Annotated in this window: 62 protein-coding genes, 3 pseudogenes and 2 riboswitches (1 of these 67 running past the window's edge); of the genes and pseudogenes, 13 read left to right on the forward strand and 52 right to left on the reverse strand. The window is 40.7% G+C overall.

Going from position 1 to position 57226, the window contains the following annotated elements; translation table 11 throughout:
- From BK582_RS16735 to BK582_RS16765, 7 genes and pseudogenes are all read right to left on the reverse strand, one after another.
- Positions 1 to 617: IS110 family transposase (locus BK582_RS16735; protein ID WP_139368335.1), on the reverse strand; the 617-nt coding region annotated here is incomplete at its 3' end.
- Positions 618 to 737: 120 nt separating this feature from the next.
- Positions 738 to 962 (reverse strand): annotated as a pseudogene (locus tag BK582_RS16740) (HAD hydrolase family protein); the annotation flags it as partial.
- 269 nt (positions 963 to 1231) lie between these two features.
- Entirely contained in the window at positions 1232 to 2158 is a 927-nt protein-coding gene (locus tag BK582_RS16745; RefSeq protein WP_078596137.1) for an alpha/beta hydrolase fold domain-containing protein, read from the reverse strand.
- 262 nt (positions 2159 to 2420) lie between these two features.
- On the reverse strand, positions 2421 to 4022 hold the full coding sequence (locus BK582_RS16750; protein WP_078596138.1) for an ABC transporter permease: 1602 nt from the start codon (positions 4020 to 4022) through the stop codon (positions 2421 to 2423).
- A complete protein-coding gene (locus BK582_RS16755) occupies positions 4022 to 4939 on the reverse strand; it encodes an ABC transporter ATP-binding protein (protein WP_078596139.1) in 918 nt (305 codons plus the stop codon). Before BK582_RS16755 ends, BK582_RS16750 begins: the two co-directional genes overlap by 1 nt.
- A gap of 3 nt (positions 4940 to 4942) precedes the next feature.
- Complete coding sequence (locus BK582_RS16760; protein WP_244895412.1) at positions 4943 to 5578, reverse strand: TetR/AcrR family transcriptional regulator; 636 nt, start codon at positions 5576 to 5578, stop codon at positions 4943 to 4945.
- A 328-nt stretch (positions 5579 to 5906) separates the two neighbouring features.
- On the reverse strand, positions 5907 to 6512 hold the full coding sequence (locus BK582_RS16765) for a CBO0543 family protein (RefSeq protein ID WP_078596140.1): 606 nt from the start codon (positions 6510 to 6512) through the stop codon (positions 5907 to 5909).
- Positions 6513 to 6746: 234 nt separating this feature from the next.
- On the opposite strand from BK582_RS16765, the gene BK582_RS16770 reads away from it, so the two are divergent.
- Both BK582_RS16770 and BK582_RS16775 read left to right on the forward strand, forming a co-directional pair.
- Positions 6747 to 7112, forward strand: a complete 366-nt coding sequence (locus tag BK582_RS16770; RefSeq protein ID WP_078596141.1) for a hypothetical protein — start codon at positions 6747 to 6749, stop codon at positions 7110 to 7112.
- 158 nt (positions 7113 to 7270) lie between these two features.
- The gene (locus tag BK582_RS16775) at positions 7271 to 7600 is read left to right on the forward strand and encodes an SdpI family protein (protein ID WP_078596142.1); all 330 of its coding nucleotides are present in this window, start codon (positions 7271 to 7273) and stop codon (positions 7598 to 7600) included.
- Between the two features lie 493 nt (positions 7601 to 8093).
- Here the strand turns inward: BK582_RS16775 and tenA are convergent, their stop codons facing one another.
- From tenA to BK582_RS16860, 17 genes are all read right to left on the reverse strand, one after another.
- Entirely contained in the window at positions 8094 to 8762 is a 669-nt protein-coding gene (gene tenA / locus BK582_RS16780; protein WP_078596143.1) for a thiaminase II, read from the reverse strand.
- A gap of 60 nt (positions 8763 to 8822) precedes the next feature.
- Complete coding sequence (locus BK582_RS16785) at positions 8823 to 9563, reverse strand: ABC transporter ATP-binding protein (RefSeq protein WP_078596144.1); 741 nt, start codon at positions 9561 to 9563, stop codon at positions 8823 to 8825.
- Positions 9564 to 9610: 47 nt separating this feature from the next.
- Positions 9611 to 10660 carry an ABC transporter substrate-binding protein gene (locus BK582_RS16790; RefSeq protein ID WP_078596145.1) on the reverse strand — a complete coding sequence of 350 codons (1050 nt, stop codon included), beginning with the start codon at positions 10658 to 10660 and terminating at the stop codon, positions 9611 to 9613.
- Between the two features lie 18 nt (positions 10661 to 10678).
- Complete coding sequence (locus tag BK582_RS16795; RefSeq protein WP_078596146.1) at positions 10679 to 11449, reverse strand: ABC transporter permease; 771 nt, start codon at positions 11447 to 11449, stop codon at positions 10679 to 10681.
- Positions 11450 to 11510: 61 nt separating this feature from the next.
- Positions 11511 to 11621: riboswitch (TPP riboswitch) on the reverse strand.
- A gap of 131 nt (positions 11622 to 11752) precedes the next feature.
- Positions 11753 to 12298 (reverse strand): hypothetical protein, encoded by a 546-nt coding sequence (locus BK582_RS16800; protein WP_078596147.1) that lies wholly within the window; start codon positions 12296 to 12298, stop codon positions 11753 to 11755.
- Positions 12299 to 12456: 158 nt separating this feature from the next.
- Positions 12457 to 12621: a hypothetical protein gene (locus tag BK582_RS27155; protein WP_169911079.1), complete on the reverse strand. Its 165-nt coding sequence runs from the start codon at positions 12619 to 12621 to the stop codon at positions 12457 to 12459.
- Positions 12622 to 12878: 257 nt separating this feature from the next.
- The gene (locus BK582_RS16805) at positions 12879 to 12977 is read right to left on the reverse strand and encodes a YjcZ family sporulation protein (protein ID WP_078596148.1); all 99 of its coding nucleotides are present in this window, start codon (positions 12975 to 12977) and stop codon (positions 12879 to 12881) included.
- A gap of 201 nt (positions 12978 to 13178) precedes the next feature.
- The gene (locus tag BK582_RS16810; protein WP_078596149.1) at positions 13179 to 14237 is read right to left on the reverse strand and encodes an SDR family oxidoreductase; all 1059 of its coding nucleotides are present in this window, start codon (positions 14235 to 14237) and stop codon (positions 13179 to 13181) included.
- 121 nt (positions 14238 to 14358) lie between these two features.
- Entirely contained in the window at positions 14359 to 15159 is an 801-nt protein-coding gene (locus BK582_RS16815) for an alpha/beta fold hydrolase (RefSeq protein WP_078596150.1), read from the reverse strand.
- A gap of 271 nt (positions 15160 to 15430) precedes the next feature.
- Positions 15431 to 16276: a DMT family transporter gene (locus BK582_RS16820; protein ID WP_078596151.1), complete on the reverse strand. Its 846-nt coding sequence runs from the start codon at positions 16274 to 16276 to the stop codon at positions 15431 to 15433.
- 311 nt (positions 16277 to 16587) lie between these two features.
- Positions 16588 to 16687, reverse strand: a riboswitch (guanidine-I (ykkC/yxkD leader).
- A 68-nt stretch (positions 16688 to 16755) separates the two neighbouring features.
- Positions 16756 to 17658, reverse strand: coding sequence for a macrolide 2'-phosphotransferase (locus BK582_RS16825; RefSeq protein WP_078598087.1), 903 nt, complete (start codon positions 17656 to 17658; stop codon positions 16756 to 16758).
- Between the two features lie 402 nt (positions 17659 to 18060).
- The gene (locus tag BK582_RS16835; protein WP_078596152.1) at positions 18061 to 18780 is read right to left on the reverse strand and encodes a LutC/YkgG family protein; all 720 of its coding nucleotides are present in this window, start codon (positions 18778 to 18780) and stop codon (positions 18061 to 18063) included.
- The gene (locus BK582_RS16840) at positions 18752 to 20206 is read right to left on the reverse strand and encodes a LutB/LldF family L-lactate oxidation iron-sulfur protein (RefSeq protein WP_078596153.1); all 1455 of its coding nucleotides are present in this window, start codon (positions 20204 to 20206) and stop codon (positions 18752 to 18754) included. The genes BK582_RS16835 and BK582_RS16840 overlap by 29 nt, the downstream gene beginning before the upstream one ends.
- A gap of 43 nt (positions 20207 to 20249) precedes the next feature.
- Complete coding sequence (locus BK582_RS16845) at positions 20250 to 20966, reverse strand: (Fe-S)-binding protein (RefSeq protein WP_078596154.1); 717 nt, start codon at positions 20964 to 20966, stop codon at positions 20250 to 20252.
- Between the two features lie 142 nt (positions 20967 to 21108).
- Entirely contained in the window at positions 21109 to 21333 is a 225-nt protein-coding gene (locus BK582_RS16850; protein WP_078596155.1) for a helix-turn-helix domain-containing protein, read from the reverse strand.
- Positions 21334 to 21342: 9 nt separating this feature from the next.
- Positions 21343 to 21819 (reverse strand): DUF2975 domain-containing protein, encoded by a 477-nt coding sequence (locus BK582_RS16855; RefSeq protein WP_078596156.1) that lies wholly within the window; start codon positions 21817 to 21819, stop codon positions 21343 to 21345.
- Between the two features lie 174 nt (positions 21820 to 21993).
- Complete coding sequence (locus BK582_RS16860; protein ID WP_218190736.1) at positions 21994 to 22989, reverse strand: GGDEF domain-containing protein; 996 nt, start codon at positions 22987 to 22989, stop codon at positions 21994 to 21996.
- Positions 22990 to 23336: 347 nt separating this feature from the next.
- Here BK582_RS16860 and BK582_RS16865 point away from each other — a divergent pair, with 347 nt between their 5' ends.
- Both BK582_RS16865 and BK582_RS16870 read left to right on the forward strand, forming a co-directional pair.
- Entirely contained in the window at positions 23337 to 24068 is a 732-nt protein-coding gene (locus tag BK582_RS16865; RefSeq protein WP_078596158.1) for an RNA polymerase sigma factor, read from the forward strand.
- 16 nt (positions 24069 to 24084) lie between these two features.
- Positions 24085 to 25533: a hypothetical protein gene (locus BK582_RS16870; RefSeq protein WP_078596159.1), complete on the forward strand. Its 1449-nt coding sequence runs from the start codon at positions 24085 to 24087 to the stop codon at positions 25531 to 25533.
- Between the two features lie 93 nt (positions 25534 to 25626).
- Here the strand turns inward: BK582_RS16870 and BK582_RS16875 are convergent, their stop codons facing one another.
- From BK582_RS16875 to BK582_RS16895, 5 genes are read right to left on the reverse strand one after another with little or no spacing between them, the layout of a single operon-like run.
- Entirely contained in the window at positions 25627 to 26130 is a 504-nt protein-coding gene (locus BK582_RS16875; protein WP_078596160.1) for a GyrI-like domain-containing protein, read from the reverse strand.
- A 38-nt stretch (positions 26131 to 26168) separates the two neighbouring features.
- A complete protein-coding gene (locus BK582_RS16880; RefSeq protein ID WP_078596161.1) occupies positions 26169 to 26675 on the reverse strand; it encodes a DinB family protein in 507 nt (168 codons plus the stop codon).
- 42 nt (positions 26676 to 26717) lie between these two features.
- Entirely contained in the window at positions 26718 to 27209 is a 492-nt protein-coding gene (locus BK582_RS16885) for a GyrI-like domain-containing protein (RefSeq protein WP_078596162.1), read from the reverse strand.
- A gap of 29 nt (positions 27210 to 27238) precedes the next feature.
- A complete protein-coding gene (locus tag BK582_RS16890) occupies positions 27239 to 27631 on the reverse strand; it encodes a VOC family protein (protein ID WP_078596163.1) in 393 nt (130 codons plus the stop codon).
- Positions 27632 to 27675: 44 nt separating this feature from the next.
- Entirely contained in the window at positions 27676 to 28059 is a 384-nt protein-coding gene (locus tag BK582_RS16895) for a VOC family protein (protein WP_078596164.1), read from the reverse strand.
- A gap of 476 nt (positions 28060 to 28535) precedes the next feature.
- On the opposite strand from BK582_RS16895, the gene BK582_RS16900 reads away from it, so the two are divergent.
- Together BK582_RS16900 and BK582_RS16905 are read left to right on the forward strand one after the other, a co-directional pair.
- Positions 28536 to 29414: a helix-turn-helix domain-containing protein gene (locus BK582_RS16900; protein ID WP_078596165.1), complete on the forward strand. Its 879-nt coding sequence runs from the start codon at positions 28536 to 28538 to the stop codon at positions 29412 to 29414.
- A 226-nt stretch (positions 29415 to 29640) separates the two neighbouring features.
- The gene (locus BK582_RS16905) at positions 29641 to 30735 is read left to right on the forward strand and encodes a S8 family peptidase (RefSeq protein WP_078596166.1); all 1095 of its coding nucleotides are present in this window, start codon (positions 29641 to 29643) and stop codon (positions 30733 to 30735) included.
- Between the two features lie 108 nt (positions 30736 to 30843).
- On the opposite strand, the gene BK582_RS16910 is transcribed toward BK582_RS16905, so the two are convergent.
- The 5 genes and pseudogenes from BK582_RS16910 to BK582_RS16935 form a co-directional block, all read right to left on the reverse strand.
- Positions 30844 to 31626 carry a class I SAM-dependent methyltransferase gene (locus BK582_RS16910; protein ID WP_078596167.1) on the reverse strand — a complete coding sequence of 261 codons (783 nt, stop codon included), beginning with the start codon at positions 31624 to 31626 and terminating at the stop codon, positions 30844 to 30846.
- A 415-nt stretch (positions 31627 to 32041) separates the two neighbouring features.
- Positions 32042 to 32809 (reverse strand): annotated as a pseudogene (locus tag BK582_RS16920) (HAD family hydrolase).
- A gap of 80 nt (positions 32810 to 32889) precedes the next feature.
- Complete coding sequence (locus BK582_RS16925; protein ID WP_338066828.1) at positions 32890 to 33339, reverse strand: GNAT family N-acetyltransferase; 450 nt, start codon at positions 33337 to 33339, stop codon at positions 32890 to 32892.
- Between the two features lie 164 nt (positions 33340 to 33503).
- Positions 33504 to 34121: an NUDIX hydrolase gene (locus BK582_RS16930; RefSeq protein ID WP_078596170.1), complete on the reverse strand. Its 618-nt coding sequence runs from the start codon at positions 34119 to 34121 to the stop codon at positions 33504 to 33506.
- Positions 34122 to 34185: 64 nt separating this feature from the next.
- Positions 34186 to 34602, reverse strand: coding sequence for a carboxymuconolactone decarboxylase family protein (locus tag BK582_RS16935; RefSeq protein ID WP_078596171.1), 417 nt, complete (start codon positions 34600 to 34602; stop codon positions 34186 to 34188).
- Between the two features lie 122 nt (positions 34603 to 34724).
- Here BK582_RS16935 and BK582_RS16940 point away from each other — a divergent pair, with 122 nt between their 5' ends.
- The gene (locus tag BK582_RS16940) at positions 34725 to 35159 is read left to right on the forward strand and encodes an Lrp/AsnC family transcriptional regulator (protein WP_078596172.1); all 435 of its coding nucleotides are present in this window, start codon (positions 34725 to 34727) and stop codon (positions 35157 to 35159) included.
- A gap of 220 nt (positions 35160 to 35379) precedes the next feature.
- Here BK582_RS16940 and BK582_RS16945 read toward each other — a convergent pair whose 3' ends face one another.
- From BK582_RS16945 to fdhD, 11 genes and pseudogenes are all read right to left on the reverse strand, one after another.
- Positions 35380 to 35877 (reverse strand): DUF4352 domain-containing protein, encoded by a 498-nt coding sequence (locus BK582_RS16945; protein WP_078596173.1) that lies wholly within the window; start codon positions 35875 to 35877, stop codon positions 35380 to 35382.
- A gap of 87 nt (positions 35878 to 35964) precedes the next feature.
- Positions 35965 to 36363: a VOC family protein gene (locus BK582_RS16950; protein WP_078596174.1), complete on the reverse strand. Its 399-nt coding sequence runs from the start codon at positions 36361 to 36363 to the stop codon at positions 35965 to 35967.
- 82 nt (positions 36364 to 36445) lie between these two features.
- Positions 36446 to 37036, reverse strand: a complete 591-nt coding sequence (locus BK582_RS16955) for a hypothetical protein (protein WP_078596175.1) — start codon at positions 37034 to 37036, stop codon at positions 36446 to 36448.
- Positions 37037 to 37135: 99 nt separating this feature from the next.
- Entirely contained in the window at positions 37136 to 37918 is a 783-nt protein-coding gene (locus BK582_RS16960; protein WP_078596176.1) for a class I SAM-dependent methyltransferase, read from the reverse strand.
- Positions 37919 to 38152: 234 nt separating this feature from the next.
- Entirely contained in the window at positions 38153 to 38758 is a 606-nt protein-coding gene (mobA, locus tag BK582_RS16965) for a molybdenum cofactor guanylyltransferase (protein ID WP_078596177.1), read from the reverse strand.
- Between the two features lie 68 nt (positions 38759 to 38826).
- A complete protein-coding gene (locus BK582_RS16970) occupies positions 38827 to 39696 on the reverse strand; it encodes a formate dehydrogenase accessory protein FdhE (protein WP_169911081.1) in 870 nt (289 codons plus the stop codon).
- A 237-nt stretch (positions 39697 to 39933) separates the two neighbouring features.
- The gene (nrfD, locus tag BK582_RS16975; protein ID WP_078596179.1) at positions 39934 to 40869 is read right to left on the reverse strand and encodes an NrfD/PsrC family molybdoenzyme membrane anchor subunit; all 936 of its coding nucleotides are present in this window, start codon (positions 40867 to 40869) and stop codon (positions 39934 to 39936) included.
- Positions 40870 to 40883: 14 nt separating this feature from the next.
- The gene (locus BK582_RS16980; RefSeq protein WP_078596180.1) at positions 40884 to 41696 is read right to left on the reverse strand and encodes a 4Fe-4S dicluster domain-containing protein; all 813 of its coding nucleotides are present in this window, start codon (positions 41694 to 41696) and stop codon (positions 40884 to 40886) included.
- Between the two features lies 1 nt (position 41697).
- Positions 41698 to 44262: pseudogene (gene fdnG / locus BK582_RS16985) on the reverse strand (formate dehydrogenase-N subunit alpha); the annotation flags it as partial.
- A 12-nt stretch (positions 44263 to 44274) separates the two neighbouring features.
- Positions 44275 to 44844, reverse strand: coding sequence for a twin-arginine translocation signal domain-containing protein (locus tag BK582_RS28400; protein ID WP_209021008.1), 570 nt, complete (start codon positions 44842 to 44844; stop codon positions 44275 to 44277).
- Between the two features lie 218 nt (positions 44845 to 45062).
- Complete coding sequence (gene fdhD / locus BK582_RS16990; protein ID WP_078596182.1) at positions 45063 to 45803, reverse strand: formate dehydrogenase accessory sulfurtransferase FdhD; 741 nt, start codon at positions 45801 to 45803, stop codon at positions 45063 to 45065.
- 200 nt (positions 45804 to 46003) lie between these two features.
- On the opposite strand from fdhD, the gene BK582_RS16995 reads away from it, so the two are divergent.
- From BK582_RS16995 to BK582_RS17010, 4 genes are all read left to right on the forward strand, one after another.
- Positions 46004 to 46213, forward strand: a complete 210-nt coding sequence (locus tag BK582_RS16995; protein ID WP_078596183.1) for a twin-arginine translocase TatA/TatE family subunit — start codon at positions 46004 to 46006, stop codon at positions 46211 to 46213.
- A gap of 29 nt (positions 46214 to 46242) precedes the next feature.
- Entirely contained in the window at positions 46243 to 46803 is a 561-nt protein-coding gene (locus BK582_RS17000) for a hypothetical protein (RefSeq protein WP_078596184.1), read from the forward strand.
- Positions 46804 to 46816: 13 nt separating this feature from the next.
- A complete protein-coding gene (locus tag BK582_RS17005) occupies positions 46817 to 47866 on the forward strand; it encodes an Mrp/NBP35 family ATP-binding protein (protein ID WP_078596185.1) in 1050 nt (349 codons plus the stop codon).
- Between the two features lie 170 nt (positions 47867 to 48036).
- Entirely contained in the window at positions 48037 to 48276 is a 240-nt protein-coding gene (locus BK582_RS17010) for a hypothetical protein (RefSeq protein WP_078596186.1), read from the forward strand.
- A 272-nt stretch (positions 48277 to 48548) separates the two neighbouring features.
- On the opposite strand, the gene BK582_RS17015 is transcribed toward BK582_RS17010, so the two are convergent.
- Positions 48549 to 49532: an aldo/keto reductase gene (locus BK582_RS17015; RefSeq protein ID WP_078598088.1), complete on the reverse strand. Its 984-nt coding sequence runs from the start codon at positions 49530 to 49532 to the stop codon at positions 48549 to 48551.
- A gap of 191 nt (positions 49533 to 49723) precedes the next feature.
- Here BK582_RS17015 and BK582_RS17020 point away from each other — a divergent pair, with 191 nt between their 5' ends.
- Both BK582_RS17020 and BK582_RS17025 read left to right on the forward strand, forming a co-directional pair.
- Positions 49724 to 50203 (forward strand): SRPBCC family protein, encoded by a 480-nt coding sequence (locus tag BK582_RS17020; protein ID WP_078596187.1) that lies wholly within the window; start codon positions 49724 to 49726, stop codon positions 50201 to 50203.
- 18 nt (positions 50204 to 50221) lie between these two features.
- Entirely contained in the window at positions 50222 to 50875 is a 654-nt protein-coding gene (locus BK582_RS17025) for a YdeI/OmpD-associated family protein (RefSeq protein ID WP_078596188.1), read from the forward strand.
- Positions 50876 to 51133: 258 nt separating this feature from the next.
- Here BK582_RS17025 and BK582_RS17030 read toward each other — a convergent pair whose 3' ends face one another.
- From BK582_RS17030 to BK582_RS17055, 6 genes are all read right to left on the reverse strand, one after another.
- The gene (locus BK582_RS17030) at positions 51134 to 52192 is read right to left on the reverse strand and encodes a LacI family DNA-binding transcriptional regulator (protein WP_078596189.1); all 1059 of its coding nucleotides are present in this window, start codon (positions 52190 to 52192) and stop codon (positions 51134 to 51136) included.
- 62 nt (positions 52193 to 52254) lie between these two features.
- Positions 52255 to 52857 (reverse strand): YesL family protein, encoded by a 603-nt coding sequence (locus tag BK582_RS17035; protein ID WP_078596190.1) that lies wholly within the window; start codon positions 52855 to 52857, stop codon positions 52255 to 52257.
- Positions 52858 to 52946: 89 nt separating this feature from the next.
- Positions 52947 to 53801 (reverse strand): carbohydrate ABC transporter permease, encoded by an 855-nt coding sequence (locus BK582_RS17040; RefSeq protein ID WP_078596191.1) that lies wholly within the window; start codon positions 53799 to 53801, stop codon positions 52947 to 52949.
- 12 nt (positions 53802 to 53813) lie between these two features.
- The gene (locus BK582_RS17045) at positions 53814 to 54731 is read right to left on the reverse strand and encodes a carbohydrate ABC transporter permease (protein WP_078596192.1); all 918 of its coding nucleotides are present in this window, start codon (positions 54729 to 54731) and stop codon (positions 53814 to 53816) included.
- 248 nt (positions 54732 to 54979) lie between these two features.
- Entirely contained in the window at positions 54980 to 56308 is a 1329-nt protein-coding gene (locus tag BK582_RS17050) for an ABC transporter substrate-binding protein (protein ID WP_078596193.1), read from the reverse strand.
- A 258-nt stretch (positions 56309 to 56566) separates the two neighbouring features.
- Positions 56567 to 57226, reverse strand: the end of a protein-coding gene (locus BK582_RS17055; RefSeq protein WP_078596194.1) for a GH1 family beta-glucosidase. 687 nt of this gene lie beyond the right edge of the window; only the last 660 of its 1347 coding nucleotides appear in the window; its start codon lies beyond the right edge, outside the window — the gene reads right to left on this strand; the stop codon is at positions 56567 to 56569.

The following is a 57226-nucleotide window of genomic DNA, read 5'->3' on the forward strand; positions in this document are numbered from 1 at the left end:
AGCTCATCTGGCAGAAGATCAAGCTTTAAAGTACGAAGTGCAGCCTTTCCTTCCCAGTCTTTAAATGCGGTAAAAAACTCAGGAAAATAACGGTCTAGCCAATTGTGTACCTTGCCTTGCACAGACCGGAGGTCCGTTGATAGTAGTTCGCGTATTTTCATGGCCCCTCGGAGTTCCGCATAAACACCTTCAGGGATAATTGGTTCAGCGTAGCGACCATCTTTGACCAGTTGTGCTATGACTTTGGCATCTTTTACGTCATTCTTGGTTGGTGAATTATCGTCTAATTCTTTACTTTTCTTCGTGTGTAACGGATTGACCACAACACACTTGATATTTAATTCTTTTAAGTAATGTGCAAGGTTAAGCCAGTAATGCCCTGTCGGCTCCATACCAACGATAACCTTGTTCATTTGATTAGCAGCTTGAAGTTGATTGATCCAACCTATTAAGCCATCAAACCCTGATTGCGTATTTTCAAAAGTAATAGATTTTCCTAGATCCATTCCTCTGAAGTCCTGTGCTCTTGCGACGTGGTTAAACTTCGCAATATCAACACCTACGATTAGAGTTTCAGCTGTGATTTGAGCTATTTTGTTATTTTGGTTATAATTCATTAGTGAGTCCTCCTTGGTTATCAATTAAGGGTCCTTTTGCGCGCAAAGCTTTGGACACCTCGTATCATACCAAGAGGGCTCTTTTTCTATCAAACTCCAAATTCTTTAATTACAGGAATGCTCCCCGTTTAAAACAACATATTGCCCGTTAAAACTTACGTAGGTATCTATCCCAAGCTCTTTCCTTAAATCAGCAAACATAAAAGGAGCGCGCCCTGTTGCAATAGCGACAATATGGCCCATTTCCTTCAGCTTAAAAACAGATTCCTTCGTTGATGCAGGAAGCTCTTTTTCATGATTTAGAAGCGTCCCGTCAATATCAAAAAATATTACTTTTTGTTCCATCGTTTCAGTCACATCCCTGGAGTTCAATTATTATCAAGCTTGAATATTTTATGCACAAGCTTTGTTACTCTTACTTTAAGGTATGAAAGGGCTTCCATGTCAACCGTCAGACCTTTTGATTTATTTGCCAAAAAATATTGCTATCTTTTTCAGTATTCCTTACAAGCATTATTACTATTTGCGTTTTCAGCCAAGTTTCGGCGGCCTGCTTACAAATTCTTTAAATTTGAAAGGGAAAAAAGCTGCCTGTATTCTTTCCCAGGCAGCCATTAACTATTAATAATTTCAATTATTTTTTGCCTCGCAGCATTTGCTTCTGGTATGGGCATTATGACAAATACATGATTCATCCGGGGAAAAACAAAGGTGTCGATAGGCAATCCTTGTTTTGTCAGCTTCTCATCAAATTTTACAGCATCGGGATATAATATATCATGTGTGCCAATAAAATGGGATATCTTACCGAAGCCTTCTGCATTTCCATATATAGGGCTCATTAAGGGATCGTGCAGTTCCTTGTCCCCTGCCCATGCGCTGGTTATGACATCCATTCCACCGGATGCGATCATTGGATCTTTTTCTTCATACAATGGTATCAGGTGATTATCAAAATGCATATCAACACATGCAGCCAGTAATATAATATCTATTGGCTGGGGCAGATCATGTTCTTTAAATAGATGAGCCAGTCCAAGGCAGATATTTCCCCCTGCCGAATCCCCCATAAGCGTTAATTGCTCAGGGGTGTCAACCGTTTCAAGTATTTCTTTATATAAATTGAGAAGTTTAGGATAAGTATGTTTGTAGTTGAAGTTCGGTGTTTTAGGATATACAGGAGCAATTATTTTAGCATTAGTTTCCTGTACGAGTTTGTTCATAAATATCCAGTGGTAACGTTCCGGCTGGCTCGTCCATCCCCCGCCGTGCAGATAGATTATCACTTTTTGTTTTGGTGACTTCCGGTCGTTTAATTTGAAAACTTGCATTCCCTCAACTTGGCGCTCGCTAATGTCAGAAGAAAAATTAACTTTATCTATTATATAAGGTATCGTATTTTCAGTGCCCTGTTGTGTTAAAAATTGATGTGCGTTTTCCGGAGTTGAATACGCCTTTTTTGTCCCCCGTAAAGGAAGTAAGTATTTCTCTATAATATAGCTATTGAGAGAACGTTTTCTTCTGTATATATGAACGCTCATACTTATCCCCCCTCCTGGTGTTAAAACGGCACTTACTTATCTGATACTCATCATTATAAACCGTTAAACATTTACAAAAAAGAGAAAAGCTTACAATGACTCTTTCTATTTTCCCAACATAATGACACATCCAAATGCCAAACCGGGTGACAGTTCAAAATATATAATGGGAGACCACAGACCAGGCGGCGGAGGTGGATAATACTTTTAAAAAAGACCCCTGGTTTCCCAAGACTAAACCAGAGGCCTTCCCGCAAAAATATTAAGCAGAAATATCACGTTTCCTGAAACCAATTAAACCCAGGGCCATTAGTGCTGCAGCTACAACACATAACAGAAACAATGGAAGGAATGCTGCTTCTTCTACCGGAACCTGTGCCACATGCCCGAATGGGGAGATTTTAGCGGTCCATTCCGGGAATTGCATTAAGTTACCCAGATAAACAACAAAGAATGAATAAAGCACATACGCCCAGACAAAAGGTGTAAGCTTTGGAAGGACTCCCGCCAGGAACACCGCCAGCCCTACCATTACAAGTGTTGCTGGTAAATAAGCCAAGGCTGCCCCGTAAATCATACTGAAGCTGAGACCTTCTTCCATTACCGCATCGGCAGCAGACCACAGGCCTATAGCTGTAAGAGAAATCATTATAAAGGCATTAAGAACTGCAAGAAGCAGATATCCTCCCATTAGCTGTGTGCGTGAAACGGCCCGCCCCAGCAAATGATCGAGCCTCTCCTTCTTCTCTTCACCGCGCAATTTATTCATAGCGATAACCGGCGGAACGGTTGCCATGATCGACATAACGATTAAAAGCATGGGAATAAACTGCTCCGTTAATGTGAGTCCCTCTACTGGCTGAAGCATCTGCTGTAGCATTTCGTTCCCTTCAAAGAACGACTCCATATCCCCCATCACCGAGCCATAAGATGCCCCTAATACGAACATTCCGATTGCCCAGAAGAACGCGCCCGTTCGCTGCAGCCTCCACGCTAAACCGAGAGGACCTTGTAAAAATGAGGAAGCAGTACTCCGACCTGGTTTTGAAGGTAAAAAGCCGCTTTCCAGATCGCGAATGGATTGCAGGTAATTTGCAAGGATAAACAAAATAGCCGCTGCAACAACCATTAAGAAAATCGGTCCCCAGTTATTGTTCGTATACGCCTCTGTTTTTGTCACCCAGCCTAAAGGAGACAGCCAGGACAGGGATTCATTGCTGATATCTGTAACCGCGCGGAACAAATAAGAAAAAAGGAGTACCCCAATGGACAAACCGATCGTGCCCCTGGAGCTTTCGGAAAGCTGAGCGAAAACTGCGGCTACTCCAGCGAAAACTAAAGCTGTTCCTCCCAAGCCTGCACCATACAGTAATGATCCTGCGAGATCCATCGTTTCAATTCCAAGAGCATAAAGCCCAAAACCATTAATCAAAGCTAAAACCACACTTGTTCCGGTTATGACAACCAGAGCTGCATTTAAATAGGAAAGACGTCCTGCCGGCAGCGAGCGGATCAATTCGATACGTCCGTCTTCTTCATCCCCCCTCGTATGGCGGCTTACGAGCAGTATACTCATTAATCCGGCAACGAGAGCTGTCATTAACAGCATTTGATGAGTAGTCATCGCTCCTGTCGTGTAATTTTCCAAATTCCCAGGTCCAACCATAGCAGTCATCGCCGGGTTTGCCATCGTTTCTGCCATAGCGTCTCTTTCCTGCTGGTTTTCATACAACCCTTCAAAAGCGGCCGGAACAATTAGTGTGAAAAAAGTAATTCCGATGAGCCAGAGGCTAACTTTAACTCGGTCCAGACGAAGGATGAACCGGGAAAGCTGTCCTGTTTTAGTCAGATGCTTCAGAGCCATCAGTTTCCACCTCCAGCTCCTGGAGTTGCTTCGTTATCCCCGCTCTCGTAATGGCGCATAAATAAATCCTCTAAAGTTGGCGGAGCGCTCTCCAGCTTTAAAACGCCAAACTGGCTGACATGCCGGAGCACATTATCAAGCTCCTCGGTGTCCACCTGGAATGAGAGCCCTTGTTCCTTCACTTCCACATCATGGACACCCTTCAGTTCCGCAAGATTTTTCACCGGTTTCTTTGTTTCGATGAGAAGCTGTGTTCGGGTTAAGTGACGGAGTTCAGCAAGTGTTCCTGTTTCGATTATGGTACCTTTTCGGATAATCGCAACTTTATCGCATAACTTCTCTACCTCTGAAAGGATATGGCTTGATAAAAGCACACTTTTCCCCTGCTTTTTCAGGTCTTTAACACACTCCTGAAATATATTTTCCATGAGTGGATCCAGCCCGGAAGTGGGCTCGTCGAGAATATATAAATCTGCATCTGATGAGAAAGCTGCGATCAGAGCAACCTTCTGCCGGTTACCTTTGGAATAAGTACGGCATTTCTTTTTAGGGTCGAGGCTGAATTTTTCAATAAGCTCATCTCTTCTGCTTTTGTGGTTAGTCCCCCGGAGTTTTACGAACAGATCAATGACTTCTCCACCTGTTAAATTAGGCCAGAGGTTCACATCACCTGGGACGTAGGCAACCCGCTTATGGATTTCCACTGCATCGTCCCACGCGTCTTTGCCGAAAATTTGCACTTCCCCGTCTGTCGCCTTTAATATGCCGAGGAGCACTTTAATAGTTGTGGACTTACCAGCACCGTTAGGTCCGATAAAGCCCATAATTTCTCCTTCATTTACTTCCAGATTAACACCATCTAATGCTTTAAAATCCCCAAATTTCTTCGTTAAGTTAGTGACCTTTAACATACTCACCGGTTATTCCCCCTCTATTTTGTAAAAGCAGCTCTTCAGGATTTCTGCGTATCTGTCCCACTCCTCCAGTTGCCCAACGCCTGCCTCACTGTAAGATATAAGCTTCTCTTTTTCCTTTTCTGCATAACCTAACATTGTCCAGTTGATGATATTTACGGACTTTTCTATATCAATGCCTTCCCGGAATTTTGACCAGTCGATATTTTTATATATTTTTTCAAAACCTTGTGCCAGCACCTGCTTTTGTTTTTCTACAAACTCAGGCTTCACTTCAGGCGAGTCATCTGCAGCAGCCGACTTCAGGAAATCAAAGATCTGGGGATACGTAGTCATCACCTGAAGCTTCGTCCTCCCGATCTGCCCGATTCTGTTAAAAATATCTGTTTCTTTAAAATTTATATCCGTATAAATATTATTTTCAATAACCTTAAGCGTGTGATCCAGAAGGTATAAATACAGATCCTTTTTATTATTAAAATAATGGAACAGGGACCCCTTCGAAATGCCTGCCTCTTTCACGATTTCATTAGTCGATGCCTTGTCATAACCGGATTTTACAAACTCCTTGATCGCAGCGTTAATAATACGTTCCTGTTTCTCCTGTATCAGACTTTCAAATTTAAAGTAAATAGGTGTCACTCCTTCCCTGAAGTCAATCGATTGGTTTATTGACTATATTGGTCATTTTTAATATAGCAGTTATTGACTAGTCTGGTCAATATATTATTTGAACATTTTGTGATGTTTAATGTTGAAGGTGAAAGTTGAATTAGTTTGGTTTTGGCAGTATAGGTTGGGGAGCGGTTATCCAGGTTGGTTCGTTATTTTCGCAGATTAAACGGGGGTTTTCGCTGATTGGACTGTGATCGAGCAACTAACTTACCCCTCCTCCCCTCCCTGGAACAGAATAAAAACAGATCCGCCTTGTTGCTGATCTGTTCCGGTTATTCAAGTTATCCGTTTATCTCTATCCCGCTTTGCTTTGATTACTCTTTTCGATATGTTTAACTTTAATGAAAATCCATTTAAGGAAAATGCCTATCAAAATATAGATCGGAAAAGAGTAAATATATTTCCATTGGTAAATCACATAGATCCCAAGCCAGACTGTGATTGGTTCAAGAATAAAAGCAAACACCGCTGCACTGATTATTAAAGCGGTTAAATATCCCTTCCACGTCTGGAAATATTGATAAACGATCATGTAAATAATCGGCATGTGAAATTTATGGATTTCAAGAATTGGTGAGATTATCGGAAAAACACTGTCTGGATATGACCATAACACCATGTTGCTCCCAATAGTATCCAGAATAAAGGCAATCGTTCCAATAAGCAGCCCAAACGCTGATATTTCCAAAATTCTTTTTTTATCCAGGAGATAAACCCATATTGCAAAAAAGAGGATAGTGGTTACGAGAAGAAACCACCAGTTAAATGTAAATAACGATTCAGAAAGCCAGTATTCCAGTTCCTTATCCCTCGCATCTCTGCGTAAATCGATGATTTCATTCCATTCTGGAGCAACAGAGCTAATATTCAGTTTCATTATAACTGCGGCAAATAAACCCATTTAAATACTCCTTTTTGACCTTCGAGGTATAATAACCTCTTAAAATTATTAACAAATAAGCCAAAAAGTATAAGTCAACAGCCTTGTATACTTAAATTTACAAAATCTCCTCTATTTTTAACACTAGTATTAAAGACAATGGTTGAAATTTTGTCTGATAATGGTACATGCCCTTTCATCCGCTTTGCAGCAGCATACAATACAAGCAAAGCGAGGAAAGGAAGGTGAAAAATATTGTCGGATAAATTAAGAGAACGTTTAAGGGAATTACTGCATAAGGACTTACTCGAAAATATCACTGACCGCATCCGGGGAGGGCATCTTGTAACTATCGTAGGGCGGGATGGAAGAGTCCGGACTACGACGGACCATCAGGTTACTCTCGCTCCGGGTGAAATAGCAGTAGTATTCTGTCTGCCAATACTTGGTGCTCCCACAAGGAGATTAAGAGATGTGGATTTAAGAAGAAATCAGTTTGCAAGAATACGGTGCGGATTGTCTACGCTTGATATCTTTTGCAGCAGAGTTACAGGAGGAACACCTGCTCAGAGACGTACACTCCGGCCGGGAGAATTCGTCGTCATTACTTGTGACCGTTAAGCCGGGATAAGCGTTTTTCTGCTCCTGCCCGCGTTAAAAGGAACCAGAGACAAGTGCTCTTTGGTTCTTTTTTTATGCAGCATTAATGACGAAACCATTTATGCATAAACATCGTATATTTATTATGAACAATACATTTCATGATTTGAGGTGAAAATATGGGAAACATAGTTATCGCCATTGTTAATCTGTTTTGCGGACTTTTATATATTGGCCTGGCAATACCTTTATATAAAGAAAAAGTAGAAATGAATTATTTGTACGGTGTGCGATTCCCAAAATCTTATAAATCCGATGAAAACTGGTACAAAATTAATAAATACGGCGCAAAAAGGATGATTTTCTGGAGTATCCCCCTTATCGGGATTGGACTCGTTCTGCTTTTCCTTCCACCACTCAGTGAACAAGCGCTGGCCATACTCTCCTTCGCTCCTTTAATTGTTTTAATTCCGGCATTCCAAAGTTATTTATATTCAAGGAAACAATAAGTGAAAATGAGAGGATCTAATACTAGACAGTCCTGTTAACTAATCAACAAATTAGAAGAAGGGGCGGTTAATTCGCACCTTCTTTTATTTGGCTCATTAATAGATAAGCCGATTTTACGAACACGTTCTATTACGTGCTAGTTCTGCCGCAATACATATGGCTGTGGGGTGTTTCTCCATCGACAGAAGTCATACCATTTTGTTCCTTCTGTTTTCCGATTCTTATCATTAAGAAAGGAAGCAAGAGAACTGTCCTCTTGCTTCCCTTTGCTTCTTGTTTAAAAAATTATAGATTTATGCCTTCGGGATAAGTGACACTTTCTAGCTCAGCGCCTGCGAGCTCGAGGTCACTTCAGGCCTTTTCTAAGCCAAAGAGCGGCTTCTGTCAAAGTCCTTCCAGTGCTTGGACCTGCGATTACTCGGGCCAGGTAAAGAGTGCTCCTGCGGTTACTCGTCAGTGTCGCTCGTGACCAAGGCGCTTTCGCTTTTGTTACTATACCGGCCACTTTTCTAACGTATAAGCCATCTCCCAGAACATATACTCATAGCGGCTGCTTGTTATAAATATAGCTTCCATACGTTTCTTTTCTTCGTCTGATGCTTTTTCAGCATATTCATCAAGACGGTCAATCTGTTCTTTTACAAGAGTTTCAAACCACTCGTCTCCGTAGGTATCGATCCACTTCTGATAGATCGGATGGCCAGGGTTAGCCCCTTTATATCTTTCGCCAATCTCCCAGTACAGCCAGTAGCAAGGAAGGATTGCAGCAATGACATCCCCTAATGAACCCTTATATGAAACAGAAAACAAATGATTTGTGTACGCAACAGCTGTTGGCGCAGGCTCGTCAGCCATGTGTCCTTCTGCGTTTTTCTCCAAGCCTAATTCCTTTGAAAAGCCCTCATGAAGCATATGCTCCGCGTCAAAAGTGGACTTGGCATGGTGGGCCATTTGAGAAGCTGTATGAAAATCCAACGCTTTCGCCGCTCCAATGGATTGTACTTGAGAGAACTTTGAAAGATAGTATGAATCCTGTTTTACATAATAAGAAAAACACTCGATTGGCAAAGTACCATCAGCTACTCCTCTTACAAAAGGATGCTCAAAACTAGCATTCCAAATGGAATCCGCCTTTTCTCTCAATTGATCTGAAAATTTCATAACCGATCATCCTTTCTATATATTCTTACGAGGTGATGGATCTGGTCCACGTCTCGTTTACTAATCTTGATATAAAGCCATCATTAGCTCCTCTTTTAACTTTAAATATTCAGGGGAAACAGCCATGTCCTTTTTTCTTGGACGGGGCAAGGTAACCTCCAATTCTAAAAGAACCGTTGCAGGGCGAGGCGAGAGCACATAAATACGATCAGATAAAAAAATCGCTTCATCAATGCTGTGTGTGATAAATAATACGGTTCTTTGCATCTGGCTCCACACCTGCAGCAGCCAGTCGTGCATCTTCTCCCTTGTTAAAGCATCAAGAGCTCCAAACGGTTCGTCTAACAGCATGAGTTCTTTATTGTGTAAAAAGGTTCGCAGTAACGCAGCCCGCTGCTTCATACCTCCGGATAACACAGTCGGATAATAATCCTCATACCCATCTAAGCCAAACAACGGAAAAAGTGAAAGTGCTTCTTCCTTTATTTTGTCCGTGTGCTGCTTTGTAATGGAAGGGCCAAGGAGAACATTTTCAAGCACCGTTCTCCAAGGAAATAATAAGTCCTTCTGCATCATGTAACTGCTATGGCCACGTTTCCCTGTTATATCTTTTCCAACATGGTAAATAGTTCCTGAGTCGGGGATCTCCAGTCCTGCAATAAAATTAAATAACGTGCTTTTGCCGCAGCCACTCGGTCCTATTAATGAAACAAACTCCCTTTTTTTCAGAAAGAGATTCATATCCTTCATGACAGGGTCCCCGCTGAAGGAATGATGTATATTTCGAATTTCTAATTCCATATTAGCTCCTGTTTCCTTTGAGACTTACTTAGTTCTGTTTTCAGTGCTCACTGCAAAAACTCATTTGTCATTGATTCATCCGTATTCACTTCTGCTTCAATGAGGCCGGCATCAAGCATCCATTCTGAAAAGTTATCCCAAACTTCCTCGTCCTGGATTCCCCAGTTTTCTCTGTCTCCCTTATATCGGGGACTCAGCCATTCCTGTGAAGCACGTACTAGTTCTTCATTTGTTTCGGGAGAGGCAGCAATTAATATTTCTGCAGCTTCCTCTGGGTGTTCTATAGCATATTCATACCCTTTAGAAACCGCCGCCATAAATTTTTCCGCAAGCTCAGGGTTTTCTTCAAGCAGGGTCTCGTTACTAATAATTACTGGACTATAATAGCTTAATACCGGATCGATATCCTTCAGGAAGATCATATTTATGTCTTCGTTACGAACTTCTGCTTCGATCCCTGTCCAGCCGTAAAAAATCCACTGAAAATCAATATCTCGCTGTGTATTCGTGAAAAAGTCAGCAGACCCTACAATGATATTATCTACGGTTTCAGGCTCTACATCGTGTTTATTTAAAACATAGTTAAGAATCGCTTCTTCTTCTGCGCCTCCCCAGCCGCCATATGTTTTACCTTCAAAATCCTCTGGTGATGTAATATCTTTTTCAGCCGGAGATGCAAAACCAGAAGTATGCTCCTGAATAACAGCGGCAAGAGAAACAACCGGAATCTCCTCTGATCTGGCAATTGTTACAGCTGTCTGGGAGGCAATTCCAAAATCAGCGCTTCCTGCTGCAACTACTTGCAGCGCCCCTTCCATTGCAGGCTCAACGATTGTTAACTCAAGGCCTTCATCTGCAAAATATCCTTTCTCCTGTGCAATATAAAGGCCGGTATGATTTGTATTTGGCACCCAGTCCAATATAATCGATGCTTCCATTAACTCTTCTGAAGACGCTGTTATTTCCTCTTCCTTCTCATTTGTTTCCGATTCAATCGAATTGGTTTCCTCTGCTTCACCAGGGTCTTCCTCCTGATTACAAGCCGCCGTCATAAATAACGTACACGTTACCAGAAAAATACTTAGTTTTTTTACCATTGTGTCTCTCCCCAATTACTATTTTTTTGTCTTATGTTTCCAGGGCATCACAATTCTGCCGATTAAAATTACTACTAAAAACATTAAACAGCTAAGAAGTGAAATTAACATAATTACTACAAAAACCTGATCTGTAGCGAAGGAACTTTGTGCTTTAATTAAGTAAATACCTAAACCTTTACTCGCCCCAACCCATTCCGAAATGACTGCTGACAACACACTGTATGTAGCTGCGATCCTTAATCCTGTGAACAAATAAGGCAGAGAACTGGGGAACCTTACTTTCTTAAATACCTGCCAGCTGGTACCACCCATGGAGTGGACAAGCCGGATCATATCACGGTCACTGGACTGCAGTCCCTCTGTCACACTTACAACAACCGGGAAGAAAGTAACCAATGCCACCACAAGCACCTTAGGCAGGATTCCGTAACCAAACCAAATGATTAACAATGGTGCGATCGCAATGATTGGAATGGTTTGTGAAAATAAAAGGATCGGATAAAAACTTTTCCTCAGGAGCGGGGAGAAATCTAATATAAAGGCTATTATCAGTGCTGCTGCTATTCCAAGCAAAAACCCCAGCACAGCCTCTGTGGCAGTTATCCATATATGTGCAGGGAGGAGATGCAGCGAATCACGAAAAGTCTGAACTATTAAACTCGGAGCCGGTAAAATCCATTTTTCTATATTCCACCATCTGACGGCTCCTTCCCAGACTAACAGGAATATCATAATAGCGGTTAAAGCAGGTACAGCTGAATATCTATACTTACGAAAACTGTTCATAATACCCCCTTTCACATAAAAAAATCCGCATACCAAAAGGGCATGCAGATTTACATTACACATGTAATTCTAATAACATCCCTCCGCTGGAATTACCCAGATCAGGTTCGAGGGTCGATATCTTCATCAGGATATCCTCTCAGCCAGCCTCATAGCTCCCCTATATAGTATTCATAATATTCTTTTTTTACCTTATCACAGTTACTTCGATTCCACAAGCTGCTCTATGCAGATTCGAATGAAGCAGTACATAACTGTCCGGCAGCCTAAACCTTTTGCTTCCCAATATGCTCTCGTTTTCTATTAATCCTTCTCTTTTACTCCTCCGGAAAGGAAGCTGTACTTTATTTTATCCTGAAAAATTAATTCTTTATCTACATATACTTTACAGTTTACACTTAGAATACCGCCCAGTTTTACTTTAACAACCCGGGACTGAGCTCCCTCTTCAAGCTTTCCTGTCAGTGTATGGGAAACTACAAACCAGGAATACCAAGTGGTTCTGCTTTTCTCGCAAATGAGCTTCCCATCAATGTACAGTTCCTCCTGATTGTACTTATTAACGACGGTTATATCATGATTATTGTACTTCAGGTCCCACGTTTTTCCAAAGTCAGCCTGGAGCGCCTGCAATTCACCCTCAAAAGTACTTTTGGACCCATTTTCTCCTTGCTCGTTTGCATTTTTCTTTGACCGGAATAAACTGAAAATCCATTCAAAGAGAAAAATAAGGACAAACAGGCTTAGCAGCATCATGAAGAAATTATCAAAGACAGTACCTCTCGTAATATGGCCATAATTATAACCAATTAGGAAAAAAACTAGAACATAAAAAATAAACTTAAACATCACTTTGCCCCCTTATTACCTCACTAATCAATAACGTCTTTTTTTATATATGATAAATTATCCCTTAATAAACGACATCATTCTATTAATAATATCATGAATTCACAAATTACTAAGATAAATTAACAGTATTCAACTAAAATGATTTTTTGTTATCATTATTTTTGTCCTTTATCGGGTGTAATTTGTATAGCAATATACGTTAAAACAACTAAAATACCGCCCAGTAAACCTGCAATAATGCCATTAGGGTCTATGAGAGCTAATACATATCCACCTGCCATTCCCACCAGGATTAAACTTAATAAAAATGCCAGTAACAATATTCTTCACCTCTTGGCCACTTAATTAACTTCCAGACTCCCTCTATATGTACAGATTAAAATCTATTACTCATTTGTTAAACATTCAGGTCATTCCTTTTTCCTAGTTTAACATATATTGCCAAAACCACCATGGTTAATTTCTATACATTTAATAGCTTTTAAAAAAATACCTGCCAAGATCATTAATAATTTGGCAGGCAGTTAAAATGAGATAACAGATTCTTTTGCGCAAGCTAATTTGCTCTTTTCAGGAATTAATACCCGATTCTTGCTGCTCCGATAATTACGAGCAGGACAAACAGCACAAGGACGAGAGCAAATCCAGCTGCAAAGCCTCCGTGAGTTCCGCTCATGTTAGCACCTCCTTTACCATAGGTAATATATCTTATTCAAAGCTTGGACAAAGGTATGGATGCTAACCTACCAAAGAGCAAATTAGTGAATATATTGATAGGTTTATCAATTAAGTAAGACTAATCCAGGAATAGCCCTCGGAATTTTTACTGAAGCACAGAAAAAAAGACAGGTGTACAGGCACCTGCCGTTTATAACTATCAGCTCGCTTTTGTTTCCATATATGCATCAATGATCATTTTAACTGTAGCTTCATCTAAATTCAGATGTTCTACTGATGTTCCCTCAATGAGGCGTTTCGTGTTGTCGTCCTTAAATGAGATAGAGTTAGAAATATAAACCTTAAAAACGCCAACCATTTCATTCATCTGCTTTTCGTCATCCCTTAGAAGATGACTTCCCTCAGGTTCAATCGCTGCCAGAGTTGGAAAAGCCAATGCTTCCCTGAACATATCGACTAATTGATGATTCGATGGAGGGTTGGGATTAGTAATATTATAGATTTTATTTTTCTCTGCTCTTTCAGGTGCCAGAGCTAGAATATCACAAACATAATCTACCGGAACAAAATTCGACGTAGCATCCTTCCTGGAAATAACCCGGTAAGGCTTGTTGTTCTCCTGCTTTCTTGTAACCCGCCGTTTAAATACATCAAGGGCTCTCATAAATCCGTACAGAGCAAACTGGGAATCAGCTTCCCCAGTTGCGGAATCTCCCACAATGATTGCCGGGCGGAAAATTGAGACATCTAACCGGTCATTATAAGACATAGCAAGATGCTCTGATTTAATTTTGCTTTCTTCGTAAGGATTATTCGTCTCACTGTCGTAAGGATAAAGCTCTTCAGTTCCCACCTTATTAGTGCCTGCTGTATAAGCAGTGCTCACATAAAAAAGCTTCTTTGCCTCCAGGTTTACTGCTAAATCGGCAACATGTTTCGTACCATTATAATTTGCAGCAAACAGATCGTCTCTTAAATTTAAATCGAATTTCACTAGCGCTGCCAAATGGTATACTGCATCAACATTTTTCCGAAGCTTTCCCAGCTCGTTATCTGAAATCCCGCAGTTTGGAAAAGCAATATCCCCTTTAATCAGCTGAATACGCTGCTGCTCCTCTTTTTTAAGAGATGCTGCGAGTTTACGGGCTTTATCTATATTACGTACAAGTAAAAACAGCTTGTTATCCTCATCTGCAAGAAGGTTTCTGATTAATTTTCCACCAAGAAAACCAGTGGAACCAGTTAGAAATATATTCATATATGTTCACTCCTGTTGTTATAACAAAGGGATTTGGCAAAAAACTGCCATGTACTTCTTTCTTTTATAAACAACTTATATCATTTTTCTCATACTAAACAACTCGTATAAGGCTTTTTAACTAGCCGGCGATTTTTTTCTTCTCAGACTCGCTAATCTGCTTGTCTAAAAATTTCACCATCGCTTCATTTGTACCTTTACTGTTTTCTAGCACACATACATGCCCTGTGTTATCAAGGATTTCAATTTCCGTCATCTTATCAGCACGTGCATCCTGAATGGCAGCATCGAGAAACATATGGTCCTCTGCGCCGATAATGTACTGCTTAGGAATGGATTGTTTAATTTTTTTTGTTGTTAAAAATGGTGTCTCCGGCCGTTTTATTAAGTGGACCCAGCTCATAAATTCTTTTCTGCCGAGTTTTGTGGCCTCTCGTATAAAATAGTACCTTGATTTTGCATGATTCTTCTTAGGCATTAAAATGTTAGCGAATATTTTATAGAACACCATATACGGTGCGAGGTTTCTCAATTTATAGCTGACCTTTATGAGGAAACGGGACCACCTCTTCCAGCCGAGAACCGGTCCTAACAAAACTACCGATTTTATCCGTTCCGGCGCAAGCCCGATCACTCCATTTGCTACAATCGTTCCCAGTGAGAAAGCAACAATGTGCACTTTTGGAAGATGTAGCTTGTCCAGCACCTCAATTACTTTCTCTGCAACTTCCATTGCATGGTATTTATTCATATCCAGACCTTCGGAGCTTCCATGCCCAGGTAAATCAATTAACACTATATTAAAACGGCTGGATAATTCAGCCATTTGCTTATGAAAAACATTACAATCGCCGCCAAACCCATGTAACAGCACAGCCCAGTCAGCGCTTTCATTTAATAGAATTTTTTTAAAACCTAGCATTCTTCACCCCGAATAGATTATATTTTTCACATTCCGTGTTTTTAACATAAAACGACAAAATGAACACTAGGTCATTATATCATGTTCTACCGGAAAAATGAGTAATTATTAAGAAAAAATCTAGTTTTTCACTAGGTTTATACTGGATAGAAGGAAATTCAGGAGGAGCTAGAAAATTATGTAATTTATAATAGTGAAGAGCCGCTGGTTAACAGCAGCTCTCATGAGTTAGTGCTATATCTTATTTTCTATCAGGGTCAACTGCTTTCGGTCAGGAACTTACTACTAATAGCGCAACACCCGTCAAAGCAAAAACAAAACCAGCAATCTGAGTTTTGTTCAACCGCTCATTAATGATCACTCTCGCACAAATAACAGTAAACAGCGGAGAAAGTGCTCCAGCAAGCGCGACAATGGACATAAGGCCAATATTAACGCCAAGGACATAAGTAATTGTGGCGAATGTCTGCAAAAATCCATTAGCAAGAATATACCCCCACGCGTTTTTGCTGACGCGGTAAATATCAGCCCTCCGGTAAAATAATATTGCTGCGACGGGTAAAAACGAACCAGTCATGGCAAAGGAAACTGTCCACATACTTTCCCTCGCGCCAGGTATGTGAAGGAAAACAAAGAATAGCCCAATCAAAATACCAGCCAAAGCGGCTTGCGCCAGTACTGCCGTATTGCTCTTTACAGGTGTTTGGCTGCCTGCTTCCTTTTTGGTTATGAACGTGATCGCAAATACAATTAATACAACCGCAAATAATGCGCCGGCCCCAGGGCGTTCACCAATGAGAAGTCCAGTAAAAACCGGAATAATCGCCGATAAAATACCAGTTAATGACGAAACAACTCCCATTTTCCCAAGTGAGAGGGATCTGAAATAAAGCATAAAACCTATACCGAGTGACACACCGGCAAGTAAGCCCCATATAACCGCAGAGAACGTTAATGAGTGGCCGCTTATTATAGCGGTCGGGACCATGATCAATGCCCCAAACACTTGCGCGTATAAAACGACGATCAATGTGGGAACCCGTTTTGTCACCTGTCCGGCAATGAAGTCCCCTACTCCAAGTGCCATTGCTGTAATTAATCCTAATAATAAAGCCATGTATATCACCTGCTGTCTTTCTGTTTATATATTGAATGATTTAGTGTTTTTTATATTTTTACCCATAATATAATTTTGGCAGCTGGTTGGACCCATTCTCGAAATGGAGAGTTATATTCTCGAAAATGACGTTTTTATTCTCGAAATCGGCATTTTTATTCTCGAGCGTAGATTTCATTCTCGAAAACGGCGGTCTTATTCTCGAAATGGAAGGTCCTATTCTCGAAATCGGGACTTATATCCGCGAAATGGAGAAAATCTTTTTCCCCAACTAGTTTAAAATAAAAAAGCCCGGGAGATACTTTTCAGTAATCTCCCGGGCTTTTGTCCCTCCGTGGCATAGCATAGCTATGAGTTTTCTCTCGGACCAGACTAATTTTAAAAAATTACGGAACCCTAGAAAACATTTAACTATTAAACTTTTTCTATTAAATCACAACTGAATATATTCGTCAACTCATAGGGAATCCATCTGATAACTATTCTTTCATACCAAGGCTTTCTTTCGCCATATCTTCATATTCTTTTAACCCGGAAGTCGCTGCGAGCTCAGCAATATCAATAGGGTATGTTGCTTTCCTCTCAATGATATGCTCTTTCATGAGGGGCCAGGTGACACCGCCTGCGTCTTTATAGGACGCAATGATGCGTTCTAACGCCTGCTCGCCGAAGATCATATATGGACCGACAAAATCCTTGGAAACATCAGTAACTGCCGCTTCTGTCCAATCGATTAGCCCTGTCACTTCCGCCCTGTCATTAATCAGCGTGTGGCCGGCATGGATATCCCCATGCATAAGCCCTGTATGGTTCGGCCACATTTTATCATCCTGCAGCCAAGCCTGCCACCTCGCCTCTAATTCTTCGTTGACGCCATATTTCTCTTTGACCCAGCTTACTCGTTTTTTCATTTCTGCTCGTACACCCTCTGCATCAAGCACCTTTAAGCCCTGGATGTCCGAAGCTTCAGGAGAGATCTGATGCAGTTCGGCCATTACTTTACCAAGGGAATCAAAGTGAGTATCCGGGACGTTATTAATATCGAATTCCCATACATAGTTTTGGATTTCAGGGTCAATCGTTCCTGCCGGGGTGCCTGACAATTGCTTATAAGCAATTAAGTCATCGGTGAATACTGTCCATACAGGCACCTCGAAAGAAACGGAGCGGCTAACGAAATCCAGTACTTTCTTTTCCACATCCGTTTTTACCATGGAATCTTTTCTTCTCGGCAATCTTAATATCCATCGCATACCGTCCCGATCAACTGCATGGACTACCTGAAAGTCCACGCCGGACTCATTAATTTTCATCGATTCAGTTTCCATATAGATACCATTTATTTCAGCTATCTCTTTAATTTCTTCCACTTTTTTATTCATAATTAAACACCATGCTTTCTTTTTTGAAATTAAAAAAATCACAGGACGCCTGCCTGTGACTGGGAGTAAACGATAGATAGTCTTGTAACTATGCATTTGCCTCACTGAATTTTTGTATGAAAAAATCCACAAAAAAGAAAGGCAGAACGATCCGCCTTTCTTCATATCCGTAACTCAGTGTTAAATGAAGATTATTAAAAAAGGACAGACTGATCCCGTTTACTCTGCATGCACGAGCAGAGCCTTCGAACGTATGAAATTAATTGTTCAAAGTACGGAACCGAATTCTGGATGGTAGCATTTTTAATAATCCTCCTTCTGAGTATCTCTAAATAAATCGTCTATATATTTTATCTTGAATTTGTCACCGGGTCAATGTCATCTATCCATCTTTTTTCCCGCTTAAAGATCATTAATAAGAATATAAGAAGCCTTTATCGGGCCGTGGACACCAACTACAAGATTAAGTTCAATATCGGCTGAATTACTAGGTCCTGTAATAAAATTAATACATGAAGGAACCCGCCCTGTTTCCTGCTGCATTTCCCGCATCTTCTGGGCTGCCTGGGTAATCCTCGGGACAAGCGAGCTTTTTGGCACAAGGGCTATATAGGTTGCCGGCAAAAAGCTGACCATCCGCCCCTTGTCTTTATCGCTGAACAGTACCGTCGTGCCTGACTCAGCCAGAGTGATCTCACTTATTGTTATCGCCGCGTTTGCAGACTCAGCTTTGATGATGCTTTCCTCTCCATTTTCAAAATCCCACTCACGGACCTCAATATTATTTTTGGGCCACTCTTTTTTAAAAAGTGACTCCAGCCCCCACTGGGCATAGCGATCGTCTTTCCATGTAATTACCGGCCCGCCACCGTAAGAAGAAACAATCTGTTCCAAAACTTCTGGCAAATCTTTTTTCTCTGTTTCATAGAAATCAGTATGGATATTGGCGCATTGTTTTTTTAACACGTCAACAAGTTCATCCTGGGAAGCGTTTTTCAGCACTTCATCCTGAGGCCGGTATTTCCAGTCTGGTCTTTCAACCGGTGATGAAATACGCTCCCGGCCAAGACGGCTTGCAATTTTATTTAAGAACTTATCTTGATTCTGAATCGTCCCTGCCATGAGCATTCTCCTCCTTTTTACGGTTTTTAAACCAGTCTCTGAACCTTTCTTTATTAGGCGCTGGAAACTCACGTATATCCGTCCAGGCTTTCATTGGGCCCGGTCCCTTGGATATGCTTTCTCCATTTGTATATGGATTTAACGCAGTTGGTGCAAATTTCGTCCCGAACTTATAAAGCATTGGCGAAGCTGCTCCGATGCCAAATGATTTCATGAGAAGCTTCTCGGAAATCGGGGCTTTCCCCTCTTTTTCCACGATCACTTCCCGGTGTTTGTGCAGCAAATCATGCAGCGGAATTTTTACTGGGCAGACCTCTGTACAGGCACCGCAAAGGGTGGAAGCATAGGGAAGTTCTTTGTACTCATCATAGCCTCCGAGCAGCGGAGATAACACAGCACCAATCGGTCCTGAATAAATCGATCCGTAGGAATGGCCGCCAATATGACGGTATACCGGGCATACGTTTATACAGGCGGCACACCGAATGCACTGCAGAATCGACTGGAATTCTCCACCGAGTATGTCTGAGCGGCCATTATCAACAATAACGAGGTGAAACTCCTCAGGGCCATCAGCATCCTGAGCTTCCCTTGGTCCTGTCAGAACAGAAATATAGCTCGTTAATTTCTGGCCCACGGCACTGCGGGTTAACAGGCTTACGAGAACTTCCATTTCTTCAAATGTAGGGACGATCCGTTCCATTCCCATCACAGTTATTTGCGTTTTTGGCAGAGCGGTAACTAAATCAGCGTTTCCTTCATTTGTTACAAGACTAATAGAACCTGATTCTGCAACTGCAAAATTACAGCCTGTAATGCCGATATCCGCTGTCATATATTCCTCACGAAGCATTTCCCGGGCATGGAGTGCTAATTCTTCCGGTTTGGATGTTTTTTTATAACCTAATTTTTCTTTAAAAACATCTCGAATCTGTTCTTTGTTTTTATGGAGTGCGGGGACAACAATATGTGACGGCGGGTCATGATCATCCACCTGGAGGATGTATTCTCCAAGGTCCGTTTCAATGACCTTGCACCCTTCCTCTTCCAGCACAGCATTTAAGCCGATTTCTTCTGTGACCATCGACTTAGCCTTAACTATTTTCTTAGCCTGTTTCTTTTGAGCGATACCTCGAATATACTCATTTGCCTCTTCTTTTGTCTCGGCAAAAAAAACATGGCCGCCCAGCTCCGCCACATTTTTACTCAACTGCTCTAAATAATAATCAAGATGCTCCAGCACGTGCTGTCGGATTTCCTCTCCATGGGAACGCCAGTCCTCCCAGTTGCCAAGCTCTTCCGCAGCGTTGCTCCTTCTAACGCCCATACTGTCCTGAGCACCTGAAACAGCACCGCGCATAAAAGCATCGTCGATTCCCTGACCGACACGTTCATTAAATTCATTGCTGCCGATTTTCATTGCCATTTGTATTCCTCCTCTCGTAACACAACTTCTGCCCCGCTGGTTTTCAGCGGCTGTTTAACACTTCCGCAATATGCAGTACTTTGATCGGCTTTCCTTTTCGGTTGATTCTTCCGCCAATATTCATCAAACAGCCTGAATCTGCGCCGATTAAATACTCCGCTTCTGTTTCCTCCACATGCTGTACTTTTTCATCGACCATCTGCTCCGAGATTGGCCCCATTTTTACGGAAAATGTTCCTCCAAAACCACAGCACTGTTCTTTTCCCGGCAATTCTGTATATTTTAAGCCTTCCACATTGCTCAACAGCGTCATTGGCGCGCTTTTCACACCGAGTAATCTCGTCATATGGCATGAAGTGTGGTATGTAACATTTCCTTCGAATTTTGCTCCCACGTCATCCACCTTAAGTACATCTACGATAAACTCCGTTAACTCATATGTTTTTTCTGCAAGTTTTTTAGCTTTAGGCTCCCAGACGGGATCACTTTTGAAAATATGCTGGTATTCATGGAACATGTAAGCGCAGGAGCCGGAAGGACAAACAACATATTCAGAATGGTCAAAGGCTTTCATCATCCTTTTCATCGCTTCCTTTGATTCTTTGACATAGCCGCTGTTATAAGCGGGCTGGCCGCAGCAGACCTGCGACTCAGGAAAATCTATATCACATCCTAATCTTTCAAGCACCTCAACGGTTGCCTTACCGACATCACTTTGAAACAAATCACCAAGGCAGGTTACAAACAAGCTTACTTTCATAATCAGCCTCCTCCCCTATGGGTTCTGGTCTTTAAAATACAGTGGAACTTGCATCGCCATTTACAATTCTACTCTCTATTTAATTATACATCACTGAAAGGCAACCCTTCTTTCGTCACCATATCCATTTTTTTAGTATTGTCTATCCTGTGTCAGACTCCTCCTCACTTCTATATTCCAAAATGTCTCCAGGCTGGCAATCCAATGCCTTGCATATAGATTCCAAAGTGGAAAGCCTGATTGCTTTTGCTTTCCCATTTTTCAATATGGAAAGGTTCGCCATTGTTATTCCTACTTTTTCAGAGAGTTCCGTTACACTCATTTTTCTTTTCGCCAGCATCACATCAATGTTTATTATTATTGGCATATTATCACCTCAGACCGTTAAATCATTTTCTTCTTTTATATAAATTGCTTCTTGTAAAAGTCTTTGCAGAACCGCAGCAAAGACAGCGATAACCAGTGAAGCAAAGAAAGGAACCATACCCATGATGATTAGGCCAGGTGCATCATCAAGCTCTGCAACGAAAAAAACGAAAGGCATAATAATAACGTACAAAGAGCTAATGGTCACTGCACAAAGTTTAATAACTTTCAGTGCCTGAACAGATGCTCCAGAAAATGACTTATTGGAATCAATATAATTCAGCAGTTTAAACGCCTGGTACAAGGCGATGAAAAACGGTATCGCTGATAAATAAATTCCTGTAATAGCAGGATAAAGCAGATGATCATAATCCGGACTTGCTGGATTGTTTGGTAACCAGTATAAGCCAACTATGCACAAAGCAAGAATTGGAATTCCTATAAGAATAACGGCTATCTTTAAAAACATTGTGGATCCTCGTTTCATTTAAAGCACACCTCCTGTTTATCTGGTTTAACTATATATCTTTATTTATCGTTTTACAATAAATTTTTATCGCAAAAACATCGGGTGACAGGCACCACCCGAAAAAATGTCGAACCGTCTGTTCCTCCAGCCATACAAAAAAGCATTCCTCGTTAAAAGGAATGCTCTCACAATTTAAATTACGACCACACAGTTTTTCCCTTGGTTCTTCCCTTGCATTAAGGCTTTGTCGGCGATGTTCACACGCTCAAACACGTCCTGCTGAGCATCGTTATATTCTGCTAATCCGAAAGTGAGGGAAATTTTCAACGTTTTGTCCTCATGCTGGAATTCAATATCCTCTTCAAAGCTTCGCCGCAGCTCTTCTACCACATGATATGCTTCCTCTTTTTCAGTTTTACGAAGCAGAAACAGAAACTCTTCTCCACCCCAGCGGGCAACATGGTTATTGCCGAGGCTTTCTTTTAAAAATTCAGCGCTTTTTTTTAACACTAAGTCCCCGCAGTCATGTCCATGTGTATCGTTAATAGACTTAAATCTATCAATATCAGCAAGAATTAAAGTGAATGGCTCTTTATGTTCATTGAAACTTTGTACTTCTTCGATCAGCTTCTCCATCATGCATCTGCGGTTTAACAGCTTCGTTAACCCATCTGTGTTTGCGAGAGTTTCCAGTTTTTTATTAAGGGTTCGTAAATTCTCTTCTGCGGCGTCTGTGACTTTCCGGAATAGATAAGTAGCAATCGCCAGAGATGCGCAAACAAAAATAATATTCAGAAAATGCAAGGTGTCCACGACTACAGAGTCAATTGGAATAACTGGCGACCGGAAAACAAGGGTTAATATCACAAAAATGGCTGTGTCAGCTAACACAATAAATGACTTCACCACTGTAGAAGGTTTTGCTGCTATGAAAGTGAGAATAATAACATCTAATATGTAATACTGGAATCCGGAACCAGAGCCAAGTAAATAAACCGCAATTGCCGCATGAATTACGATCTCAATATGCCCCATGTACAGAGCTGCCAGCGTATGGCCCCGTTTATTAATATAATATCCGACTAAATAAACGAAGGAACTGACGATATTTACATAACCTAAAATTGTCAGGTCCATCCAGAAAAATATGAACGTCAGAAGTATATGAATTACAAGGGCTATTAGCATAAACTTATCGGTTATAAATTTCAGCTGATTATTTTTTTGTACAGCAGAGTGCCGATCTATTATGAACACCTCCCTTTAATTCTTAATAAAAACAAAGTCAACTACGACTTTTGAAAACAAGACTATTTACTCAGTTATATTTTACCATACCAAATAGAACAGGGATAGGTATACTGTCCCATGATAATTGGACCTGTCTCTTTTTCACAAAATTAGTAGTTTCCTCGTTACCACGGTTTGGTACAATAAAATCAGCGAGGTGCAGCAAATAGATAGATTTTTTTGTAAGGTTTGTATACTCTTGAGCATCTGTTTTAACAGGTTCATGTTTTAAGGAGTGAAAAAGTGTGACTCTTACCAATGAAGAAGCTGATTTAAAATGTATGGGTGAAGCAGAATTAATTGAGATAGCAAGGACTGGAAACAACGATGCCTTTGGTGAACTGGTGAGAAGGTACAGGAGTAAGGCAATGAACTGGGCTCAAATGCTTGCGAAAGATAATAATCTGGCTGAGGATATTGTTCAGGAGGCATTTATAAAAGCATTTATGCACATGGGCACCCTTATAGACGCCAGACGGTTTCAGGCATGGCTGCGCACGATTGTCCGCAATCAGGCCATGATGGATCTGAGGCGCGGCAGGCTGTATAAAGGAGAGCAATTATTTTCACATCTAGAAACGAATTATACTTCCAATGAGACGATTAACTTCCACGATATTGACCACATATTATACCATCTCACACAGCGGGTTAATTCAAACATACACCTTCAGTACGGAAATCCGGAAAGACTGATTATGCAGAAAGAGATGCTTGAAGGGCTCCACGATCTTCTCAACTGTTTAACGAAACAGGAAAGAAAAGTCTTCGAGGCATACTTCTTTCAGCAAATTTCCCCGAAAGAAATAGCCGGTTTATTCGGAATGTCCATGAATAATATTTACACGACGCTTTCCCGGTCACGTATCAAAGTAAAGCGTGAACGGGCACGTATTTATTTAAGGGGATATTTAAAGGAGCAGTTAGGCCAGGATAATTCAAAGCGCAAAGTGCTTGCCACGCCAATATCTATGTAAGGAGGGTCAGGCGGTTATGATGCAACTAAATACGGTGAAAACGATGACTTCTGCAGCACAGGCAATGTATGCAATGCTACAGTACACGGATAAAAAGGAATTTTCCCTTTCTGAAATAATGGGTTATTCCTCCCACGCATTCCGAATGAATATTCACCCAGAGTCGGTCAGCCCGGCAGGTCCAACTATGTTCGCGCCATATGAACTCGTTTCCCAGAACTTGAAAACACTTGGTGTTTACACCTTAACCAAAAGCGAATTTACTCCCCTCTCAAATAAAGATTTAGCAGACACAATCCGTATGGCAGAAGCCAGAATTGATACAGGAGTGCCTATTATTTCCTGGGATTTATTTTCCCCTGAATTCGGCCTGATCTATGGATATGACCATGAACAGCAGGTATTTTATGCGAAAGATATGAAAAAAGACGGAATAATTAACTATTCGGAGCTAAATGAGCGGGCATCCAGCCATTTGTTTTTGTGCGGTTTCTTTGAATCTGTGCCAAAAAGAACACCAATTATGTTCCGTGACGCCCTGAAAAAAATAATCGAACACGGGGACTGTAAATCACCATTCGCTCCCTATGAATACAAACATGGTTTGGCAGGTTATGATGCTTGGATCCAGGCTTTTCAGACTCGAAAGATCGATGCCTTTGGCAACGCCTATAATATGGCTGTTGTGGCAGATGCACGTAAGCACGCGACACATTTTTTAACCATCCTGTCAGAAAATTGGGGCACCTCAACAAAGCTGGATCAGCAAGTTATCGATGGCCTGACCGAAGCGAAAGAGTTTTATAGTAAAGTCGCCTCTTATTTTGATCAGCTCGGAAAAATGTTTCCATTCCCTCAGGGCGGCGAACCTAACGACCTCGCTATCAGCCAAAAAGCAATTGAATTATTACAGCATGCATACGAATGGGAAAGAAAAGGCATGGAAGTTTTCAGGAGGCTGGAAAGCTTGCTGGAACACTACGCGGACGATAATTATATGACACCTTATAGAATAAAGAGAACTTTCGAATTTGCGGGTGTAAAACATTTTGCACAGCCTGACCAGATTGAATCAGATGCTGAAAAACAAATGTACGAATTAATGAAACGAGATAATTCGATTGTTTCCCGCATCAATAATATCAAGCTATTTGCTTATAAGTCCGGTCAAACGGGAGACGAAGAGAAAATATCCTATGTTGTGGCAAGACCTGTCAGCTTTAAGCCATACAACCTTCCAAATGATATGCAGTATTTTAAAAAAGAACATAACTACGCTGCTATCCGTGTGAAGATGAAAGAGAAAAAACAAGGATATGAAACTCTGAAAAATTGGATGCTCCAGCAAGGAATTGAAGAGAATTCAAACACATATACAATCAAATTCATTCGCCCTCCACAGCATCAGACTACGGAAGAAGATGTTGAAGTTTATGTTCCAATCAATGAAAATTCCGGACGATAAAACCGTTATGTAAGTACTTCCTGAGCGAATATGCTGGGAAAATGAAAAAAAAGACGAGCTGCCAGAGCTAATCCAGAACTCGTCTTTTTCATTTTAGTTTCTACCAGTAAGGGGAAACCATAGCTCAAAAACAGATTGAGGATCGTCATTACTTGTATATTCTTCTCCGTAAAATTCCATACAATGTGGAAGTCCAAAGCGAAAGCCTTCAATTTTTGGCGCCCATTCACTAAAGAAATATTCATTAGCATATCTAATCTCATCAATGACTCCCTGATATGTTAACACTGCATAATCAAAACGTGGGATTTCCGCAGCCGTCATTTCATCCGGGAGTTCGGCAGGAACTTCCGTAACCTCAGTGCAAGCCATGTATTTAAAAGGGTCCCCTTCTCTCCAGCCAGCAGGAAACCGCATCAGTCCATAACATCGCATTGGCACAGCATAACTGATTTCTGAATACCTTTCATTGAACTTATCCCATAGCTTTGCAATGCTATTCTCTGAAGGTTTATCTTTGTCAGGTGACCAGTCAATCTCCATACCAACTACTTTAAAAGCTTCTTTTGTTATTATCCTTTTATTTAAAACACCCATAAATAATTCTCCCTCCTGCACTCATACTTTCCGATTCCTTAACTAATTTCTTCCTGATTTATAAGCTGGCCTTTCCCTGCCTGCCGGATGCACTTTTTAATATCGTTGATTGCCTGTGTATGCATTCCTTCATGAAAAGCCGTTCGGACTAAAACCTGCTCAATAGTAGTGTAGTGCTCCATGCTTGTTGGCGGATATTTCTCTTCCAGCCGATGACCGTAGCGCTCTTTTATGTCTTTAATTTGGTTTTCAAGCATTACTTTCAGTTCCTGAAATGAAGGCGTTTCTTCTGTAAATTTATCAGGCGTTGTTCCAAAGCCGAACCACTGATTGAACTTCTTCATTGTTTCGTCTTTTTCACCAGTGACGTCTAAAATCCATAAGTATTGATCGAGATAAGTATGTCCCATGTTCCAGCGGATGTTATTTCTGAAGCCATCAGGGACTATTTCCGCCTCTTCTTCTGTTACATCCTCAAGATCATCTGATAAATACATCCGATATGTTTCTAACGACTTGAATAACGCTTCCTGCCTCTCATTCATATTGCTTCCCTCCCTAAATGATACCCATGAACCTTTTTCAGACTATTTCTTAACAATTGGTATCCAGATTTCAAAGTGTGGATCCTGCAGGTCCCTGTCATGGGGATACTTTTCGTGCTTAATTGGAAGTGTATCCTCAAAATACATAACATTTGGCTCGGTATAAGCTTTATATTCGCTTTCCATTAACAAGCGTGAAATTTTATAATATGTTTCACCTATATCTGCACCTTTTTCATGATTGGTTACAAAATAAGTAAGCTCCGGAATATATTTTTCAATCATCCCTTCCGGAACAGGCTGCTCTTCTGTAACTTCATACATGGAGTAATGGATAAAACCGTCCGGCCGTTCATGGTAAGATAACCCTAATTGCATATTCGGCTCAACTCTGCCCTCAAGTTCTCCGGCACGCTCACTCATCGTCTGTATCACTTGTTTTAACTGCTGGATGTCCGACCATGGACCATCCCACTTTAAACCAATTGCCCGGTATGATTTCTTTTTTACGATTTCAAATGTCGTATTTGCCATTTTTTATCTCCCCTCTCCAGACGATTCCTCTATTCCTTTTCCTCACAAAACATAATTTTATTTCCTTCGCTGTCGAGTACTTCAAAAAATTTTACTCCTTCTCCCCCTTCAATATCTGATTGGATGTCAGCCTTTTTCTGTTTCAAAAATTCATAGGTTTTTTCTATATCATCTGTGTCTATCATAAAAAGATGATTTGTACTCGGTCTTAATGTGTCACGGTGCATACTATCCAAAATGAGGTTCGTTCCCCCTAATGGAATGGAATAAATCGTCTTCATATCAGGTGTGGCTGTCTGCATGAATTCCTCGTCTTCCGGGAGTCCTAAGATATCTCTGTACCACTTAACTGCCCGGGGCATTTGATTGACTATTGCAAAAACTCCCCCTATGTTGGGGCGGATTGCACTATGCCTTTCCATATTCCTTTTTCACCTTCCCACTTATCGTCGTGTTATTTCTTCCTTTACTGGCATATCATGATGTGATTTCCGTCTGGATCTTTAAAAACAAACCACTGGTAGTTTTCCACTTCTGTTACAAGTTCTGCACCCATTTCTTTCATAAAGTTATAGGAAGCATAAATATCCCCGGTCCTGAACATAAATGCTGGGGCGCTGTACGGTGAAACCCCTTCTTCATCATTCCCGCCCCACATTGGCATTTCGTCTAAAATCACATCAGGCCCTTCCATTGGTAATACATATAAATGACCGAATTCAACTTTGCCAGTTTCAGGAATGCCAAGCATTTTACAATACCAGGTCTTTGCTTTTTCCACATTCCTGACCGGGATAAAAATACTGCTGACCTTCCTTTGAATCGGGCTTGCTTTTACCTCTTTATTCATAATCCTCTCATCCTTTCTCTATTTTTTTGCACCATTATCTTAGATGCCGGCAAAGGGTTAAATCTTACAGTTTTCTTAAGGAAGATTTTTCGACAAGTGCCTGGCACCTGTTGAAAAACAAATTCTTAAGCCCAGTGCATGAAAAAAAGCTGCTGAGAAAATATTCTCACCAGCCCGTATGTTTATGTTAAATTGCTTTCTTTATTTTATTATCCATGTGTGTATGGCGGCGGGGCATGTGGATGTTCGGTTCCAGCTAATGAAGATAGCGGTAACGTAAAAAGAAATGCACTAACCATTCCAACAATCAGAAGTTTTTTCATGTATATTCCCTCCTTTTTTTCTAATTATTGCATATAGGTAAATTCCCTGCATTTTCGAAAAACAGTTAATACAGGCAATTATCTGAGCTATTATTATACAATATCCCTTTTTCTTCTATTTTGATTAACATATTAATCTTCAGGAGGTTTCGGATGGATTATACGTTAGGAGACAGAATAAGAGATTTGAGAGAACACTTAAATATGTCACAAAGAGAATTATGCAGGGATATTTGCACACAAGGACTTATAAGCAGAATTGAAACAAATACAGCTACTCCCACTGCCCCGGTTTTACACCAGATAGCAGTCCGTTTAGGGGTAGATTTAAATTACTTTTTTGATGATATATCCAGGGACGGCCTGAATTATGTGAAGGAAGTAATGAATACGATCGATAAGTATATCCGGGACCAGGAATATGAACAAGTAATGGAAATTGTGGAACTTGAAAAGGACAACCCCCTGTTTAACAAAAAGCATTTGCAGCAGTACCTGTTATGGAGAGAAGGAATATGTGTGTATTATCTGCATAACGATGCTGATCATGCGTTAGAACTTCTCGATAATGCTTTTAATATGGGGAAGTCAGAGAAGAAGTTTTCTGAAGTGGAAATAGATATTTTGGCTTCTAAAGCAATCATTTACAGCCTTATAAAAAAACTGGATGATGCAGCTAATATATACAGAAAAATTATAAGAGACGTCACCTCTCTCCGTGTAGTTCAGAATAAGCGTTTAGTTATTCGTGTTTTATACAATGCCAGCAGAAATGCCTATGACAGGCATGAATACGGAGAAGCATTAGACTATATTAATAAAGCATTGAACACATGTATTAAAGAGCAGCAATTATATCTGCTGGGACACATTCTTTTTCAAAAAGGCAGCACACTCTTCCGCTACGATCCCGCGGAGAAAGAAACCTGTATTAAATTGCTTGAAGAAGCTCTCTGGGTCTATGAACTGGATCCAGTGCCAGCTTTTATCACAGCCCTTAAAGAAGAAATGACATTGATAAGACAAAGTTAAAAAATATGAAAGCCCCTCTTCCGACATGGAACGAGGGGTTTTCATATAAATTCTATCTTTTTCCAGCGATTAATATGTTAATCCCTTTTTACAGAAAACTTCATCAGAATAAGCAAATAGTCTGCTAATGGGGAATACTTGCGTATTAAAAGGTTTTTTGGTGTTTTTAATATCGGAATATTTAAAATAATATATAAACTAATCTATTAAAAGGAGGAAGACAGAAATGAAGAATATGAGGTTCATAGGGTTTATTGTTGGGTTTTTACTAGCTTTCACATTCACTTTTTCAGCGGTGAGTGCAGATAGCAAAGGTGTCGAAAAGTTTGATTACTTAATTGGTTTTAAAGACAAAGTTAATGAGAACACAGTTACCCAGCTTGGCGGCGATGTCCAGCATGAATACGAGTATATGGAGGTTCTCCATGTAACCTTGCCGGAAAAAGCTGCGGCAGCACTGAAAAAGAATCCGAACATTGCCTTTGTGGAAAAAGACGAAGAAGTAACGGCCAGCCAGACCATTCCTTGGGGCATAAACCGTGTTCAGGCACCAACCGTCCATTCCTGGGGAGCCCGCGGTAACGGAGTAAGAGTTGCTGTTCTTGATACTGGTATTGCAAGCCACGAAGATTTAAGAATTTCTGGAGGAGCCAGTTTTATCAGCTCGGAACCTTCCTACAACGACCTTAATGGCCATGGAACGCATGTGGCTGGAACAATAGCTGCCCGGGATAACAGTTATGGAGTTCTTGGGGTGGCGCCAAACGTTGATCTTTACGCTGTTAAAGTTCTTGACAGAAACGGCAGCGGTTCACTTAGCGGTATTGCCCGTGGTATTGAGTGGGCTATTACAAATAATATGGATATAGTCAATATGAGTTTAGGTGGTTCGACTGGATCTACTGCATTAAGACAAGCTGCTGATAATGCTTATAACAGAGGCATTTTACTTGTGGCAGCTGCTGGTAATACAGGCTCTGCAGGGATTTCCTTCCCAGCTCGGTATAATTCTGTTATGGCAGTAGGTGCTACAGACTCTAACAACAACCGCGCGTCTTTTTCAACATTTGGAAATGAACTGGAGATAATGGCTCCAGGTGTATCTGTATTAAGTACTTACCCTACTAACAGATATGTTTCACTTAATGGAACGTCAATGGCAAGCCCTCACGTCGCTGGTGTCGCAGCATTAGTAAAATCACGCTATCCAAACGCCACCAATGTCCAAATAAGAAACAGACTGAACAGTACAGCCACTAATCTGGGAAGCTCTTACTATTTCGGTAATGGTCTCGTTAACGCTGCAAGAGCTGCGAATTAATAGAAAAGGACACAGGGACAGTACATTGTCCCTGTGTTGTTTTCATGGTCAACAGTAACCATGTTTCAAAAAGATTATAGTTCTTTGCTTGAATTTGTACACCTTAGTTTATCTTTTTTCTGCCACTACATATACATAGTCACCTAAATCACTACTAAACTTATTTATTACGCCTTCTATTTTCTTAGTTTGGATATCTTTCTTTAACTTGCTGCAACCTTCTTTAACTTCTTCTTTTGAAGCTAAGTTTGCAAAAGTAGAAATACCTGAGCGTACATTTTCATCCAGATACATGCGCGGTTCATATTTACCACTGTATAGGAAAAAATCCTGCAAGTTTGGCTGAACTAAAAATGTTTCATGTCCAATAATTTGAAAGCCAGCTTCTCTTAATATTTTACTGACTATTTTTACATCGGGCATTTGTTTTGCAGATTTATCAATTGCTTCCGGAAAATATTCTTTAAGCCAATAGCAATTCATTTGTTCAGGGGATGAAGTGAAAATCACAAATCGTCCTTTATCAATTACTCTGTATATTTCTTTAAATGCAGAAAAGAGTTCATCAAAGTGATGAATAGACAGGATACATGCAGCCCCGCTAAATGTGTTATTGTTAAAAGGTAATCGTTTCGCATCAGCTAATTCCCATTGAATTAAACTTGACTTCTCTTTTGCTTTGGCAATCATCTCCTTGGAAATGTCAGTACCAGTCATTTGAAGCCCGGTTTCTTGCAATGCAACAGTATAATTTCCCGTGCCACAAGCAATATCAAGTACTTTACTTCCATCAGTTACTTGTAAATGATTTCGCAAACGTCCTGTTATTTCAGGGTCAGCCTTTCGCGTTGTATCGTATGCTAAACCAATTTCATCGTATAAAGCCGTCATCCCATAACCCCCTTTTTCAAATTCAATATGAAACTTTTAATTTCTGATATATGAACCTTTCTTGAAAGCGCCCAGTAAAAGAGATATTGATACTCTTATTAAATAGAAAAAAGCCAATATACATATTGCTACTAAAAACATTGATGTAACGATGTTATTTAAATCAATATGCAAACCTAAAAGATCCCTTCCTATATATCTGCCAAATAGGAGAGTAATTGCTAACGCAAAGATATCATCATATTTCGTAACTTTACTTATCAACATAAATAATCACCTCAAATTATTCTGGACTACAGGCAGAAAAATTTCCGGCATATGTATCTTTTTAAAGGAAACTATCTTATAGTTTAACATCTTTTTCCAGCGATTAGTCATTAAAAAAGCTGTCTTTCCAGTTTCCAGGATCTAAACTTTAATTACGTAATTTATCTATGATTAAAGGTATTTCCTCCAAATCCTCCACAATAAAATCTGCTTTAACGTTATCCCCTTGAGAGTTTCTTTTCCACACCCCTTTCATACCTGCTTTTATAGAAGCCGCTACATCATTTACTGGATGATCGCCAACATATATGGTTTGTGATGGTAAAACATTTAGATACTTTAAACATTTTTCAAATATCTTTCGGTCAGGCTTCTTCATTCCTTCCCATTCAGATATAAGTATAGTTTCAAAATACCTTTCAATACCTAAAGCCTTAATAGTATCCATTTAGAACTTCCCTTTACCATTTGTTATCATTCCAAGCTTAAGATTATGACCCTTTAATTTTTCTAACGTACTAATAAGGTTAGGGAATGGAACACAGCTGCTATGAAAATGACTGATATAATCCAGGAGTAGCTCTTCCCAGGTCACAGCCGTGATATTAAATTCATCAACTAACCTTTGATAGACTTTATCCTTCCAAACATACCCCTTATCATCAAGTTCTATAAATCTTGTTTTGTATCTTTCTATTGGTACATGATTTAACCATTTGTTTAATCTGTTATATTGACTTTCAATAAAAAGCTTTACTGACTCATCCCGGTTTAACAAAGTCCCGTCTAAGTCAAATACAATAGCTTTAATTATATTAATGCACTCCCTAGATTTATTTCTAAGATAAGTACTTTCTGTAAATGACGCCCCCGCCTCTTTAATAAGACAGCGAAACTTTCTGACGCTATCACTCATTCTTCAGTTTATTTTTGGCTTTTAATTAGGGAATTTACTACTGAAGTCTTTTGCAAAGCCGATACTTTAATTAAACTTAGTTAATTAATTAAGTTCTTTTCAAGAATGATCTTATGAAAACCTTTTTCATCAATATAAGTATCCATTATATCAAATCCACATTTAATATTTAAAACTAACATTCCTCGCCATTTATTCATTGTTTTTGTCTGAACGACACTATATCCACTTTCTTTTAAAAATTTATGTTGTTTTTTCATCAACTCAGTAGCAATACCATTTTTTCTATAGTTAGTTTCTACACCGCCTAGCCAGCTATAAAATTTATTATTATCAAGTTCATATCCTATCTTATAACCAATTACTTTTTTACCATCCAATGCAATAATAACTATTAATTTTTCTTTACTACTTATTTTGTTGATCAGGTTTTCTGAAGTGCTAAAAATATTCTTATGTAATTCAACAATTCCAACTGTAATTTCTTCATTTTTAGGTATTGATTTGAAAATTTGGTATTTAATACACAATTGCATCCATCTCCAATATAGTAGCTGAAATAATCATTTTGTATCCTTACGATAACCCTTAACTATTTTTCCACCATAAATAGCTTTTAATTTGTTCAATATGTCTTTAGTTTTAAAAATGAACTTAGCTGTTCTCCAATAGTCCTCAAATAGATATTTTAATTCTAATCAAAATATGCAGGCTCTTGTGGATTATGTAAATATCTAAAAACTAATTTAATCTGAGATTCTGTATTTCTATCTATCGATAATTGGGGGAGTTCATTTTCAGCGAAAAATTCAACTGCACTCGTTTCTATTCCTTTTTGTGGCTGCCCGCCTATAATTTCACATTGAATAAACATTTTATAAACATGATAAGGCGAAGGAGGATGTGGATGGCATTTCTTATCAAGCACACCTATCAATTTAGTAGTTTTCACGTCAAACCCTGATTCTGCTTTTACTTCTTTGACAGCAACTTCGCTCGGAGTTAACCCTATATCTCCCCATCCACCTGGTAACGCCCAGGCTCCATCTGTGTTTTCTTTAACCATTAATATTTTATTGTCTTTAAAGACAACACATCGAATATCTACCTTGGGAGTTGCATAACCAGTTTCATTTGCAAAGAGGTCTTTTATTAATGTCTCACTAACATTTGTATGTAGTGACAGCATTTCAACGCTAATATTTCTGATCAATTCAAACCTTTCCAAGTCGTACACATCTTTCGAATAAGTCAATCCTGCCTGTGCAATGGATTGAAGTTGTTTCGCCCATTCAAGCCATTTCGGTTCCATTCGAAAATCACCACCTGTAATTTATACCTAATTTTACCATACTCATTTCATATACTTAAACAGCTTAGCTGTTCGCTGGTTTTAATTTCATCATAGCTCCAAAGTATTGTGAAGCGGTAGTGAAAGTAATAAATGCACAAAGTTCACTTATTTCTTCATCGGTCATGTATTCCTGCAGGATCTTAAAAGAGGAGTCTGATATTTTACCCTTTTGTTTTAAAAACACCGCAGTAAAGCCAACCGCAACAGAAGTTTTTTCGTCAAGTTTATCATGCTGAGGTTTACCTTTCGCTTTACAATACTCACAACCATTACTTTGGGCTAACGACCTCCTTACTTGCTCTTTCAAATCAGAAGAGAGTAAACCATCTTTTTCCAGGATATTTCCTAAATAGCACCATCCTTTCATTACTTCTGCGTTATGGCCTAATAGTCGTTGAAAAGGTGTATCTCCTAAATTTGATTCCTTAATTCTTGCCATTTCAAATCCCCCTTTGTATATTTAATTATAGAAATTAAAATGCGAAAATCACATTAAATAAACAATATATTTATTCCTTTAACATTAAATAATTAATAAATAAATGGGGGAATCCTTTAAAAATGAAAATCGATGATATTGATAGGATGATACTTGAGGAATTGAATAATAATAGCCGCCTGTCTATGAGTGAGATTGGAAGGAGAATTAATTTATCTTCTCCTTCTGTAACAGAGCGTATTAGGCAAATGGAGTCATTCGGTATTATCAAGAAATATACATTAGAAGTTGATTATGAAAAACTAGGTTGTCCTATCCAATGTATAATAGAGGCAACAGTGAAAAATGGAGATTATGAGGCTTTTAAAAAATACATTCAAAAACTTACAAACGTACAGTTTTGTTATCGCATAGCTGGTAAGGCGTGTTATATGCTTAAAGTACACTTTGATACCTTTTCAAAAGCGGAACAATTCATAGAAGAGATAAATCCTTACGCGCAAACAGTCACACATTTTATTTTCTCTCAGGTATCAACAGAGCAAAAAATTAAATAAACAATCTTCATATTGAATTGCAGGGAGTTTGTTGAGCAGGACAGTGAGAGATTCCTAAACTATACCTCTCCACTGTTCTTTTTTACTTTATAATGGAGCCATAATCGAATCCTTTATTTCACATTCTTCTTTTATTCACACTTTCATGTTCAAATTCAATTACATAATGTAAAAAAAAGTAGTGAGTTTTTTCTTCTAACTCACCTTTAGCACTATGTAATTACTCTATATTCCACCTTACTTCGGATCCACTTCCCAGATCACCACCATGGTCAAAAACTAAGTACATTTGACCAAGTGAATTGTATATTTCCAAGCGGGTATCTACTGTCTCTCCTGCTTTTAAGTCACCTAAAAATACTCCATCAAATGGAAAAGCATTTGTATCCATTCGGCCTATACCTGTTTCACCCTCAACTGTAATTCCAAATGATTCGTAGTAAAAATCTCTGTCTAATACCAATGAAGAATCTGAGGTATTCTCTAAAGTGATATCTATAACTGCAATTTGAGCGTGCGGTTCAACTTCCCTTCCTGGTAATTGATTGTCCGCAGTGCCTACCTCAATTTCTGTAGGGGTGATTTCCAACTTTTCCGTTTCTGCTGTTTCTCCCCAACTCAGAACATTATTATTGTCTTCACTTTGACACCCTATAGTGAGTATTGAAAATAAAAATAGATTCACCCACCTTGACTTGGCTACAATTTTACTAATCAAAGAAACCTCCCCTTAATTTTTCCCTTCATATACCAGAAAACATAGACCGGAAAAAGATGCAACACCTCAACTAGTGGTTCGCTATTTTTACTCTGGTGCAACTAGTTCCACTTTTATTCTATCTGGGTCTTCAAAAAAAACAGCATAATAGTTATTTCCTCCAGCGAAAGGATGCTTATCTGAGTAAAGGATATTAACTTTTCTCGCTTTTAATTTTTTTGTCATTTCGTCTACATGTTGACGTGATGTGGCATGAAAAGCTAAATGATTAAGCCCTGCCCGGCATCTATGGTATGGAATATCTAAAAACCTGTCCTCGGTTTGTACAAATACTATGTATGTGTCATCTAATTTCCAACTTTGCCCTTTGCCCCATTCTTGATAAGATGTATATCCTAATTCCTCCAGAAACCAACCCCAAAAATCTACTGTCCTTTTTATATCAGTTACATATAGTTCAATATGATGTAGCAGTCCTTTTGACAATGTAAACTCCTCCCGGCTTATTCAATACTTATACTCCAAACTCGAAGTAGTACATTAAATGTTTAAAGTATTTTAAAAATAGTCATTCCTGTATTTCTTGTGATAATTTTTTAATACAATCTTCTCTTATCTCCCATAAATTATCAGTGTTAAATTTATGGCATAGCCCTTTGTCTCTTAACCAGACAGGTATATAAGAGCGATGGAAGTTAATTTTATAGTTTCCAATTTGAGCAGGGGTAATTTTCTCTTCAACCAAGAAGGTATTTATAGGCTCCCCTTTTACATCCAGCCTCGTAAAATCATATCTTTTCTCATTATATTTTAAATAACAATGTGCCTCAGGAAGAAATTCTAGTCCATATTTTTTTAGTATAGCCCCCACTCCAGGGGTATTATATTCAGTCATTTCATAAATCCCAGTATATAGTTTTATCTCTTCCACCTGTTGTTCAATACACAATCGAGATAGTAATGCGTGTTTAGTACTGCAAGTTCCTCTTTTTTCAGTTAATACAAGTTGATATAGACTTCTTTGGCTATTTCTTCCATAAGGTAAATTTCCAATAAAATTTATAGCTTGATAAAAATCTTTAATTCCAAGATTAACAAGCTCTTTGGAAATCTTTCCATTATTAATGATAGTAAAATTAGGCAATTCCTCTGTCCTCATAATTTCTTTCCTTTCTAAGGATGCTATCCTCCTTTTCTTAGACAAAGGCAGCATTTTGCTTGTTCAGCATAATGATTTCCGCCACCCCAGTAAAAAGATTCATCCTTTAACAGCTTTAATAATCATGGTTGTTGGAAATTGCCTTGCCTTGTATAAAGAATAATAACGATCAGATATATCTTCATTTACGTCATCAAATTCTGCTGGAACATCACTTTCAATGAGAGACTTAATAGTAAATCCAGCTTCTATTAACTCATTTATATAAGTTGCCATTTTTCTTTTCGGAATTATAACTGGAGTATCTTCCCCCTTAAAATTCGAATATTTAATTACCCCTTCATTTTGATATGTCCCCTCAAGATGTAATTGACCATTCAGGCTTTTTAAATGAGCGTATAAAGGATGATCCCAACTAAATATAAAGGAACCACCGGGCTTCAAATATGAATGGATAAGTTTAAATGCAGCTGAAAGATTTGTCGTCCAGCCAATAGCATAAATAGAGTAAACTGCATCAAAATATTTCTTAGGTATATCAATATCTTTTTCCATAGGTGTGCAGTATAAATTAGCTTCCAGACCTTCAAGCGTTTTATGGGCTGTTTTTATTTGAGCTTCTGACAAATCAATTCCCCACAGCTCACTGGCCCCCTGATCCGCCATGTATCTCAATGAATGACCGCTTCCACAACCAATATCAAGAACTTTTTTATTTGTAATTTCATCAAATAGTCTTAACTCATCTTCAGTTTGAGCAAAAGGACCATAACTAGGTAATGCGTCCTTCCCATTAAAATGATGAGCTACTTTGTTCCAACTTTTTTTGTTTTGTTTAAGAATATCATTAGACAATCTAAATCCTCCATTTTTATGTTTCATAATTAAAATAAATAAAAGAGCTTAAACCCTTATTTTATATATGTTTTTAAAGGGTTAGTTTCATTCTAAATTTTCCGAATACACTTTCAGTAAATTAGCTTGTCCTTTTACCTCACTTCTAATTTAACATAAATATCCATATTTTTTTGAAAAAAATAAAAACACAAGTGATTTCTTCAGTTAAGTCACTTGTGTTTTAAGCTCAGTGATTTTCAGTCCCTTTAGTACTTAAAATTACCCCTCCGTATTTTTTACCCTAGCACCCAAAGCCTCGTATTCCTCCGGGTTGTTTATATTTAAAAAAGCCCGCTCAATTTCAGGGATGGTGCTGAGATCGTCTTCCTCCAGCCACAATGTATTCAGTTTTTTCCACAGGTTATTTACCCGGAAGTCATTCCCTTCTAAGATGCCTTCAATCTCCCCGGCCACCGACTTATGGTATACAGCAAATAAAGGCTGTCGCATTCTGTTAAAACGAGGAACCACAGCATCAAAACCCTGACTTTTTTTCACCAGTAATTCTGCTACATGCCTGGACACAAACGGCATATCACATGCGGCGACAACGTTGTACTCCGCTGCTGATGCCAATAACCCGGCATGAATGCCCGATAATGGCCCTGAGCCAGGATATACATCTGAAACTATTTTTACGTCATCAGGAAGTAAAGGAGCATATTCTTCCGGGCGATTAGTTACAAGAATGCGGTCAGAGAACTCTTCACCAAGACTGTCAAAAATACGTTGAATCATTGCTTTACCTTCTATCGGCAGCAGTGCTTTGTTTCTCCCCATCCTGCTCGACTTTCCACCTGACAATACAATTAAGCCTGCGTTCATTTTCATCCCCCCTTAACCATGACCAAGTCAACCCAATATTTTAGGGGGCAATCCCCCCTTCGACGATCTTACATTTTTGACAAATTCCCGGTCTTCACAGGCACTCTAAAGTACCCTTTTTCTCTTGCCAGCATATCTAAATGGAATGTTGCAAAATCGTCTAATAACAAAAATATTGGACTTGATGGATCAAGTTTATTTATTCCTTTCACGTAGCCATTGCATTCATCGCAAACATCAATCTGGAAGGAGCCTTTCTCTTCTTTAATGAAGATGGTGCTCAGTTTGTTATGGTCCCGGTTGTCACAGTGGGGGCAGGCAATTCGCCAGAACACCCAATCGCCGGCACATGATAAACATCGGAAGTGGCGGAATCTCTCGCTGCCCCGGTATTCCGCAAGACCGTGCTGATCGCCGCATACTGGACAATAATCTTTCATCCATGCTTCTTCATTAAACACTTTAGTTTGATCGAACTCTTTTGCGTATTCATGTAAGGTGGGCAGCAAGCTGTAGCGAACGAGTACAAATAAAACATCCAGAGGCAGATGGAATTTATCCCCGAACTGGTCAATGGTTCGGCTTTCCCCAGTTAACCAAGCCTTTAGCAGATGATGAATTTCCATATCTTCAGCTTTCTTGCCCATCTTTTTAAAATTTGAGCGGGAGTCGCCTAACCCTGTCCAGCTTGAAAGTTCGCGAAACTGAATAACAGCTGAACTCAGCTCGATTTTATCTTCTTCCCCTTCTAAGTAAGGGATTCCTTCTTTTAGTTTTCCTTCCGCTTCCTCTCTGGATAAATTCAGCTCAGCAACTGAAGGTTCAGCTTTTTCCAGTCGCTCTATCAAATCAATATGAATCTTTGAAACATTTTTCAGCTCTTTATTTTTATCAATCATGCGGCTCCATACATTCTTTACAGATCTGACTTTGCTCATAACCGCCCCTCTTTCCGTTAATTGACTTCCAGATTTATTGAAAAAAAGAAAGGAGAAAGCTAAATAATACACGCTGTCTCCTTTCCTAAAGATGCTGTTTATATTATTTTGTTGATGGCCCGCCATATCGTTCATTGAATCAGTGGTTTCGTGCATTAAACCATTGATTTCGCGCATTAAACACCCGAGTGTATCCGCAGGAACCCATTCTTCCTTCATGACCCCACGATTACAATCTCACCAATACGACATCGGCCCCATCATCACCACGTATCGAAGGATAAATCCGCCGACCAGAACTAATACGCTTGAGAAAATTAACGTGAATTTTTGCCCAAGAAGTTTTGGCTTCATTTTTAATAGTAATGGCACTATCAAACCGGCGCCGACGACACCTCCCCATAATAACGCACCGTACATTCCTCTTGTCACCGTTTCGCTCCACTGCCCCAATGCAAGCACGAAGACGATAATCATCGCGATGTTAGCGACTATCACACTTTTCACGATGTTATCAAGGCGGTGAATCGAATCATCCAGCTTGGAACCCCGGTTTGTAAAAACAAGCAGTAAAATTACGACAGATACACCTGTAACTACTGCACTAAATGCCCATAATGTTGGAATGAAAGGCGTTGCTGTCCATGCGGGCAGGTGTGATGTTGTGACAAGGACTCCGAGGTACATAGCGAACCATCCTGCAAAAACAGCGCCAAGAGACAGGAACACTTTTGCCGCAGGGCCTTCATGGAGCCAGACCGCTGACTTATAAAGCTTTTCCGCCCATGCAAATTGAAGCATTCCGTCTTTCCTTAACGCGTATAGAAAACCGACTGCCGCAAAAACGATAAAGACATTTAACACCCACGCCCCTAACGACATTGGCGACTGGAAGTTGATCATTAGGCTGCCTTCCCTTGCCTGCCACATGACATTAACAAACCGTTCTTTTTGTTCCAGCTTTAAAATGAGGAGCAACCCGTAAACCGGCAGGAGTGCCATAGTTATATAATAAGCACGGTGCAATCCCGCCTTATTAATTTTCCCCCCAAAGGCCAGGAGGAGGACAGCGACTAAAAACGCCCCTGCCGCTATCCCGCCGATGAAAAGGTCAAAGATGATGATAAAAGGAAAATCCGGACTTTTTAATTGTGTCAGTTCATAATTGTACATCCTTTAGCCTCCTTTTACGCACCTGTGGTGGTTTCTTCTTCTTCTTTAAACTTCCGTTCACGGTACGACCGGAAGCTGAGAAGGGATACAAGGCCAACAGCGAATAAGCTGAAAACACTACTCCAGTAACCACCAACCATGGTTTTTTGAGGCATTTGCGGATCGCTTGGAAGACCGTATTTTTCCGGTTTATCTTCAAGCATGTAAAATACATTCAGGCCGCCTAAAATATTTTTGTCTCCATAAATCTGTGCTTTCCCGTAGCCAGCAGATTGTAAATACTGCTCTCTCTTCTTAGCCATTGTCACCAGGTCTTCCACTTCCCCGAACTCGATAGAATCGGTCGGACACGCCTGGGCACATGCCGGCTGCTGCCCGGCCTGCAGACGGTCATAACATAACGTACACTTTTCTGCAGTCCCGCTCAGATGACCAATCTCGATAACACCGAATGGACAGCCGGTAATGCAGTATTTACAGCCGATACAGGTATCATGGTCAATATAAACAGTGTCAAACTCCGTGCGGATAATCGCGTTTGTCGGGCAGACGGACATACATCCTGCCAGCTGACAGTGTTTACACGAATCTGACAGAAAAAGCCAGCGTGAATCTTTCCGGTCGTCAGAAATGTCCTCGATAAATTTCACATGTCGCCAGTTTTCTCCGTCCAGCTTGCCTGTGTTATCGTAACTGTTCCCGGTTAACGACGGAGCAGAGTTAGCAGGAAGCTCATTCCATGACTTACATGCAACTTCACACGCCTTACATCCGTGGCAAAGGGTAGTATCAATAAACATACCTTTTTTGCTTTCAATCTGTGTCATTTTATACTACCCCTCCTGGTAATCTGCCTTTTTTCACGTTACAAGTAAATGCCTTGGAAGAGTGGATGTAAACGTTCGGATCGGCAACAATAGCACTTAAATCATTTGGAACTGAACCTGTTGCAACTCCGGAATACCCCCAGTGAATCGGCATTCCAACCGTGTGGACCATTTTGCCTTCCACTTTTAATGGCCGCATACGTTTTGTTACTAGCGCTCTCGCTTCAATTTTTCCACGTCCTGTTTCGACAGTAACGAAATCCTTACTGTGAACACCTAATTCTGAAGCCAGCTCAGGGCTGATTTCCAGGAACAGCTCAGGCATTAACTCCGCAAGCCATGGGAGCCAGCGAGTCATTGCCCCGCTTAAATGATGCTCCGTTACACGATACGTTGTAATAACAAATGGGTATTTACTGTTGTTCGCCCCATGCACCTTGTTGTTAGGAAGATGTTCGAAAATGACTGCTGTCGGGCTGAAAGTCTGCTCAGGATATAAAATGTTTTTTGAGACAGGTGTATCCGGCGGTTCGTAATGGGTTGGCAATGGTCCGTCCGCTAAACCGGCAGGCGCAAACAATTGAATAACCCCATCCGGATTCATTAAGAACGGATCTTTACCGCTTTGTGCTGCTAATCCTACCCCGCCAGGCACTGCTGGTGTATCCGGCGCTTTCGTTGCTGCGAAATCAGGGACATCATACCCGGTCCATTCCTCTTTCCCTGCATCCCACCAAATATATTTTTTACGCTCAGACCATGGCTTTCCATCAGGCCTTGCAGATGCGCGATTATACAGATTACGGCGGTTAGCCGGCCATGCGAAGCCCCAGTTTAAATACTGGTAGTCGTCCCCTTCGCGATTTGCTGCCCGGTTAAGGGACTCTTCCGGTAAAACTCCGGAGTAAATCCAGCAGCCGCAAGCAGTGGAACCATCATCCTGTAAATCTCCGAAACCTGCCACAGGTGCTCCTGTCGCTACATCATAGCCATTGATTTCCTTCACGATTTTATGTTCACTTGGTTCCTGAATTTTAAAGCGCGGATTCACATCCGGTTCATAATCCCAGGTCAGATGATTAAATCCCCAATCCCTTTTGGCGTTACTATCTTTATATAATTCTTTTAATCTCTTACCAAGTTCATAAGTGAACCACAGATCGGAACGGCAGTCCCCTGGTGGATCCGCTGCTTTTTCCTTCGTCTGAAGAAGCCGGCTTGTGTTTGTAAAACTGCCTTCTGTTTCCGCAAAAACGGTGGAAGGGAGATAAAATACTTCTGTGCCAATGTCTTCTGCTTTTACCGAACCATTTTTCACTTCAGGTGCTTCATACCAGAAAGTGGCCGTTTCAATAAGGAAGGGATCCTTTACGACAAGCCAGTCGAGTTTTCCTAATGCTTTCCGGTGGAAGCTCGCATTCTGGCCGCCTACGGCAGGGTTCTGCCCGATCACCATCATCCCCTTGATGATTCCGTTGTAAGCTTCTTCGAACATTTTGTAGTGGGAATGGTTTCCGAGAGTTTTCGGAAGGGCCTCATATGCGAAATCGTTCGCTGGCGTTGCTGCATCCCCATACCATGCTTTCAAAATGCTGACTAAATACTTCGGATAGTTTTGCCAGAAGCTTGTCGGCCTCATTTTGTCACGAAGGAAATCTTCCAGCGTGTCATGCGCCGCTCCTTTTGCCGGCATATCCAGGTAACCAGGGAGCGAGTTCCAGAGGGTAGATAAATCCGTTGCCCCTTGAACGTTCGCATGTCCCCTTAATGCCAGAATTCCGCCGCCAGGACGCCCCATGTTGCCGAGCAATCCCTGAAGAATCGCGCCTGATCGGATTGTTTGCACTCCGTACGTATGCTGGGTCCACCCCATGGCGTAACAGAATGTCGTTGTCCGTTCCGGATTTGAGTTAGCAGTCACCGTTTCTGCAACCATGAGGAATTCTTCTTTTGATGTTCCGCAAATTTCCTCTACCATTTCCGGCGTGTAGCGGGAATAATGCTTTTTCATCAGCTGGAACACACTTCTCGGATGCTGAAGCGTTTCATCACGTTTTGGTCGTCCGGCCAGTTTTTCCCGGGCTAAACGTTCAGAAAGGTTTGCCGGCTCTCCTTCAGGCTCGACAGGGTCTTCCCGCTCATACGCCCAGCTTGCATTGTCATATGCTTTTTTGTCCGGGTCGAACCCTGAAAAAATACCTTCCAAATCTTCTGTATCCTGATACTCCTCTTTAACGATGAACGGAGCATTCGTGTAATTAACCACATACTCTTTAAAAAACTTGTCATTCTGAATTACATAGTTAATGAGCGCCCCTATAAAAGCAATATCCGTACCTGAACGCATTGGCACGTAGTCTGAAGACATCGCAGAAGTTCTAGTAAAGCGCGGATCCACGTGAAGAATTCTTGCTCCGTTATCCCTTGCTCTCAGGACAAAACGGAAAGCTACCGGATGGTTCTCCGCAAAGTTTGACCCCATAATGACAATACAATCAGAATCCTGTAAATCTCTCGCCGAGGAAGTCGCGCCGCCTCGGCCATACGAAGTACCCAGACCGGGTACTGTAGAACTGTGTCATATCCGGGCGTGGTTTTCGACGTTCACAACGCCTAAACCACGCATTAATTTCGCATGAATATAATTCCACTCATTTTCAAGGGTGGAACCGCCCAGAGATGCTAAAGCAGGGTTCACGTTAACAAGCTTGCCATCCTGTTTTTCAATAAAACTGTTGTCACGGTCTTCTTTAACTTTTTCCGCAATCCGATCCATCGCCCAGTCAAGAGGCTTTGTTTCCCAGGATGTGGAGTGAGGTGCACGGTACAGTACCTCTTTCGGCCTGTTGTCGTTTTCAACGAGCTGAAATGCGGCCGCCCCTTTCGGACATAATGACCCTAAGTTAAGCGGGCTGTCCGGATTCCCTTCAATATTGATGATTTTCCCCTCAGATTCGGTGATGATCATACCGCATCCTACAGAACAATATGGACAAACACTTGGAACTTGTCTTCCTTCCTTCACCTGCAGCTTGATTTTTGAAACCTGAGCCTGTACCGGCTTGATATTAATCCCCGACACAGATGCAATGGTCGCTCCTGCTGTTACAGCACCAGCACGCTTCAAAAACTCGCGCCGTGTAAGCATCGCTTATCCCCCTTTTCGTAAAAATAGAGTGGAATTTATTTTTAATTATGGTTGTGGTTTTGGTATATGGTTTTGTATTCGCTGGTTGACCTCGTGATTTCGCAGGTTAACTCCCCCTTTTCGAGAATGAAGTACACGATTTCGAGAATGGGCCACCTGATTTCGAGAATAAACCACCCAATCCAACGAACAAAAACCGCATTTAACCAACCACCCCACTACCCATTCACCAGTTTCATCACCCGCTTCCCCTCTGTATATACATAAGCGGACTGGCCACGGACATAGCCGACTAAATCAACATTCAATTCTTTTGCCAATGCGACAGCGAGATTGGTAGAAGCAGTCCTTGATGCAGCTACTCCTGCTCCAAAGCGGGCCACTTTTGAACACATTTCCATAGAAATCCGGCCCGTTGTCATAATTACACAGTCTCGGCCACTCAACCCTTTCTTCAGAGCTGCACCAATTACTTTGTCAATTGCGTTATGTCTGCCAATGTCCTCTCTTACAATCATTTCGTCATTCCCATCAATAATGCATGCCGCGTGCATGCCGCCCGTTTGATGATATAGCGGGGTTAATTTATACATTTCTTTCATTTTCCGCCTTAATAATTCAGTAGAAACACTTCTTGCATCTTTCACTCTCTTAAAGTGGCTCATCTCTTTCATGGATCGGAACGTAGCCCCTTTTCCGCATCCGGCTGTAATAGTCTTCTTTTTTTTCAAAAACTCCTCCATGTCCACCTGATTATCCAGACTGGCATGAATATTCCCCCGGTATGGGTCAATCGTAATGTCCTCAACCTCACTTGCTGACTCAATAAGCCCTTCTGCGAACATATAGCCAACAGCCCAATCTTCCAGATGAACTTCTGTTAACTGAATCGTTAATAAGTTCCTCCCATTCACATACAAATTAATCGGATATTCTTCCGGGCACGTCTTATTAAACATTTTGTCCCCCCCTCCCTTAACGTGCGTTATTACTAGATTTTTCCTATTAAGTAAGCGTTCTCATAAATTGACCCATGACAACTTAAGAAAAAGTAAAAATCATTCTAATTTCTGAAGATCACTATATAAATAGCTATATAAGAGTTTCCCATGGTATATAACCACCAATTTTTCAAGGATAAATCAGGAGGGTGATAAGTATGTTGTCTAATATCGGTATACCAGGCCTTATTCTGATCTTTGTCATCGCGCTGCTTATTTTTGGACCAAAGAAATTACCGGAACTCGGAAAAGCCGTCGGGACTACGCTGAGAGAGTTCAAATCGTCTGTTAACGGCATGATGGATGAGAAAGAAGCTGTGAAAAAAGAAAGTCAGGAGACACCGAAGGAAGAAAAGAAAGATGCGTAACTGAATATGTAAAAAGGTTGTGATTTTCTATGAATCCATATCATGAAAGAAATATCCGGCCCCATAAGTATATGAAACTGGTTCATTTTGCTGATTATTACGGCAACAGCATTGCTTTGTATACGCTGCTTTTGCTGATTGCTGCCGGCGTCTGGTTAGTGTCGCCCATTCCCAGTCCGGGCTGGACGGTTAGCGGAAAAATCCTGGGCTGGGCCTCGCTGGTTTTAATAAGTATTACAACCCTTCACGGCATCTTATGGTTTGTTATCACAAGGCAGTCACTCCCTTTAAGCTCCAGCACAAAACAGTTTCTGGCCAATTCAATCAAAATAGTTCGGCCGCTCCATATCATGACAGGCACAGTTGGTTTCGGTTTAGCTTTTATCCATGGCGCTGCCTACATGAACGTTACTGAGTTTCATTCCGGCTTAATCGCTTCTGGTATTGTTGCTCTTGTTACATTACTCATTTTGGCTATGGATGGCATCGGGTTAATGGTCTCCCCGTTTTTAAGCAGGAAAGTCCACCGCTGGATTGCTGTTACTTTCCTGGTTTCATTAGTCATCCATCTGGCGATTATTTTCATTTAAAGGAGTGTTTTTCGTGATTACAGAAGAAAAAGTGGTTCATTCGCTCAGGAATATAAAAGATCCTCATTTGCAGAAAAATTTAGTGGATGTACAAGCCATCAAAGAGCTGAAAATAAAGGAGAACATGGTCAGCCTTAAGCTGGCAATTGCACAGCCAGGAACTGCAGACCAAATGGCCCTTCAGCAGCAGGTAGTTAACGCAGTAAAGGCTGCAGGAGCTCATTCTGTAGGGCTTCGTTTTGAAAAAATGGCTGAGGAAGTGTTGGCACAGCTTGGCGGACAAGCTGAAGAAAAGAAAAAATCTCTATTAGACAGAATGGAGGAGACCACTTTCATCGCTGTGACGAGCGGTAAAGGTGGTGTGGGAAAATCCACAGTATCCGTTAACATTGCCACCGCACTTGCCCGTAAAGGTAAGAAAGTGGGAATAATTGATGCAGATATATACGGATTCAGTGTTCCTGATATGATGGGAATTCAGGAACGGCTGAAGATTTCAGGGCAGCGGGTATTGCCTGTTAACCGGTTTGGTGTACAAGTCATATCCATGGGCTTCTTTGTACATGATAATTCTCCAATCGTCTGGCGCGGACCTATGCTTGGAAAAATGCTGAATAATTTCTTCTCGGAGGTGGAGTGGGAGGACCCGGAATACGTAATCCTTGACCTGCCGCCAGGAACAGGAGATGTGGCACTTGATGTCCATTCGATGCTGCCGACCACAAAAGAAATCATCGTTACGACACCTCACCCATCCGCAGCATTCGTCGCTGCCCGTGCAGGACTTATGGCAATGAGGACCGGCCATGAAATACTCGGGGTCATTGAAAATATGGCATATTTCGAAAGTAAAGCTACCGGCGAAAAAGAGTACATCTTCGGCCAGGGAGGCGCCCAGAAACTGGCTAACGATTTAAACAGTGAAGTGTTAGCACAAATACCGCTAGGTCAGCCGGAAATGGACACAGTTGATTTCGCCCCTTCTATTTATGGTGAAAACCATCCAACCGGCAAAATCTATTTGGATCTAGCTCATAAAGTTATTAGTAAAACGGGGAAATAATTCGACAGGTGCCACTGTGGCACCTGTCGAATTTTCTTTAGGTACATAGGGACACATGGGACAGGCACACTGGCCCCCGCTCCTTATGTATTTTTTCTTTTTCATTACAGAAAATAAAAATGCATTCCTGTTAATTTTCTTTTATAATGATTTGAAAGGAGGTGAGATAAATGGAAAAGCAGATTCTGGAGATATTAACTGAGATGCGTAAAGACATGACATCGGTGAAATCTGAGTTAGGAGATTTACGATCCGAAATGCACAGCCGCTTCGATGCTGTGGATGCAAAATTGGAAGGTGTTGGGAGCCAATTTGAACTTGCAGCAGAGACACGTATTAAGGAAACCGATTTTCTTACAGACAAAGTGAACAAACTGGAAAAAGAAGTTTACTACCTAAAGAACAAATAATCCTTGAGTTTTTAGGGGACGGGCATACTGATTCACTTCTTATACTTAAACTTTTAATTTTACACCTATCCTTTCTTTGTTATTATACTTCACCTTCATTTTAAGACTCTCCGTCCCACCACTTCACTTAATCCATAACGCCTCTGACTCCCATACTTCCTTACCAAGACAGCGCCTTATCCTAACCTCCACTAAAAAACAGACTGCTGAGTTATCCCCCAACAGCCTGCTCTAAATTCAAACATCATCTGTTCAATTGAAACACCCCGCCATTATTTCGGCAGCGGCGCCTCACTGGAAATGAAGTCCTTACTAATAAGTTCATCCCAAAACGCCTGAGGGATTTTTTCATCCATCGCAGCTAAGTCCTCTTCAATTCGGTCTGGCTTTGTGGAACCAGGAATCACCGCTCTTACCACAGGATGAGCAGTGGAGAACTGCAGTGCTGCTGCTTTTAATGAAACATTGTGTTCTTCTGCAATCCTTCTCAAATTATCCGCCTGCTCCTTTTTATCATCAGGAATTTCCGCGTAATCAAAGTGATCGCACCCTAAAAGCGCTCCTGAATTATAAGGGCTTCCTACAATGATCTCTGTGTTATTTTTTTCAGCTAAAGGCATCATTTTATTAAGCGCTTCTTCATGCTGCATGATTGTATACTGTGTTGCAGACAAACAAATGTCCGGAGAAGTTTCTTCCAGCTGAAGAGCCAGCTCTATCGGAACAGCCTTATTCAGCCCAAGCCCCCATCCTTTAATTACACCTTCCTCGCGGAGACGCGTCAAAGTTTTAAATGCTCCTTTTCGAGCCTCATCAAACTTTGAAACCCATTCATCCCCGTGAAAGTCAGGGGAAATATCATGTACAAATACAAAATCCAGACGGTCTGTCTGCAGGCGTTTAAGGCTGTCGTCAATCGATCTTAATGTGCCTTCCTCTGTGTAGTCATGAGTAATTTTATTTTTACGTCCATATTCAAAAAGGCCTTCTTTTTCCTCTTCTTCCTCAAGGACAATCCGTCCTACCTTCGAACTTAACACGTATTCATCTCTGGAGTATTGTGATAATATTTCACCTACACGCAGTTCAGATAAACCAAAACCGTAAAAAGGCGCTGTGTCAAAATAGCGGATCCCGTTATCCCACGCATTCTGAATTGTCTTCAGCGCTTCTTCCTCTGGCACATCCCGGAACATATTGCCAAGGGGAGCAGTGCCCAAACCTATTTTCTTTTTAAGCGCATCTTGTAATTCCATTTTTACCCCTCCTCTAAACATCCTGTTACCCTCATATAAATCCATTAAAACAGCTTCCTTTACGTATTCGACAAGTGCCTGGCACCCGTCGGTTTCCGTCAAATTTTGTTAGTTGATACCCTCTAAATTAAACAAAGCTATCCCCGCCAGTATGCTATAATTTAAGAAAAAGTTCTGCGGGAGGCTGTTAAATGAGCATTCATTTTGAAGTAAAAAGAACTTTTCATGTTCCCCCTCAACAAGCATACGCTGGCTTAATTGATCTGGATGCTGCAAGAAATTGGATGCAAGGGTTAGTAGAAATTAAACGGCTGGATGATGGTCCGGTCCGCCCTGGCAGTCAGTGGAAGGAAACGAGGAAGATGTTTGGAAAAGAAGCCACCGAACATTTTGAAGTTGTGAAACTACATGAACCTGAAAAAATAGTGCTCCGTTGTGACGGGACAAAAGGAACAACGGGCAAGGGAGAATTCCTGTTTACATATTTCCTCGAACCAACAGATGATGGTACTGTCGTTACTTTACATGGGGAGATAAATGGTCTGACGGGCATAACGAAATTATTCGGAAAAATGATGTCTAAAACTTTCAAAAATGCTTGCGCAAAAGACATGGATGCACTGAAAAACTATCTGGAAACGGAACAGCCTGTATTTCACCAAAATAGCTAATGTAAAAAAGGAGACGTTATGACAATTATTGATAAGTTAAATCTTACTAAGTATAAAAACATGGCCGTCATTAACCAGCCAGACGACTATGATCTGTTTGATGGATATAAAACAGAGTTATCCGGAAACCATGATGCTGTTTTCATCTTTGTAAAATCAATTGACGATATGGTCCGTCACACGAACAACGTGATAAAAGGAGACCATTTACAGGAGAAGGGCTACTTATTTTTCGCCTATCCTAAAAAGGGCAATAAACGGTATAAGACATTTGTCCACCGAGACGAGATTTTTCCGGCCTTGAAGGTAGACGAGAATGACGGATACGTACCAGGCAGTGATGTGAAATTCTCACGAATGGTAAGTATGGACGAGGTATTTACTGTTGTTGGGTTAAAACGGGAAAAGAAAAAATCTGTGAAGTCATCCGCCTCAAGCCAGTGTGTGGCTGACTATGAGGAGCATGTGCAAGACATCGAAAAACTGTTAACAGATCATCCGGAAGTGCTCCATTTTTATCAGGAACTTACCCCTGGCTATCAACGGGACTGGGCACGGTATATCTATTCAGCTAAGCAGCAGAAAACACGCGATAAACGCCAGGAACAGATGGTCGATATCTTATCACAAGGATATAAGTCCGTAGATTTATACCGGCAAAAAAAGAAGTAAAATCATCTTTCTGAAAAATCTTCTCATTTCAGCACAAAATCCTCCCTGCATTAGCAGTGGAGGATTTTGTGCTTTATCATCTACATAAGGAAGGTTATGGGCCAGAACGAGTATGTGGAATCGTTTCTGGCAACTCCATAATAGACCAGTAATATGAACTAAGTATGAACTGGACAGGTAAAATACTAAACCTTTTGCCAAATCACATAAGAAATTACCAATAATAAGATCTGTCAAAAAACAGCACTATTTAAAAGGTCACACCGGAGATTCCGACCGGGGTAAAGCCTCTTTTATTGGCTCAGGCTCTAAAATCCTCCTGCAGGAAGCTCTTTCTACAAGAGTAACTGGAATTTTAACAGAAAAGAATTGCTTCTTGTTATTATTTATTTCTTCAAGCAGCAGGTTCGCTGAGGTTTTTCCTATGAGAGTAGTGTCCTGCCTGATCGTCGTCAACGCGGGTGTTGTATACTGAGCCATCCTTATATCGTCAAAGCCAACTACTGAGATGTCTTCCGGCACCTTTAATCCCTGCTCTGTAATCTCCCTGATTGCTCCAAGTGCCATTAAATCTCCGGCAACATAAACTGCAGTCGGCGGTTCCTTCAGCTCGAGAAGCTGCTTCATTGCTCCCTGGCCGCCTTCGTGCGTAAAATAACCGCCGTTTACTATATATTCATCAGGCAGCTCAAGGTTATTGTTCTTCATAGCTTCTACAAAACCATTTTTCCGCTGAACACCTACAAACAAAGCTTCATCACCAGAGATATGGGCAATTTTACGATGTCCTAAAGAGTATAAATAATTGACAGCAAGCTCGCTTCCATAAACATTATCGCTGTAAACCGCACAGCATCCTCTTATATCAAGATCTATGACCACAGTAGGCAGATCGGAATTGATTAACAGGTCTACCTCCGGATCATTTAGCGCAGAGCAGACAACAACGACACCATCAACATCCCTGTATTTGAAGTGATCCAAATATGATTTTGATTCTGAACCGACTTTCCTTGCAGCAAATAGGAGATCATATCCGTGTTCCTCAACACTTTTTTTAAAACTTTCAATTACTGCATTGAAGAAAGGGTGTTCCATTCCAATACCCGAGTCTTCTACAAATATTACTCCTATACTCCAGGATTTTTTTGTGGATAGCGTTCGGGCACTGGAACTGGGGAAATAACCTAATTCATTAACAGCTTCGTTTATAATTTTCTTAGCCTTTTCACTCACATCTGTGTAATTATTCAGTACCTTTGAAACTGTAGTGATGGAATAACCTGTTTTTTTGGCAATATCATAAATAGTTGTCATACTATCCCCTCTTACACATCCTGTTATTTTTAGTCTCTCTTTTAAAAAATCGGCAGCCATTTTTAAGCAGTGCGGTATTTTTTAAAAGTAGTATAATTAATCGCCATGAGTATATAAGCAAAGACACTTACTCCGATTACCATAAAGGTTCTCGGAAAATTTACAGCTATAATCAGATAGGCAATTACCCATAGAAGCTGAAGCAGCGTTTTTCCCGGATGCAGGAAAACGAGACCAACGGAAGCTTTTATATATTGCCAGGTTTTATATTTGAAGTGAGCAAAAATAGAGAATAAATTCAAATACGTCATTAAAGCAACGGCAGCAAAAAAGAATATAACTATATAGATAAAAATTTGAATAGATTCTGCGTAAAAATAAGAAACGAAGGTGAAATTCACATAAAGGATATAAAATATCACGAGGAAAAAAATCCCTAATACATTCGAGCGGATAAAGTCTCCTTTATAGAATTTATAATATGATGCAAAAAGCGGAATATCTTTATCTCCTTTTATCCATTCCCTGATGATTGCAAAAAGCGCAACAGTCGATGGCATGACGCCAAAAACTCCAAGCCCTGCTATAGTAAAGAGCAGCCAGAGAAGATTTAAAGCAACAAACTTATAAATGAGCTCAGCAAGCTGAAATATCATTTTCCCCATTGTTAGCACCCCTGTGTATTAATAGCTGTTTAAAGACCGGCTTCCAGTAGCTGTTCAAAAAACAATCGATTTAATCCTGCAAGGTCAGATCAGCTCTTTACTGCTCCTTCAGATAAGCTTTCAATAAATAAGCGGTTAAACAGCAAGAATACGATAATTAGCGGGACTGTAGCCCAGAAAGTACCTGACATAATCATACCATAATCCATTTGCCGGGCATCGTTCAATGCCCGGAGAGCCACCTGCAGTGTATGGACAGACGGATCGCGGAGCACTACGAGAGGCCAGAGAAAATCATTCCATACATGCATGAATACAATAATTCCGAGAGTAGCAAAAGCAGGCAGTGTCATTGGAACTGCTATATTCCAGTAAATTCGGAAGTTGGAGCAGCCGTCAATCTTCGCAGCTTCAATAATTTCTCCAGGAAGACCTTCTTTCATATACTGCCTCATCCAGAAGATTCCGAAGGCGTTAATCAGGCCCGGTATAATTACCGCTTTAAGTTCATTCAGCCAGCCAAGAGTTGTAATTATATAATACTGCGGAATCAAGCCAAGCTGTGGAGGTACCATCATTGTAACGAGGATCATGACAAACAGGACATTTTTTCCTTTGAACTCCAGCTTCGCGAACGTATATCCTGCAAGAGAACATAAGAACAGAGTCCCGATTGTTACGGAAAAAGAAACAACAAAGGAATTCCACATCGCTCCAAAAAAGTCTATGCTGTCTAACACTTTTAAAAAGTTGTTAACAAGGTCTGCTCCAGGTGTAAATGGCGGGGGAACCTGGTTTATTTCCCTGTTTAATCGTGTTGCCATTACAAACATATAATAGAAAGGAAATAAAGAAGCTAATGAACCAAACAGCAATAAAAGATAAACAAATAGTTTTTTTACGGAGAACTTTGATGACCCTGTCTCTTTTTTCACCTGTGCCATGTCAGCTTCCTCCTAACCTAGATTTTTCGAACGGCCGATTCTGTTAGTGATGAGCAGGTTGACTGCCGTTAAGGTAATAATAATAAAGAACAGGACAATCGCTGCTGCGGATGCGGTGCCGAATGAGTTATAAATAAATGCGTCTCTCCATAAATAAGCAACTATGGTAATTCCCTCTTCCCTTAGTCCCCGCCCTAAAAAGATTAATGGTTCGGTAAACAGCTGGAAGCTGCCGATCGTTGCGGTGAAAACAACGAACATGATGATCGGCTTCAGCATCGGAATCGTAATCAGACGTATTTGCTGAAATACAGTAGCACCGTCAATTTTCGCTGCTTCATAAAGCTCTTTAGGAATACTCTGCATCCCTGCAAGAAAAATGATTGTGTTATAACCGACCCATCTCCAGAAAACCATTGTGGCTATCGCTATTTTTACCGGCCAGTACTCAGCATTCCACCGAATTGGGCTGATATCAAAGAGACTCAAAAAGTAATTGGCAAAACCAAACGGCTGGTTGTTAAACACGACTCCAAAGATAATTGCTACCGCGACAATCGAAGTAATATACGGTAAAAAAACCATCGTTCTGAACGTATTACGAAAGCGGATAAGCTGCGAATTCAGTGCAAATGCCAGAAAAAGTGCGGCGACAATCTGCGGGGCAGTTCCCATAATGCCGATAAGGAAGGTGTTCTTAATAGATGAGTAAAATACCGGATCGGAAAAGATAAACTGGAAGTTCCGCCAGCCTGTAAATTCCATCGGAGCCAGCCCATCCCACCGGAAAAAAGATAAATAAAAGCTGAAGATCATAGGGAATAATCCAAAGACAGCAAACAAAATAAAGAAAGGAGATATAAATACATATGCGGATAAAGCAGTACTTTTTTTCTCTGACATTCGCCTTGTTTTTTTAGGCTTCTCCATTTTTCACTCCCCCAGTTTGATAGTACTTCTTAATAAGAGAAACGGCTGGTGTTTTCATAAACTTATTTGTCTTTTTCAAGAATGCCTGGCAGATTACTTATTTAAACTTATTAAAACTAACCTGCAAGCCAGTCTCGAAATCTTTAAATATGTAAAAAATGTACTATCACCCTCTGAATCTTATCAGATAAAGTGAAAAGAAGTATGGCACTACCACTTCGGCCATACTTCCTTCCACAGCCTGTTATTTATCTTTCAATGATTCGTTTAATTCTCTCAATTGCTTCTTCCCAGGCACCTTGTGGCTCTGCACCGCCTGCCACATCATCGATAGCCTGCTTCACTTCATCATCTACAGGGTAGTAAAGACTGCCTTTGAATACAGGTTCCACTGCCTGTGCTGCTTCAGAGAATACTTGAGCTGTTGCTATTCCGCCAAAGTATTCGTCTTCATACTCCTTGAATTCAGGCATATCGTAAACAGCCGGAGCAGACGGGAATAATCCGTAACCCTGAAAAGCTTTGAGCTGCTGCTCAGGAGCAGTTAACCATTCAATAAACTTGTATGCTTCTTCCGGATTCTCAGACTCAGCTGGAACAGCAAGGTAAGATCCGCCCCAGTTTCCAGCACCTTCAGGCATTGTAGTAATAGACCATACTCCTTCTTCTGGTTCATTGTCTTTGATTACTCCCTGCATCCACGCTGGTGCTAGCATAGTTGCGTATGTTCCGTCACCCATTCCCGCGAACCATTCCGGAGTCCAGAGAGGAATATCGCCGACTAAGCCTTCATTTAACAGACTGGAAGTGTACTCATAAGCATCTTTAATTTGATTATGCTCTTCAATAATCAGTTCACCATCAGGACTGAAATACTGCTCCGTTGACTGGTCACGGCGCGCGTTGTATACAAGCTCACCGGCATCTGTCATTTGCTTCCCTGTAGCCTCATAGATCTCCTTCGCTACACTTTCAAAATCATCCCAAGTTTTCACCAGTTCAGAAACAGCTTCCGGGGAAGAATCGAAGCCAGCTTCTTCAAAAACATCCGTACGATAGAACATGACAGTTGGCCCTATATCAGTTGGAAGGCCGAACAGGAAATTCCCTTCAGCATTTTCACCGTTTTTCCATACCCACTCAAGAAATTCCCCTTCTACATCTGATGCACCATGGTCATACAAGTTTGTGAATGCATCTTCTGCATTCCGGTATCTTTCGATCTGAGCTTCCTCAATCATCGTGATGTCCGGAGCTCCGGTACCAGCAGAAATAGAAGTAAATAAGTTATCATGCATATCATTCATGTCACTATTTTGCAGATTAATAGAAACATGTGGATTATCTGCAACGTATTCTTCAATAAGCTTGTCATAGCCAGTGTTTCCAAACTCCCAGAATACGAGTTCAATATCTCCGTCTCCGATCGTTTCTTCTGTAGTGTCGCTATTACTGTTGTCTTCGTTATTGTTATTGCCCCCGTTAGTCGCCGCGTCACTGCTCTCATCACCGCCGCATGCTGCCATTAAAGATACTGATAAGACAGATACCCCCGCCAGTTTTAAAAATTTGGACATTGTAGTTTTCCCCCTAATAATTATTTAATAGATTTCTTCCAAACCGGGAATTCTTTTTCCCTCTCACCCCCCTGAAAGTCTGAGTGCCATACATATTGGTAGTGAAAAAACCGAAAGGATCAATACTGAAACCTTATGTTCAATATATAATAAGCCTCGTTTAAGAAAGCGCTTTCGATTCTCCCCTAAACAACCCTCCCGTTGAAAGGGAGGCGGCTTATTTACCATTTTTAATCAGTGTCCTAAAATGGATTTTTATCATATTTCAAAGAAGTTATTTGCAATTGTCTGCTTATACCAGTAATAGCTGTCTTTTTTTGTACGCTCAAGCGTCCTGTAATCAACATGTACGATACCAAATCTCATTGTGTAGCCCTCAGCCCACTCAAAGTTATCAAGAAGTGACCAGGTAAGATAACCTTTTATATTAACCCCTGACTCCATACTTCGCTGAAGAGAAACAAGGTGCTTTTTCAGGTATTCAATTCTCCCGGTGTCCTGTACCCTGCCATTTTCAGGCTCATCGTTATAGCAGGATCCATTTTCAGTAATATAGATCGGGATGTCTCCGTATTTATCAGAAATTTTCTTAAGGATGTGGTAAAAGCCTTCAGGGTAAATATTCCATCCTATATCTGTCTTCAAATAGCCTGCATCCACTTTTTCCAGATCAAAAAGTCCCTCATCTTCAGCATAACGAGATATACTGCCTGTATAATAATTAATGCCGACAAAGTCTACAGGCTGATTGATAATCTCCATATCCCCATCTTCTATTTTTAAGGCTGCGCCGGTTTTCTCTTTAAACCAGTTAACGAGAAATTCCGGGTAGCTGCCTTTAAACACAGGGTCAAAAAACCAGTCAAGGAACCAGGCACTCGCACGTGTGCATGCATCAATATCTTTTTGATTGTCACT

Source organism: Evansella clarkii, from assembly GCF_002019695.1.
GTDB lineage: Bacteria > Bacillota > Bacilli > Bacillales > Salisediminibacteriaceae > Evansella > Evansella clarkii.

What these genes read in the sequence shown, in the direction of transcription:
- BK582_RS16745 (WP_078596137.1), bottom strand. Translation starts at nt 2,158, where the DNA reads ATGAGCGTTCATATATACAGAAGAAAACGTTCTCTCAATAGCTATATT.
- BK582_RS16750 (WP_078596138.1), bottom strand. Translation starts at nt 4,022, where the DNA reads ATGGCTCTGAAGCATCTGACTAAAACAGGACAGCTTTCCCGGTTCATC.
- BK582_RS16765 (WP_078596140.1), bottom strand. Translation starts at nt 6,512, where the DNA reads ATGGGTTTATTTGCCGCAGTTATAATGAAACTGAATATTAGCTCTGTT.
- BK582_RS16775 (WP_078596142.1), top strand. Translation starts at nt 7,271, where the DNA reads ATGGGAAACATAGTTATCGCCATTGTTAATCTGTTTTGCGGACTTTTA.
- tenA (WP_078596143.1), bottom strand. Translation starts at nt 8,762, where the DNA reads ATGAAATTTTCAGATCAATTGAGAGAAAAGGCGGATTCCATTTGGAAT.
- BK582_RS16785 (WP_078596144.1), bottom strand. Translation starts at nt 9,563, where the DNA reads ATGGAATTAGAAATTCGAAATATACATCATTCCTTCAGCGGGGACCCT.
- BK582_RS16790 (WP_078596145.1), bottom strand. Translation starts at nt 10,660, where the DNA reads ATGGTAAAAAAACTAAGTATTTTTCTGGTAACGTGTACGTTATTTATG.
- BK582_RS16795 (WP_078596146.1), bottom strand. Translation starts at nt 11,449, where the DNA reads ATGAACAGTTTTCGTAAGTATAGATATTCAGCTGTACCTGCTTTAACC.
- BK582_RS16800 (WP_078596147.1), bottom strand. Translation starts at nt 12,298, where the DNA reads ATGTTTAAGTTTATTTTTTATGTTCTAGTTTTTTTCCTAATTGGTTAT.
- BK582_RS16805 (WP_078596148.1), bottom strand. Translation starts at nt 12,977, where the DNA reads ATGAGCGGAACTCACGGAGGCTTTGCAGCTGGATTTGCTCTCGTCCTT.
- BK582_RS16810 (WP_078596149.1), bottom strand. Translation starts at nt 14,237, where the DNA reads ATGAATATATTTCTAACTGGTTCCACTGGTTTTCTTGGTGGAAAATTA.
- BK582_RS16815 (WP_078596150.1), bottom strand. Translation starts at nt 15,159, where the DNA reads ATGCTAGGTTTTAAAAAAATTCTATTAAATGAAAGCGCTGACTGGGCT.
- BK582_RS16820 (WP_078596151.1), bottom strand. Translation starts at nt 16,276, where the DNA reads ATGGCTTTATTATTAGGATTAATTACAGCAATGGCACTTGGAGTAGGG.
- BK582_RS16825 (WP_078598087.1), bottom strand. Translation starts at nt 17,658, where the DNA reads ATGAATAAAAAAGTGGAAGAAATTAAAGAGATAGCTGAAATAAATGGT.
- BK582_RS16835 (WP_078596152.1), bottom strand. Translation starts at nt 18,780, where the DNA reads ATGGCAGGGACGATTCAGAATCAAGATAAGTTCTTAAATAAAATTGCA.
- BK582_RS16840 (WP_078596153.1), bottom strand. Translation starts at nt 20,206, where the DNA reads ATGGCAATGAAAATCGGCAGCAATGAATTTAATGAACGTGTCGGTCAG.
- BK582_RS16845 (WP_078596154.1), bottom strand. Translation starts at nt 20,966, where the DNA reads ATGAAAGTAAGCTTGTTTGTAACCTGCCTTGGTGATTTGTTTCAAAGT.
- BK582_RS16850 (WP_078596155.1), bottom strand. Translation starts at nt 21,333, where the DNA reads ATGCCAATAATAATAAACATTGATGTGATGCTGGCGAAAAGAAAAATG.
- BK582_RS16855 (WP_078596156.1), bottom strand. Translation starts at nt 21,819, where the DNA reads ATGAAACGAGGATCCACAATGTTTTTAAAGATAGCCGTTATTCTTATA.
- BK582_RS16860 (WP_218190736.1), bottom strand. Translation starts at nt 22,989, where the DNA reads ATGCTAATAGCCCTTGTAATTCATATACTTCTGACGTTCATATTTTTC.
- BK582_RS16870 (WP_078596159.1), top strand. Translation starts at nt 24,085, where the DNA reads ATGATGCAACTAAATACGGTGAAAACGATGACTTCTGCAGCACAGGCA.
- BK582_RS16875 (WP_078596160.1), bottom strand. Translation starts at nt 26,130, where the DNA reads ATGGGTGTTTTAAATAAAAGGATAATAACAAAAGAAGCTTTTAAAGTA.
- BK582_RS16880 (WP_078596161.1), bottom strand. Translation starts at nt 26,675, where the DNA reads ATGAATGAGAGGCAGGAAGCGTTATTCAAGTCGTTAGAAACATATCGG.
- BK582_RS16885 (WP_078596162.1), bottom strand. Translation starts at nt 27,209, where the DNA reads ATGGCAAATACGACATTTGAAATCGTAAAAAAGAAATCATACCGGGCA.
- BK582_RS16890 (WP_078596163.1), bottom strand. Translation starts at nt 27,631, where the DNA reads ATGGAAAGGCATAGTGCAATCCGCCCCAACATAGGGGGAGTTTTTGCA.
- BK582_RS16895 (WP_078596164.1), bottom strand. Translation starts at nt 28,059, where the DNA reads ATGAATAAAGAGGTAAAAGCAAGCCCGATTCAAAGGAAGGTCAGCAGT.
- BK582_RS16900 (WP_078596165.1), top strand. Translation starts at nt 28,536, where the DNA reads ATGGATTATACGTTAGGAGACAGAATAAGAGATTTGAGAGAACACTTA.
- BK582_RS16905 (WP_078596166.1), top strand. Translation starts at nt 29,641, where the DNA reads ATGAAGAATATGAGGTTCATAGGGTTTATTGTTGGGTTTTTACTAGCT.
- BK582_RS16910 (WP_078596167.1), bottom strand. Translation starts at nt 31,626, where the DNA reads ATGACGGCTTTATACGATGAAATTGGTTTAGCATACGATACAACGCGA.
- BK582_RS16930 (WP_078596170.1), bottom strand. Translation starts at nt 34,121, where the DNA reads ATGGAACCGAAATGGCTTGAATGGGCGAAACAACTTCAATCCATTGCA.
- BK582_RS16935 (WP_078596171.1), bottom strand. Translation starts at nt 34,602, where the DNA reads ATGGCAAGAATTAAGGAATCAAATTTAGGAGATACACCTTTTCAACGA.
- BK582_RS16940 (WP_078596172.1), top strand. Translation starts at nt 34,725, where the DNA reads ATGAAAATCGATGATATTGATAGGATGATACTTGAGGAATTGAATAAT.
- BK582_RS16955 (WP_078596175.1), bottom strand. Translation starts at nt 37,036, where the DNA reads ATGAGGACAGAGGAATTGCCTAATTTTACTATCATTAATAATGGAAAG.
- BK582_RS16960 (WP_078596176.1), bottom strand. Translation starts at nt 37,918, where the DNA reads ATGAAACATAAAAATGGAGGATTTAGATTGTCTAATGATATTCTTAAA.
- mobA (WP_078596177.1), bottom strand. Translation starts at nt 38,758, where the DNA reads ATGAACGCAGGCTTAATTGTATTGTCAGGTGGAAAGTCGAGCAGGATG.
- BK582_RS16970 (WP_169911081.1), bottom strand. Translation starts at nt 39,696, where the DNA reads ATGAGCAAAGTCAGATCTGTAAAGAATGTATGGAGCCGCATGATTGAT.
- nrfD (WP_078596179.1), bottom strand. Translation starts at nt 40,869, where the DNA reads ATGTACAATTATGAACTGACACAATTAAAAAGTCCGGATTTTCCTTTT.
- BK582_RS16980 (WP_078596180.1), bottom strand. Translation starts at nt 41,696, where the DNA reads ATGACACAGATTGAAAGCAAAAAAGGTATGTTTATTGATACTACCCTT.
- BK582_RS28400 (WP_209021008.1), bottom strand. Translation starts at nt 44,844, where the DNA reads ATGCTTACACGGCGCGAGTTTTTGAAGCGTGCTGGTGCTGTAACAGCA.
- fdhD (WP_078596182.1), bottom strand. Translation starts at nt 45,803, where the DNA reads ATGTTTAATAAGACGTGCCCGGAAGAATATCCGATTAATTTGTATGTG.
- BK582_RS16995 (WP_078596183.1), top strand. Translation starts at nt 46,004, where the DNA reads ATGTTGTCTAATATCGGTATACCAGGCCTTATTCTGATCTTTGTCATC.
- BK582_RS17000 (WP_078596184.1), top strand. Translation starts at nt 46,243, where the DNA reads ATGAATCCATATCATGAAAGAAATATCCGGCCCCATAAGTATATGAAA.
- BK582_RS17010 (WP_078596186.1), top strand. Translation starts at nt 48,037, where the DNA reads ATGGAAAAGCAGATTCTGGAGATATTAACTGAGATGCGTAAAGACATG.
- BK582_RS17015 (WP_078598088.1), bottom strand. Translation starts at nt 49,532, where the DNA reads ATGGAATTACAAGATGCGCTTAAAAAGAAAATAGGTTTGGGCACTGCT.
- BK582_RS17020 (WP_078596187.1), top strand. Translation starts at nt 49,724, where the DNA reads ATGAGCATTCATTTTGAAGTAAAAAGAACTTTTCATGTTCCCCCTCAA.
- BK582_RS17025 (WP_078596188.1), top strand. Translation starts at nt 50,222, where the DNA reads ATGACAATTATTGATAAGTTAAATCTTACTAAGTATAAAAACATGGCC.
- BK582_RS17030 (WP_078596189.1), bottom strand. Translation starts at nt 52,192, where the DNA reads ATGACAACTATTTATGATATTGCCAAAAAAACAGGTTATTCCATCACT.
- BK582_RS17035 (WP_078596190.1), bottom strand. Translation starts at nt 52,857, where the DNA reads ATGGGGAAAATGATATTTCAGCTTGCTGAGCTCATTTATAAGTTTGTT.
- BK582_RS17040 (WP_078596191.1), bottom strand. Translation starts at nt 53,801, where the DNA reads ATGGCACAGGTGAAAAAAGAGACAGGGTCATCAAAGTTCTCCGTAAAA.
- BK582_RS17045 (WP_078596192.1), bottom strand. Translation starts at nt 54,731, where the DNA reads ATGGAGAAGCCTAAAAAAACAAGGCGAATGTCAGAGAAAAAAAGTACT.
- BK582_RS17050 (WP_078596193.1), bottom strand. Translation starts at nt 56,308, where the DNA reads ATGTCCAAATTTTTAAAACTGGCGGGGGTATCTGTCTTATCAGTATCT.